Origin of the sequence: Nocardia higoensis NBRC 100133 (assembly GCF_000308595.1) — a bacterium.
Classification (GTDB): Bacteria; Actinomycetota; Actinomycetes; order Mycobacteriales; family Mycobacteriaceae; genus Nocardia; species Nocardia higoensis.
In genome coordinates, this window is sequence record NZ_BAGA01000183.1 from 1 (window position 1) to 57671 (window position 57671).

Consider the following 57671-nt stretch of genomic DNA (forward strand, 5'->3'; position numbering starts at 1 on the left):
CGTGGACGCGCGCGGGGAGATCCTCGAACTGAAGGAGACCATCAACACGATGGTCGACCAGCTGTCCTCCTTCGCCGACGAAGTCACCCGCGTGGCCCGCGAGGTCGGCACCGAGGGCAATCTCGGCGGGCAGGCCACCGTGCGCGGTGTCTCCGGCACATGGAAAGACCTCACCGACAACGTCAATGTGATGGCCTCCAACCTGACCGGCCAGGTGCGTTCGATCGCGCAGGTCGCCACCGCGGTCGCGCGCGGAGACCTGAGCCAGAAGATCACCGTGGAGGCCAAGGGCGAGGTCGCGGCGCTGGCCGGGGTCATCAACACGATGGTCGACACGCTGTCCGCGTTCGCCGACGAGGTCACCCGCGTGGCCCGCGAGGTCGGCACCGAGGGCATGCTCGGCGGCCAGGCCCGCGTCCCCAATGTCGCGGGCACGTGGAAGGACCTGACCGACAACGTCAATTCGATGGCGAACAACCTGACCAATCAGGTGCGCAATATCGCCCAGGTCACCACCGCGGTCGCCCAGGGCGACCTGACCCGCAAGATCGACGTCGACGCGCGCGGCGAGATCCTCGCGCTCAAGACCACGATCAACACGATGGTCGACCAGCTGTCGGCCTTCGCCGCCGAGGTCACCCGCGTGGCCCGCGAGGTGGGCTCGGAGGGCAGGCTGGGCGGTCAGGCCGAGGTCGAGGGTGTCTCGGGCACCTGGAAGCGGTTGACCGAGAATGTCAACGAGCTCGCGGGCAATCTGACCCGCCAGGTCCGCGCGATCGCCGAGGTCACCAGCGCCGTCGCCGAAGGCGACCTGACCCGGTCCATCACCGTGGAAGCCTCCGGTGAGGTCGCCGAACTCAAGGACAACATCAACTCGATGGTGGAATCGCTGCGCGAGACCACCATGGCCAATCAGGACCAGGACTGGCTGAAGACGAACCTGGCCCGCATCTCCGGTCTCATGCAGGGCCAGCGGGACCTGCACGTGGTGGCCGAGCTGATCATGGACGAACTCGCGCCGCTGGTCTCCGCGCAGTTCGGCGCCTTCTACCTGGCCGACGAGTCCACCGATCGGCCCGAGCTGATCCTGATCAGCTCCTACGGCAGCCCGCAGGAGCCGGGCACGGATGTGCGCTTCGCCTACGGCCAGTCACTGGTCGGGCAGGCCGCGCGCAGCCGCCGCACCATCGCCGTGGACGACGTTCCCGGCGACTACCTGGCCATCAATTCCGGGTTGGGGCGGACCGCGCCGATCAACCTGCTGCTGCTGCCGATCGTGGTCGAAGACCAGGTGCTCGGCGTGATCGAGCTGGCCTCCCTGCACCGGTTCACCCGCATCCATCGCGATTTCCTCGATCAGCTGATGGAGACCGTCGGCGTCAACGTCAACACCATCATCGCCAACGCCCGCACCGACGAGCTGCTGGTCGAGTCGCAGCGCCTGACCTCCGAACTGCAGGCCCGCTCCGAGGAACTGCAGGTGCAGCAGGAGGAGCTGCAGCGCTCCAACGCCGAGCTGGAAGAGAAGGCGGCGCTGCTGGCCTCTCAGAACCGCGACATCGAGGCCAAGAACCTCGAGATCGAGCACGCGCGCCAGGAGCTCGAGACCCGCGCTCAGGAGCTCGCGCTCGCCTCGAAGTACAAGTCGGAGTTCCTGGCCAATATGAGCCACGAGCTGCGCACGCCGTTGAACAGCCTGCTGATCCTCGCGCAGTTGCTGGCCCAGAACCCGACCCGCAACCTGACCCCCAAGCAGGTCGAGTACGCCGGGATCATCCATTCGGCGGGCTCGGATCTGCTGCAGCTGATCAACGACATCCTCGACCTGTCCAAGGTCGAGGCGGGCAAGATGGATGTCAACCCGGAGTCGGTGCCGTTGCGCAAACTGCTCGACTACGTGGAGGCCACCTTCCGGCCGATGACCACGCAGAAGAACCTCGGGTTCCGCGTGGTCACCTCGGCCGGCCTGCCGCTGGACCTGCTCACCGACGACTCCCGGCTGCGTCAGGTACTGGGCAATCTGTTGTCCAACGCGGTGAAGTTCACCGAGACCGGGTCGGTGGAGTTGCGCATCGAACCGGCCACGACCGACGAATTGCCCGCCGCCGCGCGCAGGCACGGCCCGGTCATCGCGTTCCGGGTGGCCGACACCGGCATCGGCATCGCCGAGCACCAGCTCGAATCCATTTTCGGCGCGTTCCAGCAGGCCGACGGCACCACCAGCCGCAAGTACGGCGGCACCGGCCTGGGCCTGTCGATCAGCCGGGAGATCGCCTACCTGCTCGGCGGGGCCATCACCGCCAAGAGCACGCCGGGCAAGGGCAGCGTCTTCACCCTGTATGTGCCGGTGGCCCGGCCGGACTTCCAGGACGCCCCGTCGCGAGAGGACGAGGACGCGCAGCGGTCGGCCGACACCGTCGAACGCGCCCCCGCACCCGCCGCGCCCCATCAGCTGCGCAGGCTGCTGGTGGTGGAGGAACGTCCGCAGGGACTGTTGTCCCTGGTCGCGCAGAGCGCGGTGGGCGATCTCGCCGACAGCCACGATCCCCGTGGCCCGGTGCAGATCGTCACCGCGGTCGGTGTGGAGGAGGCGGCCGCGGCGATGGCCACCGAGGTCTTCCACTGTGTGGTGCTCGAGCTGGACATGCCCGACGGCGCCGCGCTGCGGCTGCTCGAGACCATGGACGGGGACGCGGCATCGAGCGCGGTCCCGGTGCTCGCGCACAACAACCGGCGGCTCGGCGCCGAGCAGGAACGCCTGCTGCAGGAGCGCACCTCGCGTCAGCCATTGGAGTTGCTGTCGAGTCTGGACGAGTTGCGCGAACGCATCGCCCTGCACGTCGCCGCCGAGGCCCCCGGCGATGTCCTGCCCCTGGTCCGCGCGGAGGAGGCCTCCGCCGCGGCGCCGGTGCACCCGGACGGCATACTCGCCGGCCGCACGGTGCTGATCGTCGACGACGACGCCCGTAACCTGTTCGCGCTCAGCAGCATTCTGGAACTGCACGGCATCGCCGTGCTGCACGCCGAGAACGGGCGCGAGGGCATCGACACCCTGCTGGCCCATCCGGAGACGGATCTGGTGCTGATGGACGTGATGATGCCGGAGATGGACGGCTACACCGCGACCACGAAGATCCGCGAGATGTCCGAGTACGCGGATCTGCCGATCATCGCCGTGACCGCCAAGGCCATGCTGGGCGATCGGGAGAAGAGCATCGCCTCCGGCGCGAACGACTACGTCACCAAGCCGGTGGACGCCGACGCGCTGATCGCCCGCATCCAGCATTGGCTGGGCGCCTGATGACGGGGACCGACACACCCGAACTCCCCGGCGCGGCAACGGAAGTCGCCGCGGACGCCGGCCCGGCCGACCTGCCCGCGAGCACCCGGCCTGCCGTGACCCGCCTGGCCGCCACGGTGGAGCGGCTGCGTGCCGAGATCGCCCGGGCCCAGGCGGCCGCGGACGGCCGGGCGTTGATCGAGATGGCCAAGGGTGTGCTCGTCGAACGGCTGCACTGCGGCCCCACCGAGGCCGCGCGCCAGCTGGACGCGCTGGCCGAGCGCGCCGGGGTGACCGCGCTGGAACTGGCCGCCGAACTGGTCAATCAGGCCGCACAGGACAAGGTGAGCACCACGGTCGAGGAGTTCCTGGTGCGCACCGCCGCACCGGAACAAGCCTCGGCCGCGGTGCGGCTGCGCACCGCCGAGAGCGGGCTGCTGGCCTCCGGCGATCCGCAGCGGGTCGCGCAGTCGGTGCTCGAACACGCCCTGGAGCCGCTGGGCGCGAGCGCGGTGGCGATCTGGTCGGTGGGGAGCGACGCCTCGTTGACGCTGGCCGGATTCGCGGGCATCGACCCGCACGAGGCGGAGCGGTGGCGATACGTCCCGCCCGGGGTGCTCACCCCGGCGCGTCAGGCGTTGGACGCGCGTCGGGCGCAGTGGATCGAGCACCTGGGCCGATCGGGACTGCCCTCGATCGGTGACCGCGACGGCGGTCGTGCGGTGATCCCCGCCAGCGCGGGTGGCAGGCTGATCGGCGTGCTGGAAGTGTGCTGGCCGCAGTCACTCTCACCGCAGCCACCCCAGGTGCGCAAGCAGCTCGAGGCGCTGGCCGAACTGTGCGCGCACACGCTCGAAGCCGACCTGCCGACGGTGGTGTTGCCGGAGCGCTCGCACCTCGCCGACCTCGTCCGGCTGTCCGACGGATTGTTCGACTCGGCACTGGTGTTGCTGCCGCATTTCGGCGGCGACGGCGAACTCGCCGATTTCCGCATCCACCATGTCAATCGGAGCTTCGTCGACCCCGCCGGCCGCCCCCAAGGCATGGTCAACGGCGCACTGCTGCTCGAGGCCTATCCGATGGCCGCCGCCGAGGGGCAACTGTTCGAACGCGTCGAGCACGTCTTCGCCACCGGCGAGACCTACCGCGCCGACCGGATGGTGCTGACCGAGCTCGTCGACCAGGTGCCGCTGACCGTCTCGGCTGCCCTGAGCATCAGCCGCCACGGCGACACCCTGCTCATGGTGTGGCGGGTGGAGGACGAGACCGCCCGGCTCGCGGCGCTGCTGCAGCACGCCCAGCGCCTCGGCCGCGTCGGGGGCTTCGAGGAGAACGCCGCCACCGGGGAGATCACCTGGAGCAGCCAGCTCTACGCTCTCTACGGACTCACCCCGTCCGACGACCCGATTCCGCTGGCGCAACTGCCCGCCCATGTCCACGACGACGACGCCGACGCGGTGCAGCGACTGCTGCGCACGCTGCTGCGTTACCGCCGTTCGGCCTCGGCGGCGTTCCGCATCATCCGGCCGAACGGCGACACCCGCCACATCCGCATCATCGCCGAGCCGGTCGTCGACACCGCCGGTCACCTGTTGGCGCTGCGCGGCGCCTATCAGGACATCTCCGCCCAGCACTGGACCGAGGTCGCGCTGTCGGCCACCCAGGACCGGCTGGTGCACACCGAGGAACAGGCCGCCGAGCACAGCAGACTCGCCCGCCAGCTGCAGCAGGCGATCATGCCGGCCGCGCAGCCCTCGATCGAGGCGTTCGGACTCCAGATCGCGGTCCGCTACCAGCCCACCGAGCAGGACGCACTCGTCGGCGGTGACTGGTACGACGCGATCGTGCTGCCCTCCAAGCAGATCCTGGTCTCCGTCGGCGACATCACCGGTCACGGGATCAAGGCCGCCACCGGAATGGTCGTGTTGCGCAACGCCCTTCGCGGTCTGGCCACCACCGGCGCGGGCCCCGGCCAGATGCTGACCTGGCTCAACCACGTCACCCATTACCTCACCGACGACATCTACGCCACCGCCGTCTGCGGCCTCTACGACCCGCAGACCCGCATCCTGCGCTGGGCCCGAGCCGGGCATCTGCCGCCGGTGCTGATTCGCGACGGCGAGGCCGCCAACCTGCCCGAGATCCCGGGAATCCTGCTGGGCGCCGTGGCCGAGACCAGTTACCAGGAAGCCGAACTGCAGCTCGAACCCGACGACGTTCTGCTGCTCTACACCGACGGACTCGTCGAACGCCGCGACCTCGACATCGACGAATGCGTGAACCGGATGCTCGGCCGGTCGGCCGAGTTCCGCGGGAGCCTGGACGATCTGGTGGATCATCTGCTCGATCACAGCGACGCCGACACCGACGACGACACCTGTGTGGTCGGCATCAAGGTCGGGCAGGGAGCCGGCTCGGCGACCGGCTAGGGATTCTCGCCCGCTACCGACAGCTCGGCGCGGCGGGGGAGCGGCATCGGCATCGTCTCGGCCGGTGCGCCCCCGGCCGCCGACCTTCGCCGTCAGCGTGACCTCGATGAGCGTGTGGACCACACGGCTTGACAAAGGAAGTCGAGTTCATGAATCCTGGATCAGGAATCACAGTTCATTTCGATGCGCGCGTGGTGTGAGCCGAACTGCGAGTAATTCCGTGTTCCCTCGGCACCGGCCGCGCCCGGAGAGAAGGGATCCCGCTCATGTCGGTTCCGTTGTGGATGTGGCCCGCGGTGCTGGCGGTGATCCTGACGATGCTGGCGGTGGATTTGTTCGCACACCGCAAAGCCCATGTGGTCGGCGTGCGCGAGGCGGCGGTCTGGTCGGCGGTGTGGGTCGGCCTGGCCGTCGGCTTCGGCGGTCTGATCTGGTGGCGGTGGGGCGGGGAATTCGCCGCCCAGTACTACGCCGGTTACGTGATCGAGAAATCCCTCGCGGTGGACAACGTGTTCGTCTTCGCGGTCATCTTCGGCTACTTCGCCGTGCCGCGCGAATACCAGCACCGGGTGCTGTTCTACGGCGTGCTCGGCGCGCTGGTCTTCCGCGGTGCGTTCATCGCCGCCGGATCGATCCTGATCGCGAGCTTCGCCTGGATCCTCTACGTCTTCGGGGCGTTCCTGGTGGCCACCGGCGTCAAGATGGCACGGCACCGCGAGGAGACCATCGACCCGGAGAGGTCGTTGGTGCTGCGCGGATTCCGGCGCCTGGTGCCGATGACCGACGGCTTCCGCGGCCAGAAATTCTGGGTCCGAGAGCACGGTCGCAGGCTGGCCACCCCGTTGCTGGCGGTGCTGGTGCTGGTCGAGACCACCGACATCGTCTTCGCCGTGGACTCCATCCCCGCCATCTTCGCCGTCACCAGCGAACCGTTCCTGGTGTTCACCTCCAACGCCTTCGCCATCCTGGGCCTGCGCGCGATGTACTTCATGCTCGCCGACCTGATGCACCGCTTCATCTACCTGAAGCTGGGCTTGGCGTTCGTGCTGGTGTGGGTCGGTGTCAAGATGCTGCTGCTCGACATCTACAAGATCCCCACCACCGCCTCCCTGGCCGTGGTCGTCGTCATCCTCGCCGTCGCCGTCGCGGCAAGCTTGACCCGGACCCGCGTACTCCCCGCCGAGGACGCCGATACACACCCGGCCCTGACCCATGCCGACGTCGACGACGAGGTGATCGACAGCGCCGTCCCCAGCACCGGGCCCAGCCATCGCACCCGGTGACCAGAGCACCCTTCCCGGACCGTCAGCTGCGTCGGGCCCCGCGCCGCGCAGCTGACGGCTGTGTGCCGAACTCCTGATCCGAACGACATCCGAAGGCAGATACCGGAAATGGCGATGGTTTATCGTGCGAAGATGCCCTCCCGCGACGTCACCGACACCCCCGCCGACCGCCCCACCGGAGAATCGCAGCCGGCCGCGGCGCGGAGCTGGACCTTCCTCACCAACCACGCCCACGTGCTGCTGTGCCTGTCCCGCGACGGTGAGCTGACCATGCGTGAACTCGCCCAGGCCGTCGGCATCACCGAACGCGCGGTGCAGGCCATCATCGCCGACCTCATCGACGACGGCTACCTCACCCGCGTCAAGGCCGGCAGGCGCAACACCTACACCGTCCACGACAACGGCCGCCTGCGCCATCCCCTCGAATCCGCCCACACCGTCGGCGAACTCATCACCGCCCTGCGCTGAGCCGAATCGCCCGTCCTCCACCCACGGACGGACTCACACAGCGAAATTCCGGTGGGCGCCGGGTCGGCGGCCGTCGAACACACGTCGATACGGACCGGACGCGAGCGTGGCTCAGGCGGCCGGAGTGGTATTAAGCTGGGAAATCTGTTTCGCCGTAGGTGTGCATCTTTCCGACTGTGTCGAGGAGCCCACGATGGAGACGGTGACGGATTTCCCGCTCTTCGTAGTCGTGACGCATGCGCTGAACATGCTTTTCGTCACGTTGCTCATCCGCTCGGGTATCGAAGTCCTTTCCTCGATGCCGAAGTTGTACTGGAGCGACGGCTGCCCACCGGGACGGGAGTGGCTGCGGTTGTCACGGAAAAACTACGGCGCCGCCGAACGCCGGCCCTGGGTTTCGCTGGACGAGGAACAGTACTGGTCTCCGGTGATCGCCCTGCCCGGACGCAGCAACCTCGGCCTGGGGCGGCACTGGCATTTCCTGACGGTGCAATTCTGGATCGTGACCGGCGCGGTGTATATCGCCATGGTCTTCGCCACCGGGTACTGGCACGATCTCGTCCCCACCCAGTGGAGCATCGTGCCGGACGCGATCCGCGATATCGGCACCTACCTGCACTTCCGCTTGCCCGAGCAGCTTCCCGGGCAGCCATTCGACGCGGCCCAGAAACTGACCTATTTCGCCGTGGTGTTCGTGCTCGCCCCGCTGCAGATCGCCTCGGGCGCGGCGATGTCGCCCGCGGTGCTTGCCCGGTTCCCCCGCTACGGGAGGTTGTTCGGTGGTAGGCAGGGCGCACGCAGCATCCATTTTCTGGGTCTGTGTACGTTCTGCGTGTTCATCGTCGTGCACGTATTCATGGTCGTGGTGCACGGAATTCCCGCCGAATTCGGCAAGATATTCCTCGGCTCCGCCGACGCCGACCCGATCACGGCCACTGTGGTCGGCACCCTCGTCCTGGCGGCTGTGGTGCTGATACACGTCCTGGCCACCGTCTGGTCCCGGATCCGGCCCCGACAGACACAGCGCCTGCTGGGCACGGTGGTGCACCGGTTCGAATACGCACTGTCCCGGCTGGGGAGTTCGCGCCAGCACTACCGGCGCAGCGATATCTCCGAGTATCACCGTGTGAACGGCTACCCACCCGTCGACGAGGAATACCGCAGGCTGGCCGCCGACGGATTCCGCGACTACCGGCTACCGGTCGGCGGCCTGGTCGACCATCCGGTCACGCTGTCGCTGCCCGAACTCGCCGCGCTCGGGTTCACCCATCAGATCACCAATCACAACTGCATCCAGGGCTGGAACGGCATCGCCGAATGGGGCGGCGTGCCCTTGGGGGCGCTCATCGAGCGTGTCCGCCCGGCCGCCTCGGTGACCCATGTGGTGTTCTACGCCATGGACGACAAGGCTCTCACCGAAGGACGCGGCCGCTACGGCTATTTCTACGAAGCCGTTCCCATGACCATCGCCCGTGCTCCGCAGGCATTGCTGGCGATGGAGATGAACGGCGCACCCCTGCCCATCGAGCACGGCGCGCCGCTGCGCCTGCGGCTGGAGAACCAGCTCGGCTACAAGATGGTGAAGTGGATCGAGGCGATCGAATTCGTCGACGGCATCCGCGATATCGGCATGGGTCAGGGGGGCTATCGCGAAGACCAGCTCTACTACGGCAACACCCCAGGAATCTGACACCGTGAGGCGCCACCATGAACGGACCGATCCCAGCGGCAGGCGAGTCCACTCAACTGGCCATCGCGCGCGTGCGGGCGCGGGTCCTGGGCGGCCGTGGTCTCGGCGCGAGCGCCGAGGAACGAGCCCGCGCCCAGCGACGCCGCGATCTGCTCGGCGCTCTGCCCGCGCCGCTGGAGCGTGAACTGGTCTCCTGTACCGGTGAACTCATCCGGACCACGCCCACCGGGCCCGTTCTCGACGAACTGCGGCAACGGTTCGAGGAGCTGTGCTCGGCGTGGCTGCCGGCGGGCGGCCCGCCGCCCGCGCTGCGGCTCACCCCCGCGTGGTCCCGCGACGACGACAGCCGAGAATGAGCGTCGCGAAGAGCGCGCGCGGCGGTGAGCGGCACCGCGAGCCTCAGCGGCGGTGCGGCACGAATTCCTGAGTCTTGGCCTTCAAGCCCTGCGCCATCAGATGCCAGCCGTCGGGATCGCCGCGCAGGACCGCTTCGGCGGTCGATTTCATCTGGTCCCAGGTTGCGTGCGGTGGGATCGGCGGCACCTCGGGATCACAGCGGACGTCCAGCAGGGTGGGCCGGTCGGCGGCGAAGGCTTGCCGCCAGGACGGCGCGAGATCGCCGGGGTCGTCGATCGCGATGGCGTCCAGGCCGGAGGCACGCGCGAGGTCGGCGTAGGAGACATCGGGCAGCGATTGCGATTCCTCGAATTTCGGCGCACCGCCCATCGAGCGCAGCTCCCAGGTGACCTGGTTGAGGTCGTTGTTGTGGAATACGCAGATCACCAGGCGCGGATCAGCCCACAGATGGTGGTAGCGCTGGATGGTGAGCAGTTCGGCCGTGCCGTTCATCTGCATCGCGCCGTCACCGACCAGGGCGACCACCGGCCGGTCGGGATGGGCGAACTTCGCGCCGATCGCGTACGGCACGCCGGGCCCCATCGTGGCCAGCGTGCCCGACAGCGACCCCCGCATCCCGGCCCGCATCCGCAGACAGCGGGCATACCAGTTGGTCGAGGACCCGGAGTCGGCGGTGATGATGGCGTTGTCGGGAACCGCCTGCGAGAGCTCCCACACCACCCGCATCGGATTGACCGGCTGCGCCTGCAACATCGACTGCCGCTCGACGGTCTCCCACCAGCGTGCGACGTTCGCTTCCACGGTCTCGCGCCAGCTGCGATCGGAGGTGCGGGTGAGCAGCGGGAGCAGCTCGCTCAGCGTGCTCTTCGCATCGCCCACCAGATTGACCTCGGTCGGGTAGCGCATGCCGATCATGGCGCCGTCGATATCGATCTGCACCGCCCTGGCCTGGCCGAACTCCGGAAGGAACTGGGAATACGGGAAATTCGACCCGATGATCACCAGGGTGTCGCAGTCACGCATGAGTTCGTAGCTGGGCCGGGTGCCGAGCAGGCCGATGGAGCCGGTGACATACGGCAGATCGTCGGGCAGCACGTCCTTGCCCAACAGTGCCTTGGCCACGCCCGCGCCGGTGATTTCGGCGAGCTCGGCGACCTGGGCGGCGGCCTCGCGCGCGCCCTGCCCGACCAGTATCGCCACCCGGGATCCGGCGTCGATGATCTCGGCGGCACGCCGGATATCGGCGGCATCGGCGGTGACGGTGCAGTGCAGGTCCGCGGGCGGGCTGGAGGGCACCTGTTTGAAGGCGTGCTCGGGCGGCTGGTATTCCTCCTCCTGCACATCGGCCGGGATGATCAACGCGGTGGGCGCGCCGCGGCTACGGGCGGTGCGGAAGGCCCGGTCCAGTGCGTTGGGCAGCTGGTCGGCGACGTTGACCTCCACCAGATAGTCGGAGGCGACGTCCTTGAACAGACTCTGCAGATCTGCTTCCTGCTGATAGCTGCCGCCCATCGCGCTGCGCGCGGTCTGCCCGACGATCGCGACCACCGGCACATGGTCCAGTTTGGCGTCGTAGAGGCCGTTGAGCAGATGAATGGCGCCTGGGCCCGAGGTGGCGGTGCACACTCCGACCTCCCCGCTGAACTTGGCGTAACCGACCGCCTCGAAGGCCGCCATCTCCTCGTGCCTGGCCTGGATGAAGGTCGGATGGTTGCCTGCGCGGCCGAAGGCGGCGATCAATCCGTTGATGCCGTCGCCCGGATAGCCGAAGACCTGTTTGACGCCCCATTCCCGCAGCCGCCGAAGAATGTAGTCGCCGACCTGATCAGCCATATCGTCTCCTATCCGCTGTGGCAGCGGTACCGGCGGGCACCGCCGCAGATCCGGGTGAATATTGGTCCTGATGCTGGGTAGCCCCGGCGTGTCGTCGGAAACAATGTCTCGCCTTGCGCTCGTCGAGAGGAGCGGCCCGATATGGCGGATCCGGATTCCCCGCAGCCGCGACATCACGCCTCCACCCGCGCTCGGTGGCCGCTGGAGGCGTTGCGCACCGAACTCGCCGAACGGGTCGCCGGAGAAGTGCGCTTCGATTCGGGCAGCCGCGCAACCTATTCCACCGATGCCTCCAATTACCGCGCCGTCCCGCTCGGCGTCGTCGTGCCGCACACCCCGGAAGACGCCGCCGTCGCGATCGATATCTGCTGCGCCCACGATGTGCCGGTGGTGTCTCGCGGCGGCGGCACCAGTCTGGCCGGGCAGAGCTGCAACGCCGCGGTGGTCATCGACTGGAGCAAGTACTGCACCAGGGTGGTGGCGGTGAACCGCGAGGCGGCCACCGCGGTGATCGAGCCGGGCATCGCGCTGGACCGGCTCAATACCGAACTCGCCGATGCCGGTCTGATGGTCGGGCCGAAACCCTCCACGCATGTCAGCTGCACCCTCGGCGGCATGATCGGCAACAATTCCTGCGGCGCGACGGCACAGGCGTACGGCAAAACCGTCGACGCCGTGCGGCGGCTGGAAATCCTCACCTACGACGGGTTCCGCGCCTGGGTCGGGCCGGGCGACACCGTACGGACCGACGATCGTGCGCGCGCCGACGAACTCCTGGCGCGGCTGCACGCCATAGCCGAGGACTACGCGCCCGATATCCGGGCGAAATACCCCAGGATTCCGCGCCGGGTCTCGGGCTACAACCTGGACTCACTGCTACCGGAATACGGTTTCGACCTGGCCAAGCTGCTGGTCGGCAGCGAGAGCACACTGGTCAGCGTGCGAATTCGGACTCGGCGCGGTCCGCCGCCGCCTCGACCGCCGCGAAGTCCGCGACATCGGTGCTGATCGGCAACGCCCGCCCACCGGCCGCACGGATCTCCTCCGCGGCGGCGGTCAGCCCGGTGACACCGCGGGCCAACAGGGTGATCGAGGCGCCGTCGGCGGCGAAGCGGCGCACGCTCGCCCGGCCGATGCCGCCGGTGGCGCCGGTGACGACCACATGCTGTGAACCGGACACGATGACTCCTTTCCGAAGCGGTGACGGCCGCCTCACATGTCGAGTGGTGCCAGCCGGATCGCCGATTCCAGCAGCATCGCGTGGACGAACGCTTGGGGGAGGTTTCCGCGCAACTGGCGCTGGCGGACATCGAACTCCTCGGCGAACAGTCCCGGCGTACCGCAGGCGGCACGGTTGCGCTCGAAGAAGCGCATCGCCGTCAGCGGCCTGCCGAGCTGCGCCGCGGCCATCGCCATCGTGAACCCGCACAACAGGAACGCGCCCTCGCGGGGGCGGCACCACATTCCCTGCCACGGTGTAGGCGGGCGCCAGCCGAGCGCCGTCGGCGTGCAGACGGTCGACCACGAAATCCACCATCGAGTCGAGCAATCGCGTCCCGCCGGCGGCGGCCAGCGCTTGACCGGCCAGGCACTGATCCCGGATCCATACGTACCGGTAGTCGTAGTTCTCGCCCTGGTCGGCGCGTTCGGGCAGGCTCGTGGTGGCCGCGGCGACCATGCCGCCGCTGTCGGCGGTCATGCCACGCAACACCGCACAGGCATGCGCGGCGTCACGATCGGCCACCGTCGGTGCGAGCGCGTCCACGGTCCGGCGCCACCCGTGTTCGGTCTCCTCCCAGCTGAGATCCGGCTCCGGCGGTCGAGCGGGCAGTGCATCCGCGGCGATCTGCAGGACCAGATCATGATGGCCACCGGCGGGGACTCGGATCCGGTCGATCCAGTGCAGCGCACCGCATTCCCGCTTCGGTGTCGCCGATTCGGCTCCGGACCACCGCATCCGCAGCGACCCGATGCGGGCGGTCCACACGCCGTCGTCGCGATCGGGCTCACCCGGCGGATGCGCGCCGAATCCAGCCGCCGGGGCGAGCACCACATCGACTTCCGCGTCGCCGTGCACCGCCATGATGCGCCGCAACAGCACCGCCTCCCGTCGCTTGCCGGGAAAGGCGAGCGCCTCGCGGCATTCGACGACCGAGGCGCCGACGACCCAGCGCGACCGCCAGATCAATGTGCCCGGCTCGTAGTAGCCGCCCCACACGAAGGGCCCCGTCGGCGCGACCACATACACCTGGCGGCCACCCAGCAACGAGGTGAACAGTGCGTCGTCGTGCCAGTTCGGCACACACATCCAGGAGATATCGCCCTGTGGACCCACCAGCGCGCCGCGCTGACCGTCGGCCAGAAGCGCGTATTCCCGCAGAATGTGTGGGGCTGCGTGCGCTCCGACCAGCCCGGCCTGCGATGTCATCTATCCGGCTCCGTGGCCGCGGGATGCGCGCGTATCTCCCTCGGTTCGCACGGCTGAACACCTCCCGATCGAATCGGTCGATATACCCAGGACGAGCACGTGACAATTACGACGGTACGCGGGTTCGCCGCGCGGTCACATCTTCGCGTGCTTGGCCTGGACGAAGCTGAACAGACCGTAGGCGGCGATGCCGAGTGCGGCGATCACCAGCAGCACGACGCCGTAGGGCTGGGCGCCCAGGGTCTTCAACGCGCCGTCCAGCCCGGCGGCCTTGTCGGGCTCGGAGCTGGTGACCGCGAGGATGAACAGCACGCCGATCGCGCCGATGGCCGCGCCTTTGGCGATGTAGCCGGTCATGCCGAGGCGGCGGATGCCGGTGGTGTGGGTGTCCAGGTCCTCGAGGAATCCGGCGGTGTAGCCCTTGTACACGTAATAGCCGCCGACCGCGAGGATCACCAACCCGCCGATCACGAGGGCGACGGTGCCCGCGGTGTTCTGCATGAGGCGGGCGGTCAAGCTCTGGCTGCCACCGCTGCTGGACTTGCCGCCGCCGTTGGCGAAGGTGAACGCGGTCAGTGCCAGCGCGGCGTAGACCACGGCCACGGCCAGTGCCTTGACCCGGCCGAACGCCTCCTTACCCGTGCTGTCCTCGTCGGGTGCGGACGCTTTGCCGAATACCGCCTCGGCCAGCTTCCACAAGGCCATCAGCAGGAAGGCCAGCACGGCGATCCACAGCACGACCGCACCGCCGGGCGCCGCGGCGATCTGGGCCATGGCGCCGGACTGGTCGGCGGTCCCGCCGCCGCCGAAAGCGATGCGCACGGTGATGTAGGCGACGATCAGATGGACGATGCCGGTCATCACGAAGCCGGCGCGGGCGAATCGCTCGAAGGTGGGATGCTGCGCGATCCGGCCCGCTGACGATGTCGAGGTGTTGCTGTAAGCCATGGTGCCTTCTCATCGGTGAGGTGTGCCGAACGATGCGCACATACCCGGCGGGTCGGCGTCGAAACGGACGCCGCCCGCTTATCAGAGCGTCGTGATCGCGTAAACCCTTGCGCTGCCATAGTTTTACGGGTCTTGCCATCCTCCGGTCAGGTGTCAGAATGATGCCCGTGATCGCGCCGACATCACCGCACACAGCACCCGAACCGGCGGTCCCCACCGCCCGGCCCGGTCGGCGGATCGCGGCAGCTCGGCCGGATCGCCACTGACCGAACCGGCACGCGGCGGCTCGAGCACCGCCATCGGCTTTTTCGAACCACGGAGTGAATACATGAAGATTTCGCTGTTCTACGAGTTCCCGCTGCCACGTCCGTGGACCGCCGACGACGAACTCCAGCTGTTCCAGGACAGCCTCGACGAGGTCGAGGCTGCCGACAAGGCGGGATTCTCCACCGTCTGGCTCACCGAGCACCACTTCCTGGAGGAGTTCAGTCATGCCGCCGCGCCGGAGGTCTTCCTCGGCGCCGCCAGCCAGCGCACCCGCGACATCCGACTCGGCTTCGGTGTGATGCACCTGCCGCCCGCGATCAACCATCCGGCCCGGGTGGCCGAGCGGGTCTCGACGCTGGACCTGATCTCCAGGGGCCGAGTGGAATTCGGTTCCGGGGAGAGTTCCTCGGTCGCCGAACTGGGTGGATTCAATATCGATCCGGCCGACAAGCGCGCGCAGTGGGAGGAGGCCCTCGACGTCGCGGTGCGGTGTATGACCGAGGAACCTTTCACCGGGTTCAAGGGCGAGCACATCCAGATGCCCGCGCGCAATGTCGTCCCGAAGCCGGCGCAGGCGCCGCATCCGCCGCTGTGGGTCGCCTGCACCCGCCCGTCGACGGTGCAGCTTGCGGCCCAGAAGTGCATCGGCGCCATGAGCATGGCCTACTCCGGCCCCGGCCCCCTCGCCAAGCGTGTGCAGGGCTACTACGCCGAGTTCGAGGAACGCGGCGTGCCGACCTACCCGGTGCTGAACCCGAACATCCTCGCCGTCGGCGGCGACCTGTCGATGATGGTCGCCCCGACCGACGAGCAGGCGATCGAGCGACTCGGCATCGGCGGCGGCTTCTTCGCGTTCGGGATCATGCACTACTACCTGACCGGTCAGCACACCCCCGGCCGCACCGGGGTGTGGGACATCTACAAGGACGTCGTAGGCGGGGACGCGGGTCTGGGCAGCGGTCTCGGCCGCGGTGCGATCGGTTCGCCTGCGACGGTGCGCGAGTTCCTGCGCAGCTACGAGGAGACCGGAGTCGACGAGATCATCCTGCTCATCAACCCGCGCAGCCACGAAGCCACCATGGAATCCATCGAACTCATGGGCAAGGAGGTGCTGCCCGAGTTCATCGAGCGCGACGCCGAGGCGGTGGCCGCCAAGGCGAAGCGGCTCGAGCCGATCATCGAGAAGGTGGAGAAGCGGCGGCGTCCGCTGGACGCACCCGAGTTCGACGAGAACTACACCTTCGGCGGTCTGCCGACCGGCCGGGGCGGGGAGTTCACCTCCGGCGAGGTCACCGAGGCGATGGCCGCGCTCGCCGAGGACTACCAGGACGCCGAGCAGCTGGCCAAGCTGCAGGAAGCCGCTGCGCCCAAGGAGCAGTGACGCACCGGCTCGCGTGGCCCGTCACAGGGGTCACGCGAGCCGTCCGTCCATCGACGAGCCCATCGAAAGGCCGACCGAACGGGCCGGATCGCACGGCGCGCGGGCGGCTCGGCGCACTACGTCACGCCGGCGCTCGGACCCGCCGCGGGCAGCGTCATCGGCTTCTGCATGCTGGCCGCCGGCGTGGTGCCGGAGCGGCTGTTCGCCGTGATCGCGTTGGTCGCCGTCGCCAACGGCGCGCTGCTGACCGGCATCATGGCATCGCGCCTGGCCTACGGCATGGCTCGCGACGGCCTGCTGCCCGGCGCGCTGGCCCGGGTGCTACCCGGTCGGCGCACGCCGTGGGTGGCGATCACGGTGACCACCGCGGTCTCGCTGGTGCTGGCCCTCACCGGTGAGATCGACGTTCTCGCAGGGACATTGGTGTTGCCGCTGCTGGTGGTCTTCGCGGCGGTCAACGCCTCGGCGCTGATTCTGCGTCGCGAACCCGCCGCCGACGAGTCCTTCCGGGTGCCCACCGTGGTGCCGTGGCTGGGCCTGGCTTCGTGCCTGCTGCTGTTCACCCGTATCGAGGGCGAGGTGTGGGTGCGCGGGTTGATGCTGCTGGGTCTCGGTCTGCTGCTCGCCGTCGTCAACGGGGTGCGTACCCGGCGGGCCCGCGCGGTCGAGCCGGTCGGCTGAACGCCGCGGCTCCCGCCGAGATCACGAGCGCGCTCGCCGAAGCTGTCCGGCCCGGCCGACTACCAGCGGGCTGTCTTCGAGCCTGTTGTTCACCCGGTCGACGGCATCGAACTGCTCGAATCCCAGGGGCGGGAGCTGTTCAGCGTAATCCCGCGTGCAAACGGCGACGCTCGGAATGAGACTGGTGATACTCTCACCAAATCATGAGTATCACCGCCCCGGTGGGAGCTCGCGACCGGCACCACCTCAGGGGGCGTCGCACCCCACACACTGAGGAGACGCACCTGCCGCCACGAGATAGCCAGGGCCGCAACGCATCACGAGGAGGTAGATGATGACGGCACAAACTGGACAGGAGCACGCTGTCAGCGATTTCGTCGTCGACGGCCCGCCGCTGGAGGGCCGGGCACTGCAACGGTACGAGCAGTTCCGCTGGTTCTGCGGGACGAGTCTCGTCGGTTTGTTCGCGGCGGCCTATGTCGACCAGGGCATGCAGAGCGATGTCTCCGACGCGACCTGGGCGACCGGCCGCTACGAGCACAAGCCACTGGAGCGCAACCTGCGCACGATGGCGGCGGGCCAGCTGGTGATGTGGGGCGACGAGTCGGTCAATGCCCGCCAACTCGAACGGCTCAAGAAACTGCACCGCGACGTGCGGGGCAAGGGACGTAACGGGCGCCCCTACAGCGCGTACTCGCCCCGCGCCTGGAACCTCGTGTACCTGAGCATGTTCTTCCTGTACCGCAACGCGTACACGCCGATCACCGGCGACACCCTCACCGACGAGGACAACGAGATCTTCTACCGGTTGGTGTGGGACAAGATGGGCGCCCTGTCGTTCACGGGCAAGAACACCGCCCTGCCCCGCTCCTACGCGGAAGCGATCGCCTACTACGACGAGCTGGTCGCGAACGAACTGCGCGACACCTACATGCTCGAGGTCGGGCGAAGGCTGTTCGCCACACCGCCCGCGCCGGACACGCTTCCCGCGTTGCTGCGCCCGCTGTGGCCTGCGATCTCCCGCGTCGCCGGCGAAGTCGCCATCACCTGCGGGATGGCCATCAGCCGGCCCGAAGTGCGCGAGATCTTCGGGTTCCCCATGACCCGGGCGCGACGGGTGGAGTTCGCGCTGATATGCCGTGTGCTGCCGATCCTGTACCGTCACCTGCCCAAACGTCTGCTCCTGGTCCCGTTGGCCTACAACCGTTGGTGCTACGAGCGTTTGATCCACGACCTGGAGGAGACGCAACTCCACTCGTTCAAGCCGGATCCGGAGCTCGCGCCGCGGCCGCATACCGACTCCGATCACGCGGGATAGTTATCGGCAGCGCCCGTACTGCCGCCCAGCCGCAATCCCGCGCGAGCAGCCCGCCGCCCTCGGTGGACCGTAGAATTGTTGTCGACAGCCTTCCGGCTCGCCACGATTCCACTCGGCCCGGCGGCGGGCATTTCGTGCCTGCTTTTCGAGCAGGCGATCGCTTCGTCCGTATGCACCAACTCCTCGGGAGGTGTTCGGCTGTGCGAACCGATGACGACGAATGGGACATCGTCACCAGCGTCGGACTGACCGCGTTGGGAGTAGCGACATTCCGGGCGCTCGAGTCCGCCCTGCCCGACCCGCTCATACGCGACGATTACGCGGCTCTGTTCGTGAGAGCCGCCGGTGAACCGCACTTCCTGGACGTCTTGGCCGACCCCCCGAAACTCGCCGGATCGCCGCTCGTTCCCGGGTTCATGGGATTGCGGACCAAATTCTTCGACGATTTCTTCCAATCGGCCACCGAGGACGGAGTCAGGCAGGTCGTCATCCTGGCCTCAGGCCTGGATTCGAGGGCCTACCGGCTCGATTGGCCCGCGGGGACGACGGTCTTCGAAATCGACCGCCCCGAAGTACTCGATTTCAAGGACCGGGTACTGACCGAACACAAGGTACAGCCACGCGCCGATCGCCGCGCCGTGGCAGTGGACCTACGGTCCGACTGGCCGGCTGCCTTGGCGGCGCACGGCGCGGACCCGGATGTGCCGACGGCCTGGTCCGCCGAGGGGCTCCTGCCGTATCTGCCGGGCGCGGCCCACGACGAACTCTTCGAGCGGATCGACGAACTCAGCCCTCCCGGCAGCCGGCTCGCTGTGGAATGCACCGCGACGGGAGCCGCGATCGGCGGATTCGCGAAGCTGGAGGAGAAGTATCTCGACAAGAACCCGTTCGGCGATATCGATCCGACCGAACTGTTCTACTCCGACCAGCGCATCGATCCTCATCGATGGCTCGAAGAACACGGCTGGTCGGTGAGCGCCGCAGCCCCGGCCGATCTGGCCGCCGCCTATAAGCTGGTGCTCCCGCAACTCCCGGAAGAACTGGAACAGCAATGGCAACAGCCCCGCTATCTCACTGCGGTGCGATGAACCCGTGAGCGGCGGGCTCAGACCATAGCGGCCACGACGAAGGCCAAGACCGCGATGATGCCCAGTGCCGAAAAGACGGTTGCGAGGACGGAGTCGGAAAGAACGGCAACTCCGCCACCAAGCGTGGTTACGATCAGGCCGGAAATGCAGGCGGTGCCGGAATCCAGCCGGCGTGGTGCAACGGGGGTCGCGTCGGTCGGGTCTTGCCGAGGGGAGTGGGTCACTTTCGCTCGCTTTCGGTGGGGCCGACGGCTGATCACCCGGAACGGGCGAATGGTCGGCAGGCGCCGCAGGGACGAAGGGCAGTCGCTCGGTGAACTCCGTTTGTGATCGCACTCGGTCGGCGGTCACGAACATGTCGCTACTAGAGGAGTAATCGCTGGATACGGGCCGGCTTTTCCGGCGGTGGTTTTCCTCGTCGTGTTCGGTAGCGTCGGACACAACGATCGTAACGGCGCTATCGCCACGATCCGGCCCGCTTTCACTGCAGATCGGTAACCGTCACGGACGCGATATCTCGAAAGGGTCACAGCAGGTCACAGCAAACTCTCGGGGAGCATCAGCAACTCGTGCGCGACTGCGCCTCGGCCGGACCGAGTGGCCGCAGCCGACAGTCAGTCGGACATCACTGCCCGCCGAGCGGATTCCACGGTCCGCCGACGAGAACCGCGAGAAAACAGGTGACGCCGAGGGCCGCGACGAGCAGCGCCAGCAGCAACGGCCGCCTGCCATCGGGTGTCTGCACATGGACCACCCCGTCCTCGCCCACTACGAGACGGTGCCCGGGGGTTGCCGAGCGCGGCACGCCGGTGACGATCAGCACGAGGGTGGGCACCGTGAGCGCCATGAGCAGGACCGCCAGAGCGGTCTCGCCCAATTCGGCGGTGATCCGCACACCCACCAACTCGAAGATCATCAGCGAGCACGCGGTGCGATGCCACGCCAGCGCGGTCCGCTCCACCTGTAGGCCACCATCGGCCAGTCGCGCCGATGGTGGCGCATCGTCACCGTCGGACGCTGTCATGTCAGCAACGACCAGCAGACCAAGCCGGCCGCGACGGCCAGAACCAGCGACAACGGCACCGCTACGTGCGGTGCGGGGAGCGGCTGGGAATGCCGCAGGCTGCGTTCGGTGCGCGCCCACCCCGTCCACGCGAGAAGGGGCAGCACCACCGCCGAGCCCGTCAGCAGAGCCGAGGCGGCAACACTGGGTACGGAACGGTCGCCGACACCGAACACCTGCAGCGCCACGCCCGCCGCCATCAGCGCCAGCGATGTGCGTATCCACGCCAGATAAGTGCGTTCGTTGGCCAGGCTGAATCGGGCGTCGGGCTCGGAACCCGACCCGTAGACCCGGGCGGGGAAGCGGTGTGGGACCGCCGCGTCGTCGGCATCAGCCATGTGCCCGACCTCCTTCGTCGCTGCCGCACACAGGCTACTGTCCCCAGCCGCGTGGAGATGGTGACGCGGATGGACGGCCGCGTGGGGTGCGACCGCATGCCAGTCGTACCCCACGCAGGTGTCAGGCGTAGGTGTAGAACCCGCGACCGGACTTCTTACCCAGCTGCCCGGCCTCCACCTTCCGGCGCAGCAGCGCCGGCGGCGCGTAGTGCGGCTCGGCGAACTCGGCGTAGAGCGATTCGGCCGCGGCAAGGGCGATGTCGAGCCCGATCGTGTCGAGCAGGGTCAGCGGCCCCATCGGGTAGCCGCAGCCACCCTTCATCGCGGCGTCGATGTCCTCCGCGGAGGCGTATCCGGAATCGAACATCCGCACGGCCTGGCACAGGTAGGGAATCAGCAGGGCGTTGACGATGAATCCCGATCGGTCGCCCGCGTGCACGACGGTCTTGCCGAGCGTGTCCCTCGCGTAGGCGGCGACCGCGGCGGCGGTCTGCTCCGAGGTGACCAGCGTCGAGATGATCTCCACCAGCGGCATCACCGGGACGGGGTTGAAGAAGTGGACGCCGACGACACGTTCGGGCCGCTCGGTGGCCGTCGCCACCTTGATGACCGGAATCGAGGAGGTGTTGGTCGCCAGAATCGCCTCCGGGGAGACCACGGCATCGAGCTCGGCGAAGATCTCGCTCTTGAGCGACTCGATCTCCGGAGCGGCCTCGATGACGAGTTCGCGGTCGGCGAGATCGCCGTAGTCGACCGAGACCCGCAGCCGCGCCAGCGCCGCGTCGGCCTCGTCCTGGCTGATCTTGCCCCTGCTCACGCCCCGCGAGAGCGAGGTCGACACCCGTTGCCGCGCGGCCTCCGCGTACTCCGGCTTCGCCTCGACGATGACGACATCACTACCGGCTTTGGCGCACACTTCCGCGATTCCGGCACCCATCGTGCCGCCACCGACCACACCGATTCTCTGCATACAACCCTCCAAGTTCGACCCTCACAAAGTAGTACCGGCGTACTGAGCGCCGTGGGGCAGGCGTCGACTTCTGCGCGCTGTGGTGGCCCGGCGGTCGAACCGATGTCGGCGGTGGGTGAACGTGCTCACCCGGTGCCGTCGTCTGTGACGTCGGCGGATTCCGGTGGGGAAGTACAGCCATCTGTGGTCGCCCGGGCGAGTTCGGCGAGTACCGCCGCCACATCGTGCCCGTCTCCGAAGGCGCGCCGCTGCCGGACCGCACCATTGCCGCGGGCCAGGGCCGAGTCCACCGCCTTCGCGACGAACTCCCGGTCGCCGAGTTCGGTCAGCGCCGGATCGATCGCGTCGAGCAGTGCGGCGAGCAGGTCACGGGCGGGCAGCACCCGTCCGCACGTCGGTGCCACCGCGTCACCGTCCATCCCGCTGCGCGCCGCCTTCCAGTACGCCGCGCGCAGCATCTCCGCGGGCACGTCCGGCGCGGCTCGCCCGTCGGCGAGCGCACGGCGCGCGGTGTGCACGGTGGCGCGCACGAGTGCCGCGAGCAGCGCGGTCTCCTCGACCGTGGCGGGCACATCGCTGACGCGCACCTCGACGGTCGGATAGTTGATGGACGGCCGCACGTCCCAATAGACCATCTTCTCGTCCAAGGCGATGCCGCTGGTCAGCATCATCTGCACCATGGCGTCGTAGGCCTGCGCCGAACCGAAGTGCGGCGGCGGTCCCGCGCTCGGCCAGCGCCGCCACAGGATGCTGCGCCAGCTGGAGTAGCCGGTGTCGGCGGCGCGGTAGATAGCCGAGTTGGCGGTCAGTGCCAGAAACGTCGGCAACCAGGGACGCAGGTGATCGCTCACTCGCACGGCGGTCTCGCGGTCGGGCACCGACACGTGGACATGACAGCCGCACAGGCCCTGTTCATGGGCGATCATCCCGAAGTTGTCGGCGATCGACCGATAGCGCGGGGTGTCGGTGACCGGGAAATCCTCGGGCACCGTCGGGGGGATCGCCACCGCCAGCACCTGCGCGTCGTTGACTTCGGCGCACTGCGTCACCATGCATCGCCGCTCGCGCAACTGGGCGAGCAGGCCCGCGATACTGGAATGCACGTCGCTACTGGCCTCCACCTGACAGCGGGTCAGCTCGAGCTGCAGGTCCAGACCTCGGTCCCGCGCCGTCCGCGCCACCGCCTCGTTGCGCGCGGCCGGAGCACCGGTGCTCGGATCGACGAGCAGGAACTCTTCTTCGACTCCGACCGTCGGCATGTCCATGCCCGCTGGATACCCGCCCCGCGCCGGTCCACCGCACCGTCTTGTGTCACCGGGACGCCCCTGGTGTGCTGAGGGGATGAACCCGGCGAGCGTGGATTTCCACTTCGATCCGATGTGCCCATTCGCCTATCAGACCTCGTTGTGGCTGCGGAACGTGCGCGAGCAGCTCGGCCTCACGGTGAATTGGCGATTCTTCAGTTTGGAGTGGGTCAATCACGTCGAGGGCAAGAAGTATCCCTGGGAGCGTGAGTGGTCCTACGGGTGGTCCCTGATGCGGATCGGGGCGCTATTGCGCCGTAGGGATATGGGGTTGCTGGACCGCTGGTATGCGGCGATCGGCGCCGAGTTACACGAGCGTGGCGGCAGCCCGCATCGCCCGGAGGTCGCCGCGCGTCTGCTCGACGAACTCGGTGTCGGTGCGGCGGTGATGGATCAGGCGCTGGCCGATGCGACGACTCATGAGGAGGTCACGCGCGATCACCGGCGGGTGGTCGAGGCGGGAGGTTTCGGCGTGCCCACGATGTTCCTCGACGGAGAGCAGTGCCTGTTCGGTCCGGTGCTCGTCGATCCGCCCGCGGGGGACGAGGCGCTGGCGTTGTGGCGGGTGGTCACCGGGATGGCCGCGTTGCCGCACGTCTACGAGCTGCAACGGCCCAAATCTGCCACCGACCTGTCCTTCATCGCCGAGCGGCTGCGCCCGTATGTACGTGGGCGGGACTGGGTCAGTATCGATCGCGGACAGCTGATCAATCTCGACGGATTCGTCGACGGAGCCGACGACAGCGGATAACGGTGGTCGGTCGTGTCGCCGCGAGGAGTCAGGGGGTGTGCATGAGCTGCCGGGCGAGGCCGAACAGGCGGTTGGCGAGCTTGATGACCGGAAGCCCGAGCGGAATCAGGAGGATCGTCACGCACAACACCGCACCGACGATCCACACCAGGGCCGCGAGCAGCCCGACCACCGTGCCGAGGACGGCTGTCAGGATCCCGACGACTACATCGAGCAAGCCCTTGATCGCGCGCATGGATGACCTCTCCACCACCCATTTTCCACTCATTTCACCCGAATGGCTCGTGGAATTCGGCGGATATCCGGGCCTGCGGCTATCTCCTGGCGAAGCGCCTGTGCTGTGCTCAGGGCGCGTCCAACACGCTCGCCGGGACCCCGTAGGGCAGGAACCGGACCCGGCGCCCGGGATCGGTGTTGTCACGATGCGCGCGCAAGGCCTCGAGCTCGCTCGGGAAGACCTGGTCGACCCTGGCCGCGCCGGTGTCGTCGATGGTGTAGATCGCCCAGACCCCGCTCCCTGTTTCCCCGGTGGTCTCGCCTTCGGGCTGCGGGGGACGTGGTCGTTCCGGCTGGACGAACTGACCGAACAACGACGCCAGCGATCCGACGCCGGCGTTGTCCACCCGGTCCAGGTAGACGCCCGCCTTGCCGAGCAGGCCCCGGAGCTCGGTTCCCGCCTCGCGTAATGCGCGTTCGAAATCTTCCGGATCGATGCCGAAAGGCCCGTTGGTTGCCATCGAATGTGCTCCTCGGGACGGGATGGGCGGTGTGTCCTCAGTGTCCTCGCGAAACGCGGACTTCGCCACGACGGCCTCGCTCGTCCGCCGTTCCGATCCGCGGTCCGGGCCGATGGTCGACTGGAAGTTTTTCGGCGGCAACCGGTCTCAGCTGTGATCCGGCGCCGCCTGGTGCGGATCCGGGCCCACCGCGGGACCGGCGCCCACCGCACCCATGACGAACGGCACGACCTGTGCGATCACCTCGTCGACGGATCCGCCGTCGGCGAGTGCCTGACGGTGCGGGTCCAGGCAGCCGAGGATGCAGCGACTCGCGAAGCGCGCGTCGACGAGCTGGAACACTCCTGTGCGTTCACCCTCGACGAGGATCCCGAACACCACGTTCTCGAGCTGGTTGAGCTGTGAGGTGAACTCCAGTGCGGTCTGGTTGGGAATCAGGCTCATCATCGGCGGGGTGACCGGGTGGGGTCCGGCGAACTCGCGCAGTACCAGCTTCACGAGCGCTTCCAGCTTCCGGCGCGGGTCGTCCAGCGGCTCGATCTCCTGGGCGATCTGCGTCAGGAATCGCTCGATCTCCAGCGCGGACCAGGCCAGCAGCAGCTCGGACTTGTCGGCGAAGTAGTTGTAGATCACGGTGCGGGTCAGGCCGGCCTGTGCGGCAACCGCTTTGATCGACGCGCCGTCCCAGCCGTCGCGGGCCAGAACCTCGGCGAAGGCGGCGAGGATGCGGGTGCGGATGGCCGTCTTGTGTTCGGCAACGGTGTGCCCTGCGTTCAGGATAGGCACATGCTGCTCCCGGCTCGGTCGAGGACTTCCTGACCGGTCGGAGCGTACACGCCCCGGCGGCCCGCCGAGATTTTGCTGACACTACGTCATCAAAAGTTGGCGGTCCGGTTCCACATCTGCTGAAATCTGCGCATGATTCTCTCCCGCCGCTACGTCGCCGTGCCGGTCTGACCGGACCGACTACAGGAGCCGCTTCGATGTTTCTCGCTGTGCGTGAACTGCTGTTCGCGCGTACCCGCGTCCTGCTCATGGGCTCGGTGATCGCCTTGATCTCGGTCTTGATGGTCATCCTGTCGGGGCTTTCCTCCGGCCTGGTGGAAGACGGTGTGTCCGGTCTGCAACGGACTCCGGTACAGGCCTTCGCCTTCTCCGAGGGCACCAAGACCGATTCCGCCTTCTCCCGCTCGGTCGTGACCGAGGACCAGGCCGCCGCCTGGGCCGCGCGGCCCGATGTGGACGCGGCCGAACTCATGGGCAATGCCATCGTCAACGCGCACACCGGCGGTGGCACGGCGATCGACCTCACCGTCTTCGGCATCACCCCGGGATCGTTCCTCGAACCGGCGGTCGCCGAGGGCGCGGCGTTGAGCGGCCCACGCGATGTCGTGCTGAGTGCCAGCGCCGCCGACGAAGGCGTGGCGGTCGGTGACACCGTGATCATCGACCGGATCGGCACCGAGCTCACCGTGGTCGGATTCACCGGCGACAAGCGCACCTTCGGTCACGTGGACATCGCCTATGTGCCGCTGCGGACCTGGCAGGAGATCAACAGCGGTCTGCCCGCCGGCTCCGAGATCGACCCGCGCGTCTACACCCAGGCCAGCGTCGTCGCGATCAAGGGCGCCGACGGCGCACTTCCCGATCTCGCCGCGGGCGACGCCGCCGCGGGCACGTCGAGCAAGACCCTCGAGGAGTCGTTCGACTCCTCTCCCGGCTATACCGCCGAGATGATGACCATGTCGATGATCGTCGCCTTCCTCTACGCGATCTCGGCGCTCGTCGTCGGCGCCTTCTTCAGCATCTGGACCGTGCAGCGGATGCGTGAACTCGCGGTGCTGCGCGCGCTCGGCGCCTCCACCGGATATCTGTTGCGGGACAGCCTGATGCAGGCCGTGGTCATCCTCGTCGCCGCCGTGGCGGTCGGCGTCCTGGCCGGCCTCGGCCTCGGTTCCGGCCTCGACGGCACCGGGATGCCGTTCGCCCTGGAAGCCGGGCCCATCGCACGCGGCGCGGCACTGCTCGTCGTGCTCGGCCTCGTCGGCGCCGGGATCGCCGTCCTGCGCATCACGCGCATCAACCCTCTGAACGCTCTGGGAGACAACCGATGAGCACCCTCACCGCCACCGGGCTCAGCTTGCGCAACGTCACTCTGCGGTTCGGTGACGGCGACAGCACCGTCACCGCACTCGACGACGTGACTCTCGATGTCGCGCCCGGGGAGCTGGTCGCCATCGTCGGTCCCTCCGGCGCCGGAAAGTCGAGTCTGCTGGCCGTCGCGGGCGGGCTCATCACACCTACCAGCGGAACCGTGGCACTGCGCGACATCGACCTGACCGCCACACCGCAGTCGAAACTCGCCGAAATCCGCCGCAACCACATCGGTTTCGTCTTCCAGTCCGCCAATCTGCTGCCCGCGCTGACCGCGATCGACCAATTGCGGCTGATGTCGACCATCACCGGGCGCCCTGGCCGCGACCCCGGCGAGCTGCTCGCCTCCGTGGGCATGTCCCACCGAGCGGACAAACGGCCAGGGCAACTGTCGGGCGGTGAGCGCCAGCGGGTCGGCATCGCCCGCGCCCTGATCACCGATCCGGCCGTGCTGCTCGTCGACGAACCGACCGCCGCGCTGGACCGCAATCGCAGCCACGAGGTGGTGACCCTGCTGGCCGAGGAAACCCACCGCGCGAAGGTCGCGACCGTCATGGTCACCCACGACCACGATGTCCTCGTCCACTGCGATCGCATCCTCGAGATGATCGACGGCAGGCTCGCGCCCCCGGCCTGAAAGCCGTCTCCTGTTGCCGCACGGTCATCGGCATCCGCCGATCGACCGTGTTCGGCGGGCTCGGTCGCCCGATCAATGGGTAGCCGAAAGTTGCCCGGGAATCGGGCGCGGACGCCGAGTAGCTGACGCGGTGTGGCCTTGATAGTGGTGGCGGCCCTTGACAGGCCGCAGCGCCGCTCCGAGGCTTGAAGTTGCCATATGACACTCGAGAGTGCCACCTACGAGTATCGAGGTGAGTTCGATGGCGACCCGTACCCCGTTGTCGGCCGAGGCTCAGGAAGCCCGGCTCGAACGCCGCATCGCCGACCTGTACCGCTTCGACGAGCAGTGCGCCGCTGCCCGGCCCGACCCGGCCGTCGCCGCCCGGACGGAAGCGCCCGGCCTGCGTCCGCTCGAACTCGCGCAGATCGTGATGGAGGGCTACGCGCATCGGCCCGCCCTCGGGCAGCGCGCGATCGAATTCGTCACCGACCGGCGCACCGGCCGCACGTCGGCGAAGCTGCTGCCCACATTCGAGACGATCACCTATCGCGAGGTATGGGACCGTGCCGGGGCGATCGCCGCCGCATTGGCAGGTGATCCCGTGCGGTCCGGTGACCGCGTCTGCGTCCTGGGTTTCACCAGCGTCGACTACACCCTCGTGGATGTGGCACTGATGCGACTGGCCGCGGTAGCGGTTCCGTTGCAGGCCAGTGCGGTGGCGGCCCAGCTTCTCCCGATCGTCGACGAGACCGAGCCCACGGTGATCGCGGTGAGTGTCGACCATCTCGCGATCGCCGTCGAACTCGCGCTCACCGGTCACACCCCGCAGCGCCTGATCGTGTTCGACCACCACGAGCAGATCGACGACGAACGCGAAGCATTGGCAGCCGCGTCGATGCGGCTGGCCGAGGCGGGCAGTCCGGTGACCATCGAAACCCTGCCCGCTGTCATCGCCCGCGGCCGGGCACTGCCTCCGGCCCCGGTGCCCACCCGCGCCGACGCCGATCCGCTGGCACTGCTGATCTACACCTCGGGAAGCACCGGAGCCCCCAAGGGCGCCATGATCACCGAACGGTCGGTGGCCGACAACTGGCGTGCGTCGACCAGCGAGCGATGGGGGCAGCGCGGCGCCGAATCGGTGATCGTGCTCGCCTTCATGCCGATGAGCCACATCATGGGCCGGGCGGTTCTCTACATGGCGCTGGCGCGCGGCGGCACCGCCTACTTCGTCGCCCGCAGTGATCTGTCGACTTTGCTGGAGGATCTGGCCACGGTCCGGCCCACCCACCTCACTTTCGTGCCCAGGATCTGGGAAATGCTCTTCCAGCGATTCCAGAGCGAGATGCAGCAGCGCGCGGCCGAAGGCGGCGACCGTGCGGCCTTGGAGCGCCGCGTGCTGGCCGATATGCGCGAGAATCTACTCGGCGGGCGCTTCCTCTCGGCGACGACGGGTTCGGCGCCGATGTCGGCGGAGATGAGAGCCTGGGCCGAATCACTTCTCGAACTGCACCTGGTGGACGGTTACGGTGCCACGGAGACCGGCAGCATCGCGGTCGACGGCCGGATATGCCGCCCACCCGTGCTCGACTACGAACTCGTCGACGTCCCGGAACTGGGCTATTTCCATACCGATCGGCCCTATCCCAGGGGTGAGCTGGTGGTCCGGTCCGAGACGCTGGTCCCCGGCTACTACAAGCGCGCCGATGTGACCGCCGAGGTGTTCGACTCCGACGGCCGGTACCACACCGGAGACATCTTCGCCGAGATCGGCGTCGATCACCTCGCCTTCCTCGATCGCCGCAGCTTCGTACTGAAGCTCTCCCAGGGCGAGTTCGTGACCGTGTCGAAGGTGGAGGCCGTGTTCTCCGAGAGCCCGCTGGTCCGCCAGATCTTCGTCTACGGCAACAGCACCCGGTCCTATCTCCTGGCGGTGGTGGTGCCGACCGCCGACGCGATCGAGTACACCGGCGGCGACATCGACGCACTGAAGCAGTTGGTCCGCGAATCCCTGCAGCAGGTCGCGAGGTCGGCCGGTCTCCAGGCCTACGAGATCCCCCGCGATGTGCTCATCGAGACGCAGCCGTTCACCCCCGAGAACGGTCTGCTCACCGGTATCCGCAAACTGGCGCGGCCGAAACTGAAGGAGTACTACGGACCGCGATTGGAGCAGCTCTACAGCGAGCTCGCCGTGGCCGAGGTCGAGGAACTGCGCGCACTACGCGTCGGTGCCGGCGACCGGCCGACGGTGGAGACGGTCGTGCGCGCGGCAGCCGCCGTGCTGGGTGCGGCCACCCGTGACGTGCGCCCCGACGCGCATTTCACCGATCTCGGCGGAGACTCGTTGTCGGCACTGACCTTCGCACAACTACTGCGCGACATCTTCGCTGTCGAGGTGCCGGTGGGTTTCCTCATCGGCCCGGCCACCGATCTCCATGCCCTCGCCGGCTACATCGACCGGCAGCGCAGGGGAGCGGACCGGCCGACCTTCGCCGCGGTACACGGCGCGGACGCCACCGAAGCACGCGCCACCGATCTGACACTCGACGAATTCATCGATGGCAACACCCTCGCGGAGGCTCCGCGCCTTCCCGGTCCCAGCCCGGAGGTGCGGACCGTTCTGTTGACCGGCGCGACCGGATTCCTCGGTAGATACCTGGCGCTGGAATGGCTGGAGCGGCTCGCTCGAACCGGCGGCACGCTGATCTGCCTGGTGCGCGCGCACGACGATGTCGATGCCAGGGCCCGGCTGGACAAGACTTTCGACGCGGGAGATCCGAAGCTCTCCGACCACTACCGCGAGCTGGCGGCGGCTCATCTCGAAGTGATCGCCGGCGACAAGGCCGAGCCCGAGCTGGGGCTGGAACACGCCACCTGGCAGCGGTTGGCGGACACGGTCGATGTGATCGTGGATCCCGCGGCACTGGTCAATCACCTCCTGCCCTACAGCGAACTGTTCGGACCCAATGTCGTGGGGACCGCGGAACTGATCCGTCTCGCGGTGACCACGAAACAGAAGCCCTACACCTACGTCTCGACCATCGGCGTGAACGACCAGATCGACCGCTCGGCGTTCACCGAGGAGGCCGACATCCGGGTGATCAGCCCGCGCCGCACCATCGACGGCAGTTACGCCAACGGGTACGCGAACAGCAAGTGGGCGGGCGAAGTGCTGCTCCGGGAGGCGAACGACCTGTGTGGTCTGCCGGTCACGGTGTTCCGCTGCGACATGATCCTCGCCGACACCGGGTACGCCGGTCAGCTCAACGTCCCGGACATGTTCACGCGGTGGGTGCTGAGCGTGGAAGCCGTCGGTACCGCGCCGGGCTCCTTCTACGAACTCGATTCGGACGGCCACCGGCAGCGCGCACACTACGACGGGCTCCCGGTCGGCTTCATCGCCGAGGCGATCGCCGCCCTCGGCGCCCGGGCTGACACCGGCTTCCGCACCTACCATGTGATGAACCCGTACGACGACGGCATCTCGCTGGACACCTATGTCGACTGGCTGATCGATGCCGGGCACCCGATCGAACGCGTCCCCGACTACGAGCTCTGGCTGCAGCGGTTCGAGACCGCGGTCCGCGCCCTTCCCGACCGGCAGCGCCGGTACTCCTTGCTGCCGATGTTGCAGAACTACCGGAAACCGCAACGAGCCGTACGCGGCTCGATCGCACCGACCGAACGGTTCCGCGCGGCGGTTCGACATGAGGAAATCGGTTCCACCAAGGACATCCCCCACATCACCCCGGAAATCATCGTCAAATACACCACCGACCTCCAGTTACTGGGGCTGTTGTGACGACGTCCGCACGACCATCGCGATTCCGAAATACCGAACAGGCCGAGATATTCCCGGCCACCGGCCACAGAATTGTGGAATTGCAGATCCGTTCGCCCGGAACACGAATCACCGCGTCACGCTCAGATCGGCGTGAGTTTCGGCGATTCACCTGGTCACAGGCCTACACTTGGCCGATGCAGCCACTGACCACATGGAAAGCCTGAGGGTGCGAAGCATCGGTTTCGGTGGACTGACGGGGCATTCCCTGTCGGTCGTGTCGTCCACCACGGTCAGGACCGTGGTATCGGCACAGAATCTATTGCAGCCGGTGACCCGCCCGATTCGCGAATCGGCGCGCACCGTCCTCGGTTCGGCGGAAAAGGACGTCGGCGAGGTGGTTCTGCCGATGTCGTGGCGCACGGCCCGGAGACTGCATGTCGACCTCGACCAGGTGCTGCCGTTTCCGGGATGGGTGCGCGGGGCCGCGCAGCTGGAGCGTGTGGTCGGCGCGACCCCGGGAGTCGTCTCGGCCCATGTGGAGGGCATCCTCGGGCGGATAGTGATCGAGCGGGAGGAAACAGCCGACCTCGAGGAGATCCACCGCGCGATTCGCCGCGCCGCCGACGCCGTGACCGATGCCGCCACGGCGGCAGATCGGCAGCACGGGACAGCGGTGTCGCCGGCGGCCGATCCGGGTGACCCGCTGGCGTTGGTCGTTCCGGCGGTCGCCGCGGTGGTCGATGCCGCCGCGGTCGCCGCAGCGGTGACAGGTTGGCTCGGCAGGCTCCCTCGCGTACCACGCGCCGCACGCGCCGCCGCCGCGATGATCAACCATCAGCCCCGGATCGTCGCGCTGCTCGAAGCGAGGCTCGGGCGGCTCGGCACCGATCTACTGCTGAACGCGATCTCCGGGGCAGCCCACGGGCTCACTCAGGCGCCGGCCACGCCTTTACTGGATCTGATGCAGCGGACGGCGCAGTTGTCGGAGGCGCTCGCCCATCGGCAGACCTGGCGGGAGCGTGAGCCGGAACTCGCCGCAGCCACGCGGCCGCAGTGCCCGGCGATGTCGGTGATCCCGGTGGCCTCGCAGGACTCCGGCGGGCCACGGCACGAATGGGCGCCCGCCGCGGCCGGTGAGGTTTCACACGTGGTGGTCGACTCCGCCGTGGACGTATCCATCGACTGTGCCGGCTCGAAGATGGCCGGCGTCGTCGAGGACTATGCCGACCAAGCCGCCAACGGCTCACTGGTGGCGGCCGCGGGCACGCTGCTCGCCGGTGGCACGGTCGACGACATCGCCGATGCGGTGCTGGCCGGCATACCCAAAGCGGCGCACATGGGCAGGGAAGGGTTCGCGGTGTTCCTCGGCCGTGGACTCGCGAAAACGGGCCTGCTGGTACTCGACCCCGGTGCGTTACGACGGCTGGACCGCATTCGAGTGATCGTCATCGACGGCGCCGCGTTGCGCGGCGACACCCGCGCCGTCCTCGACGTCGAGGTGCGCGCGCCGGACTGGGACGACGATCTGGTTTTCGAGATCGCGGACGCCCTGTTGCACGATGAGCGGGTTCCGCACTCCGGTCGCGGCGAATTGTGCGCCGAGGGCGCCAGTTTGGGCTGGCATGAGCGCCCGGACGCCGCGGCGCCCGCCTTGGGCGCCGAGCACGCGGACCTGCTGGTCGGCGGACAGGTCGTGGCCACCCTCACCGTCGGCTGGGAACTCGACTCCTATTCGATCCCGCTGGTGGAGATGGCTCGTCGCAGCGGTGCCCGAGTGGTGCTGCGCAATGTCTGCGGTACAGAGGAACTGAACACCTTCGTGACCGCCGCCCACGAACCCGGTACGCCCCTGGTCGACCTGGTGCGGGAGCTGCGCGCCGACCGCGGCCCGGTGATGGTGATCTCTGCCCTCCACTCCGACTTCGTCTCGATGGACACCCTGGCGGCCCTCGCTGTCGCCGATATCGGACTCGCGCTCGACGACCCCGCCGCGGCGACGCCCTGGACCGCCGACATCATCGCGGGCACCGACCTCGCCGCAGCCGTTCGCGTGCTGACGGCCCTGTCAGCCGCCCGCCGGGCCACCGAATCGGCGGTGCGGTTGGCCAAAGCGGGCACCACACTCGCCGGGCTACTGCTGGTCACCGGAGAAACCGAACAACGAGGCGGGCTCGGTCTGGGGCGCTGGCTCAGCCCGGTGAATGCCGCGGGCGCGACCGCCTGGTTCGTCAGTGCGTTCGCCGCACGACAGGTATTGCGAATGCCGGACCCGCCGCCTCAACCGCTCACCGCCTGGCATGCCCTCGACCCCGAAATCGTGTTCTCGCGCGTGCTCGGCGGTATTCCGTCCGCGGAGCCGTCGGTGACTCCGCAGTGGTACCGCGCGCTGTCCGAACTCTCGGAAACCGCTGTCGGCGAGTTCCTCCTCCGCCCAGCGATACTGCTGGCCAGGGTGGCCGATGCCACCCGCCGTGAACTGGGCGATCCACTCACCCCGATCCTCGCCGTCGGCGCGGCGGCGGCCGCGATTCTGGGCAGCAATGTCGATGCCCTGCTGGTCGCCGGGGTGATGAGCGTGAACGCCGTGGTCAGCGGAGTTCAGCGCTTACGTGCCGAGCACGCCGCCGAGGCGCTGTTCGCCGAACAGGAGCAGGCGGTCCGGCGAGTTGTCGTGCCCACGGTCGCGACAACGGCGCGGCGACTGCATTCGGCACGGACCTCCAGCCGTGTCACGGTCGTCCCCGCGACCCGGTTGCGTCCGGGCGACGTGCTCGATCTGCGGGCGCCGGAAGTGGTACCGGCCGACGCCCGCGTGTTGATCGCCGACGATCTGGAGGTCGACGAGTCATCGCTGACCGGTGAGTCGCTACCGGTCGACAAACAGGTCGAGCCGGTCGCCAACGACGCCACCGAACGGGCAAGCATGCTCTTCCAGGGCAGCACGATCGTCGCCGGACACGCCCGCGCCATCGTGGTGGCCACCGGTCCGGCCACCGCCGCCCACCGCGCCATATCCGCTGTCTCCGACGTGGCGCCCGCGGCCGGAGTGCAGGGGCGGCTGCGCGATCTCACGAGCAAGGTGTTGCCGCTGACCCTGGCCGGGGGTGCGGTGGTCGGCGGCCTGTCGCTGATGCACCGAGGAGCGCTGCGCGAGGCGGTCGCCGACGGGGTCGCGATCGCGGTGGCGGCCGTCCCGGAAGGGCTACCGCTGGTCGCGACACTGGCGCAGCTCGCGGCTGCCCGCCGGCTGTCACGGCTCGGCGTGCTCGTCCGCTCCCCGCGCACCCTCGAGGCGATCGGCCGTGTCGACACCGTCTGCTTCGACAAGACGGGCACCCTCACCCTGAACCGGCTCGACGTCGTCACGGCCGTCCCGCCGGATTTCACCCCGGGGCGGCCCTGCCCGCAGATCACCGACCGGCGCGCGGCGACGGTGGTGCGCTCGGCGGCCCGCGCATGCCCCCGGCCGGAAGCGGGGGAGGGCCATGCCCATGCCACCGACGAGGCGATCCTCACCGCCGCCGCGCGCCTCGCGGCGGACGATGCCGCGCCGCGCACCCTCGCCGAGGTCCCCTTCGAGTCCAGCCGCGGCTATTCGGCGTCGATCATCGTGCCTGCGGACGCTACCCCCGAGGCGCACGCGCAGCTGGTGGTCAAAGGCGCACCGGAGGTGGTCTTGCCGCGCTGCCGGTTCGACACCGGCGACCAGGGCCGCGCCGCGGCCGAAGCTCTCGTGCACTATCTGGCTGATCAAGGCCTGCGAGTACTCGCCGTCGCACAGCGTGAACTCGGCACCGCGCGTGACGATACGACCGATGAACCGGATCGAGTCGACGCACTCGCCACCGACCTGACTCTGATCGGTTATGTCGGACTCGCCGACACGATCCGCGACTCGGCGCGCCCGCTGCTGGAACGGTTGGTCGCCGCACGCTGCAATGTCGCCCTGATCACCGGCGACCATCCGGTCACCGCCCGGGCGATCGCCCGCCAGATCGGCTTTCCTCCCGACACGCGTGTGGTGACCGGCGCCGAACTCGCGGCCGCCGACGAAGACGCGCGCTCGGTGCTCGCCGCCTCGGCCCAGGTCTTCGCCCGGGTCAGCCCGGAACAGAAGGTGCAGGTGATCGCGGCGCTGCAGCGGTCCGGACGGGTCGTCGCCATGGTCGGCGACGGAGCCAACGACGCCGCGGCGATCCGCATGGCCGACGCAGGCATCGGGGTGACCGGACGTGGCTCCTCACCCGCGCGAGAGGCCGCTGATCTCGTCCTGACGGGCGAGAACCTCACCGTCCTGCTCGACGCCCTCGTGGAAGGCCGCAATATGTGGGCCGGTGTCCGCGACGCCCTGACACTGCTGCTCGGCGGAAACGCCGGCGAAGTCGTGTTCACCATCCTCGGCACCGCCCTCGGCCGCAGCGGTGCCCCGGTCAACACCCGCCAACTCCTGTTGGTCAACCTGCTCACGGACATGTTCCCGGCACTCGCCATCGCGGTCACACCGCCGAAGCCCGACACCGACGGCGCGGACGCGGACCCCCTGGTGTCGATCCTGTCCGCCCCCGCGCCCTCGCTCGAACGGCCGCTCGTGGAGGCGATCGTCCGTCGCGGTGTGGCCACCGCGGCCGCCGCCACTGCCGCGTGGGCCATCGGCCGGTGGACCCCGGGAACTCGGCGACGCTCCGCGACGATGGGGCTGACCGCGTTGGTCGGCGCGCAACTCGCCCAAACACTCGTATTGCGTCAGGAAAGCCCGCTGGTGATGGCGACTGCTGTCGGCAGCGCCGCGGTGCTCGTCGCGATCGTCGAGACTCCCGGAATCAGCCAGTTCTTCGGATGCACCCCGCTCGGGCCGCTGGCCTGGGGCGGCGTGGTCGCCGCCGTCGGTGCCACGACCGCCGTGGTGATCTTCGCCCCCGCCTGGTTCACCCGGCGAACCACCGAACTGATAGACCGCGCGGACCGCTTGCCGACCGGTCGGCTCGTGCGCAATCATGAACAGGCAACTCGCTCGACATCGTCGGATCCCACGGGTCCCGTGGTGCCATGACCAGGCAGTTCCCGCAGACGAGAGGACTGTGTAATGCCTACCCAGACCAGAGCGACCAGCGACGACAAACCCGTTCCGGCGCCCCGCGCCAAAACCCCGGACCAGTCGGCCGATGCCCCTGCCGCGGGCCACACACCGGCCGCGATGCTCAACCTTCCGTTCTTCAGGGCCGAGGTGGCGATTCCTGGCCCCGGCGTCAAGGTGAAGGCGGGACCGATCAACCTCTCCCTGCCCACCCGCTACCTCTACTACGGCGGACTGGGTGCACTCACCGTTGCCGGTGCGGTCGAATGGCCGATCGCCGGCGCGCTCGCTGCTACGGGTCTGGTGGTCGATCGCATCCGCAAACCCGCCTCCGTCCGACGCGAGGCCGTCGAAAGCAAGGCCGTCGAAGGCAAGGCCGTCGAAAGCAAGGCCGAGCCGACGCCTGCCCACTCCTGATCACGCGGCCCGTGGCGCACACGGCCGGATTCTGCGGCCGCTGGTTAGTCGCGGCCATGGACCGGTCGGCCGGGCGTCAGTCCGCCGAAGCGCTCGCCGACAACGATTCCAGGATGCAGCTCACGTGCGGGGCGCCCCCGGGGCATCCCGGGCTCGCCACCGGCTTCGATTCCTCGACAGCCGGCGCGGGCACCAACGGGATCGGCGCAGCGTGTGCGGCGGCCGTCGGGGAGAGCAGGGCGGCGGCGAGAAGCAGTCCGCTACGAATCATGTTGCGTGGCAATGGTTGTCCTCTCATCGTGGGATCGTTCGGGTGAAGACTATGCATCGGAGCGCTTCGCCTGCAGCCCCGGGAACATGTGGCCCCACCACCGGGGGCATTCGCCGCGGATCGGAAAGGACCGGTAGCCGGACCCGATAGGTGGGAGTCGCACTCGGCGACGGGCGTGCGACGAGCTTCTCGCGGCCAGGAGGCGATCGGGGCGGTGCCTCACGGTCGCCACGTGCCTGCGATTCGGTACGGTTCGGGTTCCGCCCACACAGTGCGGCGGCTCGTGCCTATTCGATATTGGAGGCTCTCGTGGCTGGTGGTCTCGTCGCCCTGCTGGACGACGTCGCGGCGCTCGCGAAGGCGGCCGCGGCGTCGATCGACGACGTCGGAGCGGCGGCGGGTAAGGCCAGTGTCAAGGCAGCGGGTGTCGTTGTCGACGACACCGCCGTCACCCCCCGCTACGTCCACGGGTTCACGCCGGATCGGGAACTGCCGATCATCCGCAAGATCGCGATCGGTTCGATCCGCAACAAGCTGCTGATCATCCTGCCTGTCGCGATGATCCTGAGTCAGTTCCTACCCCAGGCGCTGCCCTACCTGCTCATCGCCGGTGGCCTGTTCCTGTGCTACGAGGGCGCCGAAAAGGTCTACGAAGCCCTCACCGGCGGCCACCACGACGAGGAAGCCGCTGTCGGGCAGGCCGGCCCCGAACTCGAGAAGTCGATGGTCTCCGGCGCCATCCGCACCGACCTGATCCTCTCGGCGGAGATCATGGTGATCTCCCTGTCCTCGGTCGAGGACGAGCCCTTCTTCACCCGTCTGGGCGTGCTGATCATCGTCGCATTCCTGATCACCGCGCTGGTCTACGGCGTCGTGGCGCTGATCGTGAAGATGGACGATGTCGGCCTGGCGCTCGCTCGGCGCGAATCGTCGTTCAGCCGGCGCGTCGGCCGTGGACTCGTTGCCGCCATGCCCAAGGTGATGTCGGTGCTCACCATCGTGGGGATCGCCGCCATGCTGTGGGTCGGCGGCCACATCCTCATCGTCAACGTCGGCGAGGCGGGCTTCCACTGGCCTGCCGATCGCCTGCACGATCTCGAGCACTGGTTCGGCGATCTCGTGCACGGCGGTCTCGGCGGCGTGCTGTCCTGGACCTCCGGGACCGTGGTGTCCGCGCTGGTCGGGCTCGTCCTCGGCGCGCTCGTCGTCGCGATCATGCATGTCATCCCGAGCAAGAAGAGCAGCGCGGCGGCGAGGTGACCACGAGGATCTCGCGCGCTCGCCCGTAGGACGATCCCATCGCGTAGTCTTCGGCGCGAGTTGTCTCCCAACCTACGTCAGGAGTTGCCGCGCGATGGCCGACCGCCACCTGATCGACGTCCATGTCCTGCTCGTCGAGGACGAGCGGCTCTTGCTGACTCAGCGCGGTGGCGACGACGCATTCACCGGCCGCTGGCATCTACCCTCCGGCAAGCTCGACGAAGGGGAATCCATCACCGCGGCCGCGGCGCGGGAGGCGTGCGAGGAAGTCGGGGTGGTGATCCAGCCGAGCGACCTGCGAGTAGTGCATGTCGTGCATGTCGCAGGATCCGGTCCCGAGCCACGCTTGGGAATCTTCCTCCACGCCAGGCGGTGGGCGGGGGAGCCGACGAACCGTGAACCGGACAAGTGTTCGGCGGTGCGCTGGTTTGCGATGGATCGGCTGCCGGAAGAGATCATCGAATACCCGGGGCTCGGAATTCAGGCATTTCTGAACGGCGCTTCCGCATCGTTCGGTGAACACGGATGGCCCGCGCTGGCGGGAGTGTAGCTTCACGGGCCGGTGCGCGCATGTTGTTCCCGGCCGAGTCGGATGAGCTTGTCGCGGATGTAGCTGCTCGGCGCGTGGGAAAGCTGAGTCCCGATGGCGAAATTGAACTCGTCACGGCCGTACATGGCCTCATCGATTCCGGCTTCGGTGAGGTCGACAGGCTTGTAGTCGAGCAGTTGCTCGCTGGTGTAGCGGCCAGTGGCGACGAGTCGGTTCCATTCCGGTGTCCCGGGGTAGGGCCGGAACTCGAACACGCTGGCCCGGAAGGTGCCGGGCAACGCGTCGGCGTTGTCCCAGAGCCGATGGACCAGCTTCTCGGTGTCGTCGATCTCCTCCTCGGTTTCTCCGGGGAAGCCGAGGATGAAGTATCCCTTGACGTTGATACCGCGGGTGAGCAACCGCTGCACGACACGAACGGTCATGTCGGGGTCGATGCGTTTGTCGATGTAGGACAGGACCCGTTTGTTACCCGACTCGATACCGAGGGCGACTTCGCGTAATCCGTTTGCCGCCAGAGTGTCGAGCATCGCGTCGGAGGCGTGGTCGAGGACGTTGATTCGTCCGGTGGCGTCCCAGCGTGCCCACTCCCCGACACGTGCAGCGGTGAAAGCACTCATCATCGTGTCGATGACACGCTTCCACCCCAGGAACAGATCGTCTACGAACCGGAAAGCGGTGACCTCGAGTTCGCCTCGCAGCTGGGTCATTTCGTCGACGATGGATTGCGGGCTGCGGACTCGGATGGTGATGTCGGAGTTGGCGCTGACCGCGGCGCCGCAGAACGAGCAGTTGTAGGGGCAGCCGCGGGCGCCGACCATGTTGGCTTCCCAGCGCCCGGCATCCAGGTGCGGGTCCTGGCAGAGATAGGTTCGATCGACGAACGGCAGAGCGTCGAGGTCGGGGGCGAGGTGGTGAGCAGTTCCCGGTGCCCCACCGGTGACAGGATATTTCAGGATCGGGTCGATCCACATCACCCCGGGTAAGCGTGTGCGGTTGCGGTGGTCGTCGAGCAACCGCGCCACTCGGGTTTCGGCTTCTCCGAGGATCAGAGCGGTACAGGCACTCATGCGCGGGTCGGTGAGAATCGGACCCGGCATAGCCTTGGCCTGATGACCTCCGAGCATGATCATGATTTCCGGATCCAGGCCGGCGGCGATCGTCGCGGAGATCTCGTAAGTCGGTGCGAGCAAGTTCAATCCGACCCAGCGTGGGCGAGTGGAATTTATCAGCGTGATCGTGTCCTCGATGCCGAGGCCGTGGGCTTCGGCATCGAGGACAGCGATGTTGTAGCCGTGGTGGGAAGCGTAGGTCGCGATATAGGCCATGCCCAGTACCGGCAAGGTGAAGTCGTTGACTCGCGGTCGCAGGGCGTAGTCGCGCAGTGGCGCATTGACCAGCAGCAGGTCCAGGGGATGACGTGCATCCCCTCCGGAAAGCAGGTCAGGGTGTGACTGCGGGTAGGGCTGGTTGTGCATCGGTGTTCCCCCAGGCGAGTGTCAGAAGTGTCCACGCAGACAGCTGTTCTCCAGCCAGCTCCTCCCATGCCGCTTTGAACCCCACTGCGGTGGCGGGCCATGGCCGATCGGGACCGAGCCTGTGGGCAGCGGGCCGGAGCGCGATGTCGGAGTAGTCGTAGAAGGAGAAATCGCCGGTGAAGTCCGCGACCGCGGTCCTGGCTGTCCACGGACCCACACGGGGGATGCACTGGAGTGCTGCCACCAGCTCCGACGGCTGCAGTTTCGACCACCGATGTCCCTGCGCCAGGTAGGCGACCGCAGCCGCTCGCAAGGCCGATCTGGGAAAGGCCGCCCCCACATCCCGGAACTGCTCATCGGTCAGGGCAAGGATCCGATCGGGGCTCGGAAACAGCGCGGCAGTCAATCCGTTGTGCGTCAAGGATTCTCCGAACGCGGCACAGAATCGGCGATACCGGACGCGAGCATGGGCGGCCTGGATGACCTGACGCATGATCGCTGCCGACAACGCATCCCACAACGAAGGGTTGGCCACCCGCGTGACCGTCCCGACCCCATGTAAGGGCGCAACCAGGTCAACGGGCCCCGTCGTCAACTCCGCCGCGGCGATCGTGTCGACCTGGATCGTCCCATGCGCCACGCCGAGATCCAGCACGGTCTCCCCGGCTTCGGTTGTGGTGGCGGTGATCAGAACCGCCTCGTCATCGACGGCGACGACACGGTAGGCGATGTCGTCACTACGTTGCCATGCGGGGTGGTCGGTCATCAGCATGCAGGTCTCCCATCGGTCAGCGGTGGCAGAACCAGGTCGGCAATAGCGCGCGCCGTCTCCCCGGCTCGTCGGCCGGTGCAATCGATGACATGAACCGGCCAGCCTCGTCGGCGGAGATTCTCGGCGACTTCGTCGAACATTTCCAGCTCTCGAACAACACTGCTGTCGGGCTCGCGCTCGAATCGGTTGTGCGGACCTCGCACCGACAACCGAGTCGAGATCAGGACCGGATCCGCTCGTAGGATCACCGCGACATCCGGTACGCGCACATCTGTGTTGAGCTGCCACACCGTCTCCGGTCGGACGCCATCGATCACCTGCAGCACGAGACTCGACGGCAGATAGCGATCGCAGATGACATTCGTGCCCGCTTCGAGTGCAGGCTGTATCTCGGAGACTTGCTGGTGATGGCGATCAGCTGCCACCAGACATGCCAGCGACATCCCCCTGTAGGTGTCGACACCTTCTCGGATATGGGTGCCGAGAGCGGTGCGGCTCGGTTGCGTCGTCAGGTACACCGGTGTGCCAGCCGATGCGAGACAGTCGGCAACACGAGCCGCAGTCGTGGACTTGCCGACCCCGCCGGCCCCGTCGATCGTGATCAATGCTCCAGCCATGGCTGAGCACCCCCTTCGCCCCGCAGGCGACGCCACGCACGGACACGCGGATACCTTTGTCGGCGACGATCGAGTTCGATCGCCCAAGCCGGCGGAATATCTCACTCGCCCGCGAGTTGTATCGTGATCACCAGTGTCGGCACCGTCGTGAGCACTGTCAACGGCTGATGCCTTGTGCTGCAACGCTATAGCCGTGACTCAGACGATGGAGCACACAGGGCGCGTTCTGTCGATCGACCCCGCGGAGGATTGACACCGGCTCTTCCCGCCCTCTCACACGGCCGACCTATCTCTTCGGGGTGTCCTTCGTCCAGATGTGGGCTGCAGCGGTGATGCAGGCGCCGAAATCGTCCTGATGTTCCGACCGGAGACTGTCCGGAACCACGCGTTTCACGGATTTCGCGGGTGGGCGGTGTCGAGGGCACGCAGCTGGGCGGGGTCGATCGCGCGCAGGGCCGCCAGCGAGGCGGTGACGGCGAGATCGCAAGCGGCGTCGATGTCGGAGCCGCCGACGATGACCGCCCGGTAGGCGACGTCGAGGCTGATGCCCAGCAGCATGGTGGCGAGAGTGTCGGCGCCGGTGCCGATGGGGGTCCCGCGTTCGGCGTAGTTGGCGCGCAGTTCTTCGGCGATGCGGGGTTCGAGGGCGGCCGCCAGGCGTCGCCCGTGCGGGCTGTCGTCATACCGGTTGTCGAGCAGGACACGGAATCCGCGGGGGTGGCGGCGGGCGTAGTCGAACAACGACTCGATGGAGTATCTGGCCCGCTGCCCGTAGTGCATCGTCTCGCCGTGATCGTAGATATCGAACATCCACGTGGTGAGCTTGTCGAGTTCGCGCTCGATCACGGCGTCGACGAGGGCGTCGCGGGAGCCGAAGTGGGCGTAGAGCGTCACCCGTGAGGTGTCGGCTCGCCTGGCGATAGTGTCCATGGTGGCACGATCGACCCCGATCTCCGCCATCACCGCGCACGCCGCGTCGAGCAACTCGGTATCGGTGGGGCGGTTGCGCGTACTGCGACGCGTGGACTCGCTCTTGCGTCGATCCCGGTGCGCGGTCTCGGTCACGGTCCTCCCCTCGCTTGCCTCGACGTCCTCGGTGCGGTGCCACCGCGGGGGCCTCGAAGGTCGCAGTCCCGAGCGTCAGTCCTCGGGCGGGCCTCCCGCGCTGTCCTCGAGGTTACCGAAATACGCGGCCTCGACTCTGTCCCGGCGTGCGCGCAGCTCGGCGGCCGAACCGGTCAGCGCGGCCCGGCCGTGGTGGAGCACCACCGCCGAATCGGCGATCGACAGCGCCAGTTCGATGTGCTGCTCGACCAGCACCACGGCCATGTGCTGGTCGTCGGCGATCTCACGCAACCGAGGCAGCAGTTCCTCCACCGCGATGGGCGACAAGCCGAGGCTGAGTTCATCGATGAGCAGGATTCTCGGCGCGCACAGCAGGGCTTTCGCCAAAGCGAGCATCTGCTGTTCGCCGCCGGAGAGCGTGCCGCAGCGGCGCGCGCGCAAGGTGCGCAGCTTCGGGAAGTAGTCGAGTACATCGTCGAGGGCAGGACTGTTCTTGCGGCGGGCCAGGCGCAGGTTGTCCTCGACCGAGAGGCTGTGGAACACCCCGCGACTGTCGGGCACGAGGATCACGCCGCGACGGGCGTTGCGTTCCACGCGCCGGTCCAGAGGTTCGCCGAAAGCGGTGACGGTGCCGGAGATGATGGGCAGCGCACCGACCGACGCCAGCAGGGTGGTGGTCTTGCCCGCGCCGTTCGGGCCGAGCAGGGCGAGGATTTCGCCCTCGCGGGCCTGCGCGTGCAGGTCGCGCACCGCGGGCACGCCGCCGTAGCCGACGGTGAGCCCTTCGATATTGAGTGCGGCTGTGGTCTGCGAGGAGGCCGGCCGGGTTTCGGCGGTGGTGGTCACTCGTTGTCTCCTGCCGGTCGGGCCGCCGTCGCCAGTGGCTGCGCATCGTCACCGTGGGTGACGGTGCCGAGATAGGCGGCGATCACGCGAGGGTCTTCCCGGATCACGGCGGGTTCGCCGCTGGCGATGACGACGCCGAAGTCCAGGACATACAGTCGCGCGCAGATGTCGAGCACGAGCTGCATGTCGTGATCGATGAGCAGCACCCCGATGCCCGAGGCCGCGACCCGGCGCAGATGCTGTCCGAATTCGACGCTCTCGTGGGTGTCGAGCCCGGCGGCGGGCTCGTCGAGCAGCACCACCCGGGAGCCGCCGACGAGGGCGCGTGCCACGCCGACCAGCTTCTGCTGGCCGAGGGTGAGTTCACCGGGTCGGCGGTCGCCGGCACCGGGGACGCCAACCAGATCCAATGCGGCGTCGATGGTTTCGCGCGGCGGCGTGGAACGCCCGAGGATATCGGTCAGCAGGGACCGCACACCGGTGCGCTGCAGGGCGACGGCGAGGTTCTGCTCGACCGTCAGGTCACCGAACAGTTCTCCGGCCTGCCAGGTCCTGGCCAGTCCGGCGCGGCGTCGGCGATGCGGGCCGAGCCGGTCGAGGACGGCGCCTTCGAGGGTGACATGCCCGGTCGAATCGGTGAAACCGGTGACCGCGTCGACGAAGGTGGTCTTGCCCGCGCCGTTCGGACCGATCAGGCCGACGATCTCGCCGGCGCCGACGGTGATGTCGATATCGGAGTTGGCGACGACGCCGCCGTAGTGCACCGACAGCCGTTCGGTCCGCAAGAGGGTCTCAGACATGCGCCGCCGCCTTCTCTTTCGCTCCCGGCACCGGTGCGGCGGCGGGCTCGCGGCCTGATCGCCGGGCGAGCGCCGCCTTCAGATGGTGTTTCGCCTCGGTGATCGCGCCTGCCACGCCGACCGGGTTGAGCACGGCCATCAGCAGCAGCACGCCGGCGGCGATGAGCTCGTAGTACTCGCCGAGTTCGAGTGTCTGGTTGAGGAATACGTAGCCGACGCCGAGCGGGCCCGCCGTGCCCGCGATGAACGCGCCCGAGACGGAGGTGATGCCACCGACGTAGGTCATCGCCAGCACCGTCAGGCCGATCATCACCGTGAACGAACCCGCCGAGAGCTGTCCGCGGCTGTAGCCGATGAGGCAGCCGCCGATGCCGGCGAGGAAGGCCGAGACGGCGAAGCCGAGCAGTTTCGTCGCCGCGACGTCGATGCCGACCGAGGCCGCGGCCCGCTCGTTGGAACGCACCGCCAGCATCGCCCGTCCGGTGGCCCCGCCCATGATCCGCATCACCGCGAGCGTGCAGATCGCGACCACCACCAGCACCATCACGGCGAACCGCAGGGTCACCAGGTCGGTGCCCTCGCGGACGCCGAGATCCATACCGAAGACAGTGGGGTCGGCGATGAGATTGCCCTGCGCCGGAGTCAGCGACGGATTGTTGAACACGAAGCTCTGAATGGCCAGGGCGGCCGCCAAGGTCACCACCGCCAATTGCGCGCCGCGGATGCGCAGCGCGGGCACGCCGACCATGATGCCGAGCGCCGTGGCAACCAGCGCCGCGGCGATCATGCCGAGCGGGAACGGCACATGCCAGTTGTCCGCCAGCTTCGACAACGCGAATCCGGCGGTGCCCGCGAAAGCCATACTCGCCAGCGAGATCTGACCGAGATAGCCGGTCAGCAGCACCAGCGACAGCGCGATCAGCGACAGGATGATCGACGTGACGACACCGAACCGCCAGGTGCCCGTGGTCGCGACGATGGCCGCGATGGCGATCGCGACCACGATCAGCGTCGGCACCACCCGGACCCGGGGGATGGTGACGGCGGGCATCTTCACCGATCCGAGCGAGCCGCGTGCCGGGATGCGGCCGCCGAGCAGGAACAACGCGATGATGACGATCACGAAGGGCACCGCGTCCCCGAGCCCGGCCTGAGCCCAGTTCGGCCAGAAGTCCTTCGTGTCGGCCCACAGGATGACCGCCTGGAACGATCCGAGCACCAGGCCGGCAGCGCAGGCCACGCCGAACGAGGCGAGACGTCCGACCAGCGCCGACGCCAGCGCCGGGATCACGTAGAAGGTGTAGCTCGTCTCGTTGAGGCCGATGGTGTAGGCGGCGAGGACGCCGATCAGCCCGCAGGCGGCGCCGGTCACCACCCACACGATCGCGGCGAGCCGGTCGGGGGAGTAGCCGGTCAACCGTGCCGCGAGCTCGTCCTCCGAACCGGCGCGGGTGGCGATCCCGGCGGTGGTGAGGGTGAAGTAGGCGCGCAGGGCGATCGCGACGGCGATCGCGACGCCGGCCAGGATCAGATCCGAGACGTTCACCATCGCACCCGCGATGGTCACGGTGTTCTCCGGCAGAATCGGTGCGGCGAAGAGGTTTTCGGTATCGAACCGCAAGCCGACCAGAGCCTGGATGAAGAGCATCAGCCCGACCGAGGCCACCACCTGGGCCAGCACCGGCGCCTGGCGCAACGGACGGAACACCAGCAGATGCGCGAGCAGCGCCCACACCGCCGCGGAGAGGACGCCGAGCACCGCGGCCGCCACCATCGGTGTCGGCTCGTCGGTGCTGCCGAGGGGGATGCTGCCGATCGGCAGGACGAAGGTGCCGTCGGTGCGCAGCGTGGCGACGACATAGACCGCCCACAGCGCGAAGGCGCCCTGCGCGAAATTGATGATCCCCGTGGCGGCGTGCACACCGACCAGTGAGGAGGCCAGGACGGCGTACACCGCGCCGGTCGACAGGCCTAGAAAGACGAACATCAAGAACTGGGCCATGTGATCCCGATTTTCTCTGAAATGGCCGAGGTCGTGAAGGGCGGGCCGCTCCGCGTCGAACGGCCCGCCCCCACGGTTGCCCGAGTCGGTTACGCGGCGCCCGGAATCAGTTTCAGGACTTCAGGATTCGGCGTGATGAAACCGCCGGTCACCGGTGCCTGCTTCTTGTCCTCGGTGACCTCGAACAGCAGCATGTCCGTGGTGCAGTTCGGGCTGGTCGCCTTACCGCAGGTCAGCTTCGGGCCGAGGAAACTCTGGTAGTCGGTCAGTCCCTTGAGGGTGGCCAGAATCGCGGGTCCGGTGAATTCGGCAGGCGGCTGGGCGGTGAGTGCCTGCGCGAAATCGACGAAGGTGGCGAACGTGCCGTAGGCGTAGAAGCCCGCGGTGCCGCCCGCGTTCTCGATGAACTTCTCGGCGATCTTCAGATTGGATTTCGCGGGCTCGGGGGCGGCGTCGACAGCGGGCGGCAACCACACCGGCGAATAGGCCTGCGAGCCGACGGCCTGGGCGCCGAGCACGTCGACGAATTCGGTGCAGGCCGCGAGGAAGATCGTGCCCTCGTACTTCACCGACCGCAACGCCTGGGCGAGCTTGTTGCAGGTGTTGTCGTTGGGCGCGGTCATCAGGCCGCCCGCGGCGGGATTGCCGTCGGCGATGGTGGAGGCCAGCGCGGTGAAATTGGGCGACGCGGGCGGGTAGTAGGCGCTCTTGACGTCGATGCCGAGCTGCTGACCCAACGGGGTGAGGAGCAGGTCGAACACCTGATGCGCCTGCGGCAGATCGGAATTCACCAGCGTCAGCGAATTCTTCCCGGCCTGCTTGAGCGACTGCAGGAAGCCGACCAGGAATGCCGCGGGCGGCGGTCCGAAGAACACCCGGTTCTCGACAACCGCGCCGGTGGCGGTATTGAACGGGATCTGGCCGATCAGCGGAATTCCCGCCGAGGTCAGGATCGGCATGGCGGCCGAGGATTCGGCGTTGTAACCGTCGATGGCCGCGACCACCCCGGCCTGCACGAACTGGTTGGCGCAGGAGATGGTGGATTCCGGTGAGGTGTTGTCGATTCCGCAATCGACGACTTCGAGGGGGCGACCGTTGATGCCGCCGATCTGATTGTTGATGTACTCGACCGCGGCGTTCCTGCCCGTGGTCACCCCCGCCTGGGTCGCAGGCCCCTGCGACGGATTGAACAGTCCGACCTTGATCGGTTCGCCACTGGCCACGACTCCCGGCGCGATGGACGATTCGCCGCCCCCGGAACTGCTGTCGTCACTACACGAAACCACAGAAAACACGCAAGCCACAGCCAGTGCCGCAGCGGCGATTCGACCGGTTCTTATACCCATTTTGAATGCCTTTCCAGGCCGGTCGATCCCGGGATGAACGCCGGACCGCCCGTCGAGCTACCGATTCGACGCCGCATCACAGCTCTCGGCGATACCGGCGACCTGATCTTGATTGTGATCCAGGCCACCTGAAGCTAGCCCCAGCCTTACACAGGTGTCAAGCTCGATTTTCGACGCGGTTCGCCGGTGGGGGAGAGGAGCGACTACCCGGGGATCGCTTGATATGTCGTGCAATCAGCCGCCGATCATGTGATCGGACACAACGCCGCCACTTCGCCCGCTGCCCGCTACGCCCGTGCGGGACCGCCCCGTCGACCCGGCCCGACCGCTTCGGCCGCCACGCGGCCGTCGATCCGGCCATTCACCGAACAGGCAACACTCGATGTCCGTCATGGAATGTCCGCGGTTCGGTATGGCCATTCTTCGATCGATACGCTGATGCCGAGTCGGCCGTTGCCCGGGTGGACAATGGGAAGATGCACCCGCACGGGACGCTGCCCGGCTCGGGAAGAGGTCTGAGCAGGGCCGAGCTGCTCGCCGCGATATCGCTGGCGATCGACCTCGGCCTGGGGCAGCCGATGGAACACATGCTCCGGTCGTCCTTGATCGCGATGCGGATCGCCGATCGGATGGGGCTCGACCCGCAACAACAGACGATTATGTACTACGTCGATCTGGTCGGGTGGATCGGTTGTCATGCCGACTCCCGCGAACTCTCGGTGCTCTTCGGCGACGATATCGCCTTCCGGGCCGACACCTACACGGTGGACAGGGCCGGCCTGCCCTTTCTGCGGTTGATGACCAGTCATGTCGGACGCGGATTGCCGGTATGGGAGCGGGGCATCCGTGCGGCCGCCTTTCTGGTCACGGCTCGCAATCAGGTCGCCACGCTCATCCGGTCGCATTGCACTTCCGCCGGAGTCCTTTCCGACCGGATGGGCTTGGACGAAGAGGTAGGCAAGGCGCTGGCCTTCGTCTTCGAACGCTGGGACGGTCGGGGCTTGCCCAACGGTGTTCGCGGAGAGGATATCCCGGTCGAGATCCACATCGCGCACGTCGCGGACGTCATCGAAGTGCACCTGCGGACGGGGGGACTCGAGCACGCGAAGGCGGTTCTCCGGTCCCGGCGCGGCAGTCAGTTCGACCCGGCGATCGCGGCGGTGTTCGATCGCGACGCGGCGGCGATCGTGGACGGTCTGCTCGAAATGGACGTCTGGACGGCATCATTGGCGCGAGCGCCGGATCGTGATCGGACCCTGACGGCCGAAGAGAGCGACGCGCTGCTCGCGGCCATGGCCGATTTCGCCGATCTCAAATCCCCTTTCGCTCTTGGGCATTCGCGTGGGGTTGCGAATTTGGCGGCCGGGGCGGCTCGGTACCTGGGTATGCCGGCATCGGACATCACCCATCTCTACCGCGCCGGCCTGGTGCACGGTCTGGGCAAAATGGGCGTGCCCAATCGGATCTGGGAGAAGAAGGGACCGCTCACCACGGCCGAATGGGAACGGGTGCGGATGTATCCGGATCTGAGCGGCCGGATACTGCGTCGAGTCGACGGCTTGGAGCCGGTGGTGCCTCTGGTGATGAAGCATCGTGAACGGATCGATGGATCCGGCTTTCCCCGCGGAATCGCCGGCGCGGAGTTGACCACGCGGGACCGACTGCTCGCCACGGCAGACGCTTATCAGCGACTACGTGAACCCCGTTCCTACCGGCAGCCGCTCGATCCTCGCGGCGCGGCCGACCGGCTACGCGCCGAAGCACACGCCGGACGTCTCGATGCCGAGTCGGTTGCGGCCGTGCTCGCGGTGGCCGATCCGCGAACCTCGCGGCGCAAGCCCTGGCCCGCCGGGCTGACCGACCGCGAGGTCGAAATCCTGCGACTCGTCGCGCGGGGCCGCTCGAACAGAGAGATCGCGGCCGAACTGTGCATCGCCGAGAAGACGGCCCGTAACCACGTCGAACGCGTCTACGCCAAGCTCGGGGTCAACAACCGCACGCAGGCCGGTCTCGCCGCGATCGATCGGGGTCTGGCGGGCTTCCCGGCCGTGGGGAAGTGAGCATCACGCGCCGGGCCGGGACCGCCGGTCCAAGACCCATATCGTGGCCAGCACGAGGCCGAGTGCAAACGCGGCGAGTGTGACGAGACCGGCGCCGGTGCCGCCGTGGAAGGCGTCGCCATAGGTGGACATGGCCGGCATCGATGCGGTGTAGCGCTCGAGCTCCAGGTCGCGACCCAGCGCCTCGAATGCGTGGCGGTTGGACAGGCCGAAACTCATCAGCCGACCGGGGGTCGCCATATCGTCGACCGGGACTATGGCCCCACCGAAGAGAACCTGGGGGAAGCAGAGCATCGGCAGGGCGAGAGCGGCCTGTGCGGCATTGGAGACCGCGGCCGAAGCCAGCAATCCGAGAGCCAGCGCCGAGGTCGCCTCGATCACGATCGTCGCGAACAACAAGGCGGCTACGTCCCACTCGACCGCAGGCAGCCGGCCGAGTGCCCGCAGCACACCGAGGAGCAGCGCGCTCACCCCGGCCAGCACCGGAAGCAGCGCTGCGACCTTGGCGGCCACATAGGCGCCGACACTCAACCCGGCCAAGCGCTCCCGCCGGAACACGGCCATCTCTCCGACGATCTGGAGCAGGCCGTAGGTGAGGCCGAAGAAGAAGCCGGCGAACGCGATCCAGAAGACGATCTGGACCGGGGCGAAGTCGGCTTCGCTACGCGGTTCGAACGCGTTCCGCTCGAACAACATCGCCATCATCGCGGTGACCAGCACCGGTGAGCCGAGCAGGACCGCCAGGGTCAACCGGTTGCGCAGGAGAACATCGATATTGCGCCGGGTGAGTAGCCACCATTGCCGGATCGCGCCTGTGCGGTCGCGGTCGGGACCGGTGGCGGAAGCGGGCCGCGTACCCAGGCCGGGCCGGGTCGTCGGCTGTTCGAGGCTGTCGGCGAATCGCTGCGCCCAGATCCGGGGGGTGCCCTCACGAGCCAGCCGCTCGTACACCTCGGTGAGATCCTCGACGCCGAAGTAGCGCCGAGCCTCGGCCGGGCTGCCGGTGAAGGCCAGGTGGCCCTCGCGCGCCAGGAATATCACCCGGTCGCAGCGGTCGATATCGCTCGGCTCGTGCGTCGTGAGGACGACGGTGACGCCGCGGCTGCTGAGTCGGCGCAGCAGGCGCATCACATCGGCCGCGGTCGACGGATCGAGCCCGGAGGTGGGCTCGTCCAGGAAGAACAGGTGCGGCCGGGTCAGCAGCTCGACAGCGATACTCGCCCGCTTGCGCTGGCCGCCGGAGAGCGCCCTGACCGGCACATCGGCTCGATCGGCCAAGTCGAGATCTCGCAGGGTCTCCTCGACCACCCGGTCCGCCTCGGCCGTCGATGTGCCCGCGGGCAGCCGCAGCCGTGCCGCATAGCGCAGTGTGCGACGCAGGGGCATCTCCAGGTGGATGATGTCCTCCTGCGGCACGTAGCCGATACGCGAACCGCCGCCGCCTCGGCCTCCCCGAACGACACCGTCGTGTCGAACCTCCCCGGCCGTCGGTGGCCGCAGTCCGGCGAGGAGCTCCAGCAATGTGCTCTTTCCCGCGCCGCTGCCGCCGGCGATGGCGACCAACTCGCCCGGTTCGACCGACAACGACAGCTCTCGGAGTATCGTCCGCGTCCCGATACGCCGGCTCACCCGATCGACATCGATTCGCCCGCCGTCCGGCCATCCGGACACATGATCCGCAGTACACGCACCGAAGCTCTCGACGGTCGGTGGCTCGAATGTCGAATCGGCCACGACCGGTGATCTCCGTGCTTCCCGAATTCGCCTGGTCATGTCCTGATCATCGGTCCGCCGACGCCGTGGGCACATGGGGCGTTTGCCTCAAATCGCCGACGAACGAGGCGCCGCGATCGAGCTCGATCACAAGGCCACTGTCGTCAGGGCGTCCATCCTGTCCGCCCTCCGTCGATGTGGGACGGCGATCAGATCAGCGGCCTGCCCTCGGCGCGCCGCCGCCGCATGTTCGCCAAGTGCTTGTCCAACGGGTAACGCCGCCACCGCTCGGGCCCGGTTCGCAGCACCATGCCGATCACGCGCATGATCGTTTCGAAAGCGCGCTGCCTGCGCGGTCCCCAGTCCAGCCCGAGCTCGTCGCGGAAGCGCTGCGGCAGGAAACCGGTGGTGAAGAAGCGGTTGATCCGCCCGAACGCCAACTGCTGCCCTCGACTGTAGGGGCCGAGATCGACCACCTGGCCGAGCAGATAGGCCTTCACCTCGTCGTCGACCGAGATATCCGCCATCGCCGATTCCCAGTAGTCCGCGAATGCCGCCCGATCGGGGGGCCACAACTGTGGCGGCATTTGCAGCGTCGTGCCGAATCTGGCCGATTCGCGGTACAACTCGTCGGCGAGGCTGTCGTCGAGCGGGCCGTAGAGATAGGTCAGCGAATCGAGGGTGCCGCGATAGATGCAGGCGGCGACCCACAGTTGCAGCCTCGGGTCGAAGGCGTTGTATTTCACCGGGCTGTCGGGAGTCGAGCGAACCTGCCGGTGTGAGCGGTTGGTCGCCTCGCGATAGGCCTCGCGTTCGTCGTCGGTTCCCCACATGGCCACCGCCAGGTAGGTCAGCGTCGTACGGCCGCGCTTTCGTGGATGCCGGTCGAACCGCCCGCTTTCCACGGTGCTCTCCACCACGCCACGACCCACGGCCGGGTTGCTCAACTGCATGATCACGTTCGCCGGCCCCCCGAGCAGGGCGCCCGGCCCGGCCAGGAACTCCTTTCGGGGTGTCACGCCGATCGCGTCAGCCGCCCCTTGCTGGACCACTACGCCTCCTGAGTTGATGAGAGACTTTAAGTCTACTTCTATCACCACCTTTCGCAAGGCCCTGGCGATCTCGAACAGCGGGCCACTTCCGGGGCGTCCGACCGACATGCGGGATTTCCCCTTCGTGCCGGTAAGGCGCGCGCGTCTTTCATTCGTTACAGTCCTAGCCCGAACCCCGTGATACTTTTGCTCACCGATCGATCTGTTCCAGCTGCGTACCGGCAATTCGACGCGAACTGCTCCCCCTGGAGGTCGAGATCGTGACTCGTCCGTTTCTTCGTTTTCTTGGTGCTCTCGGCGGTGTGACATGCATGCTGCTGGCAGCGTCCCCGGCAACCGCCGAACCGATTTATCCGCGCCCGGATCCCGACCCGTTCTTCGCTGCCCCTGCCGATCTGGCAGAGCACCGACCGGGTGATGTGCTCGACGTGCGGGTCATGCCGCCGTCGGTCTTCTTCCCCGGTGCCACGATGCGGCTGGTCAAGTTCCGTTCCACCAATTCGCGGGGCGAGCCGATCGCGGCGACCACCACCATCGCCACTCCCGCCGACCATCGCCCCGGCGGACCTGTGCTGTCGTATCAGCATTTCATCAACTCGCTGGGCACCGGCTGCGCGGTATCACACCAGCTCTACAGCGCCGACCCGAATCTTTCGGTGATCCTGCCGGCGTTGGGCGTGATGCTGCAGCGAGGCTGGACTGTGGCGCTGCCGGATCATCTGGGGCCGCAATTCGCTCTCGGGGCAGGACGTTTGGGCGGTCAGATCACCCTGGACGGCGTCCGGGCGGTGAAGCAGTTGCCCGAACTCGGCGCCGCGGACAGTCCGGTGACACTGGCCGGCTACTCCGGTGGCGGCCTCCCGACGGCATGGGCGGCCGTACTGCAGCCCTCCTATGCGCCCGAGTTGCATCTGGCCGGCGCGGCCATCGGCGGCACCCCGCTGAGCCTGGTGTCGATGGCGAAGGGGCTGGGCGCCAATCCGCACCCTGCCTTCGGCCTGGCGATGGCGGCGGCCATCGGCCTCGAGCGGGAGTACCCGGACCGCATGCGGGTCAGCCCGAATCTCAATCAGCGTGGTCTCGCGATGCGTGACGCGATGGCCAACGGCTGCACCAACGACATTCTCGCCATCGGCTCCGGTGGCAGCGCGCATGAGTTCGCTTCGGGGCCTTCTGTTTTCGACCAGCCCGATGCCTGGGCCGTCGCGGAGGAGAACAGCGTCGAACTCTACGGCCGCGCGCCGCTGATTCCGATGTTCGAATGGCATTCGCCCACCGATCCGCTGATTCCGATCGCCGCCATCGACAACACCAACCGCCAGTGGTGCGCGGCCGGGGTGCGATTGGAGACGCTGCTGGTTCCGTCGTTCGAGCATCTGTCCGCGGCGGTGGCCGGGGCGCCCGCGATGCTGACGTGGCTCGAGGGCCGCGTCCGGGGCGAACCCGCGCCGGTCAACTGCTGACGAGTTTGCTGCCCGCCCAGCTGTGGGCGGGCAGCAAACTGGGCCGGCCGGTGGGTCGCCGCCTCCGTTCGAACTCGGTCGGCGATGTAGCGCAGCATCACGACCGTGTCGAAATGCTGTTCCAATGCACCTCGGTGAGCGTGTGAGAGAGAACGACCTTGGGTTTCTGCGTCCATAGCTCACTGAACTCCCGTTCGATGCGCGACGCGTTCTCGGACACATGCGGCCAGTACTCGGCCATCAGCGCGTACATCCGGCGGCCGTGCAGCGAGATCTCGATCCCGCGGTACCTGTCGTTGTGGAACTGGTGCAGTTCCTCGTCCGGTTCGGTCCAGTCGATATTGCCGTCGCGGTCGTTGATGTAGCCGTCCAGGGACACGCCGATCCCGCACAACCCGCCGGTCACGGAGTCGGGGGTGGCGGTCGGATACGAGGCTTGCTCATTCGCCGTCACAGAATGCTGAACCCATCCGGCAGATCGCCGCGTCCGGTGAGGGCGAGCAGAACCGTCTCACCGTGCCCACGCCGCACAGCCAGCTCGGCGGCCAGCGGCAACACCTCGCTCACCACCTCGCCCGGGAGAGATTCGGGGAGTCCGATCGCCCGCGCCAGGTCCAGGCCGTGTACCGCGAGTTCGAACGTGCGGGTCGGCAGGTAGTCCGACAACAACATGCCGCCTACCGCAGTGCTGATGAGCCGGTCGTCGACTTGCGACAGCGCCCGCACGGCGCGGTCTCGGATGTCCCGGAAGGAATCGATCGGCTGATCACCGAGTTCGGCTCCGGCCTGCTCACCGCGCACACGAACCGCGTCGGGATCGACCCGATCGGCGGCGAGGCGGTAGTAGTCGACCGCGCTGCGAACGTCGTGATCCGTGGCGGGCCGCGTGAGATACTCGACGACAGTGCTCATCGCCCGGCCGATATGACCGACCAGGGACCGCACCGTCCAGGAACCCAGTGCCGGATCATCCCACTTCCCTTCCGGTACAGCCGCTGTCAGCGACACCGCGTGGTCAGCGGCTATACAGAATGCGTTGATCGGAAGCGTGCGTGCGCGGCTGCCCTCGGCCTGGTCGATGTCCATGTCGCAATCGAACTGCCCGGAGCCCGAATGCGACAGTGCCAATTTCCGGAAAATGATCACGCCGATGAGAAGTGGACCCGTCGACGAATTACACGCTGGCCGCCAGACGCTGTGTGTACGTCGCCCACGCTTCGGCGAGCCGATCCACCGCGGACTCGAGGGTGGCCGTGTCTGCCGCAGCCGAGACCGAGATGTACTCCCGCAGACCACCGTCGGTGACGCAATCACCCCCGACACCCACGCATACCCCGCCATGAGCCGCCACATGAGCGAAAGTCGACGCGTCGACGACCGGCATCCGCACCCACACCCCGTCACCCGAGGTCGCCTGCTCCACCGTCCAACTCGGCACCGCCTTCTCGAGCATGCTGCGCAAATACCCCACCTGCTCGGCGAGATGGTGGCGGCGGGCGGCGAACCATCGCCGGTCCGTGGCCTCGAGAAGCCGCGCGGCATGCACTTGCGCGCTCACGGCCGGGCGTGGCAGCCGCGGGAACGCCGCAAGCGACGACTCGATGGGCGCTGCTTCCCGGATCCATCCGACCCCGCAACCGGCCCACAACACCCGGCTCAGGTCCCCGATGGCGATGACGCGTTCCGACAGGGCGGCCAGCGGCCGCGCCTGCGGATCGCAGGCGGCCTCGATCGGGAAGAAAGACAGATCCTCGACCGCGGCGACGGTGTTGTCCTCGATCGCTCCGGCGATTCGCGGCAACCGCGAAGCCGTTGTTCGCCGGCCGCTCGGGCCGGATTCGACCGTGTCGAAGATCGCCACCGAAGCACGGGTGCGGCGAAGTGCGCGCCGGACGGCAGCCGGATCGATGCCGCCCGCATCGGAATGGACGCAGAGCGGCGTCGCCGTGTGGTCGGTGACGACCGAGCGCAGTGCCGGCCACATCGGTGCGCTGACGACGGCGGGGCGTTTCGCGTTCGAGCGCAGAATCAGCTCGAGCGCCTCCGCCGAGCCGGTGGTCACGATGATCTGGTCCGGCTCGGTGGACAATCCCAGGCCGGTGAGTTGCGCGGCCAGCGCTTGTCTCAGGATCGGCAGACCTCGAGCAGCGCTGCCCGAGCCGTGGGCCGCGGGGTCGAAGCCCCAGTCGATATCCGGTAGATGCGACGGATCGGCCGGTGCAGGCTGGGACAGATCGATGATGTCGCCGATGTCGTACACCGGTGAATCGATGTGCCGCGCAACCGGCCGCCGGGCGGCCGGCCGGGGACGGACGAAGGTGCCCGACCCGTGCACGCGTTCGACCACCCCACGCTCGGCGAGCTCCTCGAACGCGCGGACGACCGTGCCACGGCTGACACACAGCGCGGCGGCGAGTGTGCGTTCGGCGGGCAGACGCCGTCCGTAGGTCAGGGTGCGGGTGTCGACGGCACGTTCGATATCGGCCACGATCTGCAGATATCGAGGTAGGTCGGAATTGTCGTCCGCGCCGAAGACGACGGTCGTCCACCACGCGGTTTCCTGGTCCACTCGACAAAAATGGCACTGTCGGAAGCCGTATCGCAAGCTCGATGCTTGTCCCCGCACCAACCTCGAGTGAAGGGACCGAACATGGCGGAACCGGCAGCGACCTTGGCCCGTCGGCTCTGGGAGGCGATCGAACCACTGCACGCGGCGGCGTACTTCTCCCCGCACCACCGACGCATCTCGCTCGATCTCGGTATGAGCGGCTACTGGATGGGCTACTTCGCGGGCCGCGCCGCACCGCTCGGCGCGATGACCGCAGCCCCCGTCGAATCCATGTTCTTCAGCTTCCCCGCCCGCCGCGTCGCACGGGCGTTACCCGAGGCCTGGGCATCCGCCGACCCGGCGACGGTGCTCCAGGCACGTATCGCCACCGCGCGTCTCGCGCTCTCCGAGTACCTGGGCGAGATCCCTCGCCACGATCTCGAACAACTCGCGTCGTACCTCGAAATCGCCGCCGACGGATGTCATTTCGCCGGTCGGCCGTTGGCGGCCGGATGGTCGAGGGTGCCGAGACCCGACGATGCCGTGGCGCAGGTGTGGCTGGCCGCGACCGTCCTGCGCGAACATCGCGGTGACGGGCACGTCATCGCCTGTGTGCACGCGGGTTTGCGGGGAGTCGACGCGGTCGTCGCCCACGCGGCCACCGGCGCGGTCACCCGCGAGGTCATACAACCCAACCGCGGCTGGAGCGACGAGGAATGGGACATCTCCGTGCGCAGACTGCGCGCCCGCGGCCTGATCGACGTCGGCGGCCGTCTCACCAGGAGCGGGGGAGCGCTGCGCCGCGGCGTCGAAGACAGAACCGACTTCCTCGCCGCCGATCCGGTCACCGCCCTCGGCCGGACCGGGGTCGAAGAACTCATCGCCATCGCGGCGCCGATCAGCAGGCGCCTGTTCGACACCGGTGCCGTACCCCTGCCCAATCCCATCGGCGTTCCCCGGCCCTGAGGTGGATGAATGTGCCGCGCAGGGCTGGTGGCCGGTGTGGACATCTCCGTCTCGCGACGGGGTGAGGCACTACTCGCGCACATCACCGCCGTCGGCGGCGTCGCGACGTTCCGGTCGAGAAAGTCGAGTGGTCCGGTACTCGTGGTCGGCGCCTCCGTCGCGCCCACGCTGGATACACCAGCACATTCTCGGGACGAGGTGGTGAC

44 protein-coding genes and 3 pseudogenes are annotated in these 57671 nt (G+C 67.9%); 22 read left to right on the top strand and 25 right to left on the bottom strand.

The window, feature by feature from the left end; all coding sequences use genetic code 11:
* From ON26_RS30065 to ON26_RS30090, 6 genes are all read left to right on the top strand, one after another.
* On the top strand, positions 1-3301 hold a 3301-nt coding region (locus ON26_RS30065), incomplete at its 5' end, for a HAMP domain-containing protein (protein ID WP_040801533.1).
* On the top strand, positions 3301-5709 hold the full coding sequence (locus ON26_RS30070) for a SpoIIE family protein phosphatase (RefSeq protein WP_083884485.1): 2409 nt from the start codon (positions 3301-3303) through the stop codon (positions 5707-5709). The genes ON26_RS30065 and ON26_RS30070, both read left to right, overlap by 1 nt.
* Before the next feature lie 266 nt (positions 5710-5975).
* Positions 5976-6992, top strand: a complete 1017-nt coding sequence (locus ON26_RS30075) for a TerC family protein (RefSeq protein ID WP_051027924.1) — start codon at positions 5976-5978, stop codon at positions 6990-6992.
* 132 nt (positions 6993-7124) lie between these two features.
* The gene (locus ON26_RS30080; protein ID WP_040801645.1) at positions 7125-7460 is read left to right on the top strand and encodes a helix-turn-helix transcriptional regulator; all 336 of its coding nucleotides are present in this window, start codon (positions 7125-7127) and stop codon (positions 7458-7460) included.
* 106 nt (positions 7461-7566) lie between these two features.
* Positions 7567-9150 (top strand): molybdopterin-dependent oxidoreductase, encoded by a 1584-nt coding sequence (locus ON26_RS30085; RefSeq protein WP_245546122.1) that lies wholly within the window; start codon positions 7567-7569, stop codon positions 9148-9150.
* Positions 9151-9167: 17 nt separating this feature from the next.
* Positions 9168-9506 carry a hypothetical protein gene (locus tag ON26_RS30090; RefSeq protein ID WP_040801537.1) on the top strand — a complete coding sequence of 113 codons (339 nt, stop codon included), beginning with the start codon at positions 9168-9170 and terminating at the stop codon, positions 9504-9506.
* Between the two features lie 43 nt (positions 9507-9549).
* Here the strand turns inward: ON26_RS30090 and ON26_RS30095 are convergent, their stop codons facing one another.
* On the bottom strand, positions 9550-11340 hold the full coding sequence (locus tag ON26_RS30095) for a thiamine pyrophosphate-requiring protein (protein WP_040801539.1): 1791 nt from the start codon (positions 11338-11340) through the stop codon (positions 9550-9552).
* Between the two features lie 141 nt (positions 11341-11481).
* On the opposite strand from ON26_RS30095, the pseudogene ON26_RS30100 reads away from it, so the two are divergent.
* Positions 11482-12282: pseudogene (locus ON26_RS30100) on the top strand (FAD-binding oxidoreductase); the annotation flags it as partial.
* Here the strand turns inward: ON26_RS30100 and ON26_RS33725 are convergent.
* The 3 genes and pseudogenes from ON26_RS33725 to ON26_RS30115 form a co-directional block, all read right to left on the bottom strand.
* Positions 12275-12556: an SDR family NAD(P)-dependent oxidoreductase gene (locus ON26_RS33725; protein ID WP_245546123.1), complete on the bottom strand. Its 282-nt coding sequence runs from the start codon at positions 12554-12556 to the stop codon at positions 12275-12277. The pseudogene ON26_RS30100 and the gene ON26_RS33725 overlap by 8 nt on opposite strands.
* A pseudogene (locus tag ON26_RS30110) lies at positions 12553-13768 on the bottom strand (glycoside hydrolase family 15 protein). Before ON26_RS30110 ends, ON26_RS33725 begins: the two are co-directional and overlap by 4 nt.
* A gap of 135 nt (positions 13769-13903) precedes the next feature.
* Positions 13904-14716: a DUF1206 domain-containing protein gene (locus ON26_RS30115; protein WP_040801545.1), complete on the bottom strand. Its 813-nt coding sequence runs from the start codon at positions 14714-14716 to the stop codon at positions 13904-13906.
* Between the two features lie 328 nt (positions 14717-15044).
* On the opposite strand from ON26_RS30115, the gene ON26_RS30120 reads away from it, so the two are divergent.
* The 4 genes from ON26_RS30120 (at position 15045) to ON26_RS30135 (ending at position 19451) form a co-directional block, all read left to right on the top strand.
* Positions 15045-16364, top strand: a complete 1320-nt coding sequence (locus tag ON26_RS30120) for an LLM class flavin-dependent oxidoreductase (protein ID WP_040801547.1) — start codon at positions 15045-15047, stop codon at positions 16362-16364.
* A 168-nt stretch (positions 16365-16532) separates the two neighbouring features.
* The gene (locus tag ON26_RS30125; protein WP_040801550.1) at positions 16533-17045 is read left to right on the top strand and encodes an amino acid permease; all 513 of its coding nucleotides are present in this window, start codon (positions 16533-16535) and stop codon (positions 17043-17045) included.
* 334 nt (positions 17046-17379) lie between these two features.
* On the top strand, positions 17380-18363 hold the full coding sequence (locus ON26_RS30130; RefSeq protein WP_157172080.1) for an oxygenase MpaB family protein: 984 nt from the start codon (positions 17380-17382) through the stop codon (positions 18361-18363).
* Between the two features lie 170 nt (positions 18364-18533).
* Positions 18534-19451, top strand: a complete 918-nt coding sequence (locus ON26_RS30135) for a class I SAM-dependent methyltransferase (RefSeq protein ID WP_040801553.1) — start codon at positions 18534-18536, stop codon at positions 19449-19451.
* A gap of 625 nt (positions 19452-20076) precedes the next feature.
* Here ON26_RS30135 and ON26_RS31935 read toward each other — a convergent pair.
* The 4 genes from ON26_RS31935 to ON26_RS30160 all read right to left on the bottom strand — a co-directional run bounded on the left by ON26_RS31935 (position 20077) and on the right by ON26_RS30160 (position 23087).
* Positions 20077-20475 carry a DUF202 domain-containing protein gene (locus ON26_RS31935; protein ID WP_157172081.1) on the bottom strand — a complete coding sequence of 133 codons (399 nt, stop codon included), beginning with the start codon at positions 20473-20475 and terminating at the stop codon, positions 20077-20079.
* A complete protein-coding gene (locus tag ON26_RS30150) occupies positions 20472-20852 on the bottom strand; it encodes a YidH family protein (RefSeq protein ID WP_040801559.1) in 381 nt (126 codons plus the stop codon). Before ON26_RS30150 ends, ON26_RS31935 begins: the two co-directional genes overlap by 4 nt.
* A 121-nt stretch (positions 20853-20973) precedes the next feature.
* Positions 20974-21822, bottom strand: a complete 849-nt coding sequence (locus ON26_RS30155; protein ID WP_040801562.1) for a 3-hydroxybutyryl-CoA dehydrogenase — start codon at positions 21820-21822, stop codon at positions 20974-20976.
* A 125-nt stretch (positions 21823-21947) separates the two neighbouring features.
* On the bottom strand, positions 21948-23087 hold the full coding sequence (locus ON26_RS30160) for a glutamate--cysteine ligase 2 (RefSeq protein WP_040801565.1): 1140 nt from the start codon (positions 23085-23087) through the stop codon (positions 21948-21950).
* Between the two features lie 76 nt (positions 23088-23163).
* On the opposite strand from ON26_RS30160, the gene ON26_RS30165 reads away from it, so the two are divergent.
* Positions 23164-23877: a mycothiol-dependent nitroreductase Rv2466c family protein gene (locus tag ON26_RS30165; protein WP_040801566.1), complete on the top strand. Its 714-nt coding sequence runs from the start codon at positions 23164-23166 to the stop codon at positions 23875-23877.
* A gap of 28 nt (positions 23878-23905) precedes the next feature.
* Here the strand turns inward: ON26_RS30165 and ON26_RS30170 are convergent, their stop codons facing one another.
* The 3 genes from ON26_RS30170 to ON26_RS31940 all read right to left on the bottom strand — a co-directional run bounded on the left by ON26_RS30170 (position 23906) and on the right by ON26_RS31940 (position 25400).
* On the bottom strand, positions 23906-24112 hold the full coding sequence (locus ON26_RS30170; protein ID WP_040801568.1) for a hypothetical protein: 207 nt from the start codon (positions 24110-24112) through the stop codon (positions 23906-23908).
* A 109-nt stretch (positions 24113-24221) separates the two neighbouring features.
* On the bottom strand, positions 24222-24614 hold the full coding sequence (locus tag ON26_RS30175; RefSeq protein WP_040801570.1) for an Rv0313 family protein: 393 nt from the start codon (positions 24612-24614) through the stop codon (positions 24222-24224).
* 147 nt (positions 24615-24761) lie between these two features.
* On the bottom strand, positions 24762-25400 hold the full coding sequence (locus tag ON26_RS31940; protein WP_051027933.1) for a TetR/AcrR family transcriptional regulator: 639 nt from the start codon (positions 25398-25400) through the stop codon (positions 24762-24764).
* Between the two features lie 197 nt (positions 25401-25597).
* On the opposite strand from ON26_RS31940, the gene ON26_RS30185 reads away from it, so the two are divergent.
* The 5 genes from ON26_RS30185 to ON26_RS30205 all read left to right on the top strand — a co-directional run bounded on the left by ON26_RS30185 (position 25598) and on the right by ON26_RS30205 (position 36659).
* On the top strand, positions 25598-26728 hold the full coding sequence (locus ON26_RS30185; RefSeq protein WP_051027934.1) for an ABC transporter permease: 1131 nt from the start codon (positions 25598-25600) through the stop codon (positions 26726-26728).
* On the top strand, positions 26725-27405 hold the full coding sequence (locus tag ON26_RS30190; RefSeq protein ID WP_040801574.1) for an ABC transporter ATP-binding protein: 681 nt from the start codon (positions 26725-26727) through the stop codon (positions 27403-27405). Before ON26_RS30185 ends, ON26_RS30190 begins: the two co-directional genes overlap by 4 nt.
* A 259-nt stretch (positions 27406-27664) precedes the next feature.
* On the top strand, positions 27665-31186 hold the full coding sequence (gene car / locus ON26_RS30195) for a carboxylic acid reductase (RefSeq protein ID WP_040801576.1): 3522 nt from the start codon (positions 27665-27667) through the stop codon (positions 31184-31186).
* A 193-nt stretch (positions 31187-31379) separates the two neighbouring features.
* Positions 31380-36218: a cation-translocating P-type ATPase gene (locus ON26_RS30200; protein ID WP_083884487.1), complete on the top strand. Its 4839-nt coding sequence runs from the start codon at positions 31380-31382 to the stop codon at positions 36216-36218.
* A gap of 33 nt (positions 36219-36251) precedes the next feature.
* Positions 36252-36659 (top strand): hypothetical protein, encoded by a 408-nt coding sequence (locus tag ON26_RS30205; RefSeq protein ID WP_157172082.1) that lies wholly within the window; start codon positions 36252-36254, stop codon positions 36657-36659.
* A gap of 76 nt (positions 36660-36735) precedes the next feature.
* Here the strand turns inward: ON26_RS30205 and ON26_RS30210 are convergent, their stop codons facing one another.
* A complete protein-coding gene (locus ON26_RS30210) occupies positions 36736-36957 on the bottom strand; it encodes a hypothetical protein (RefSeq protein ID WP_157172083.1) in 222 nt (73 codons plus the stop codon).
* Positions 36958-37239: 282 nt separating this feature from the next.
* Here ON26_RS30210 and ON26_RS30215 point away from each other — a divergent pair, with 282 nt between their 5' ends.
* Together ON26_RS30215 and ON26_RS30220 are read left to right on the top strand one after the other, a co-directional pair.
* Entirely contained in the window at positions 37240-38190 is a 951-nt protein-coding gene (locus ON26_RS30215) for a DUF808 domain-containing protein (RefSeq protein ID WP_040801581.1), read from the top strand.
* A 94-nt stretch (positions 38191-38284) separates the two neighbouring features.
* The gene (locus tag ON26_RS30220) at positions 38285-38740 is read left to right on the top strand and encodes an NUDIX domain-containing protein (RefSeq protein WP_040801583.1); all 456 of its coding nucleotides are present in this window, start codon (positions 38285-38287) and stop codon (positions 38738-38740) included.
* A 2-nt stretch (positions 38741-38742) separates the two neighbouring features.
* Here ON26_RS30220 and ON26_RS30225 read toward each other — a convergent pair whose 3' ends face one another.
* The 8 genes from ON26_RS30225 to ON26_RS30255 all read right to left on the bottom strand — a co-directional run bounded on the left by ON26_RS30225 (position 38743) and on the right by ON26_RS30255 (position 47663).
* Complete coding sequence (locus ON26_RS30225; RefSeq protein WP_040801585.1) at positions 38743-40215, bottom strand: B12-binding domain-containing radical SAM protein; 1473 nt, start codon at positions 40213-40215, stop codon at positions 38743-38745.
* Positions 40181-40987, bottom strand: a complete 807-nt coding sequence (locus ON26_RS30230; protein ID WP_218000658.1) for a DNA glycosylase family protein — start codon at positions 40985-40987, stop codon at positions 40181-40183. Before ON26_RS30230 ends, ON26_RS30225 begins: the two co-directional genes overlap by 35 nt.
* Complete coding sequence (gene tmk / locus ON26_RS32785; RefSeq protein WP_083884488.1) at positions 40981-41604, bottom strand: dTMP kinase; 624 nt, start codon at positions 41602-41604, stop codon at positions 40981-40983. The genes ON26_RS30230 and tmk overlap by 7 nt, the downstream gene beginning before the upstream one ends.
* Before the next feature lie 390 nt (positions 41605-41994).
* Positions 41995-42669: a TetR/AcrR family transcriptional regulator gene (locus ON26_RS30235; RefSeq protein ID WP_040801588.1), complete on the bottom strand. Its 675-nt coding sequence runs from the start codon at positions 42667-42669 to the stop codon at positions 41995-41997.
* Between the two features lie 75 nt (positions 42670-42744).
* Entirely contained in the window at positions 42745-43458 is a 714-nt protein-coding gene (locus ON26_RS30240) for an ABC transporter ATP-binding protein (protein ID WP_373280975.1), read from the bottom strand.
* A 53-nt stretch (positions 43459-43511) separates the two neighbouring features.
* Complete coding sequence (locus ON26_RS30245; protein WP_083884489.1) at positions 43512-44315, bottom strand: ABC transporter ATP-binding protein; 804 nt, start codon at positions 44313-44315, stop codon at positions 43512-43514.
* Positions 44308-46317: an ABC transporter permease gene (locus ON26_RS30250; protein ID WP_040801593.1), complete on the bottom strand. Its 2010-nt coding sequence runs from the start codon at positions 46315-46317 to the stop codon at positions 44308-44310. Before ON26_RS30250 ends, ON26_RS30245 begins: the two co-directional genes overlap by 8 nt.
* A gap of 89 nt (positions 46318-46406) precedes the next feature.
* A complete protein-coding gene (locus tag ON26_RS30255; protein ID WP_174375465.1) occupies positions 46407-47663 on the bottom strand; it encodes an ABC transporter substrate-binding protein in 1257 nt (418 codons plus the stop codon).
* Positions 47664-48139: 476 nt separating this feature from the next.
* Between ON26_RS30255 and ON26_RS30260 the strand changes: the two genes are divergently transcribed.
* Entirely contained in the window at positions 48140-49723 is a 1584-nt protein-coding gene (locus tag ON26_RS30260) for an HD domain-containing phosphohydrolase (protein ID WP_040801663.1), read from the top strand.
* 3 nt (positions 49724-49726) lie between these two features.
* Here the strand turns inward: ON26_RS30260 and ON26_RS30265 are convergent, their stop codons facing one another.
* Positions 49727-51496 carry an ABC transporter ATP-binding protein/permease gene (locus tag ON26_RS30265; RefSeq protein ID WP_373280974.1) on the bottom strand — a complete coding sequence of 590 codons (1770 nt, stop codon included), beginning with the start codon at positions 51494-51496 and terminating at the stop codon, positions 49727-49729.
* A 149-nt stretch (positions 51497-51645) separates the two neighbouring features.
* Entirely contained in the window at positions 51646-52596 is a 951-nt protein-coding gene (locus ON26_RS30270) for an oxygenase MpaB family protein (RefSeq protein WP_083884490.1), read from the bottom strand.
* 203 nt (positions 52597-52799) lie between these two features.
* Here ON26_RS30270 and ON26_RS30275 point away from each other — a divergent pair, with 203 nt between their 5' ends.
* Positions 52800-53951, top strand: a complete 1152-nt coding sequence (locus ON26_RS30275) for a lipase family protein (protein ID WP_083884491.1) — start codon at positions 52800-52802, stop codon at positions 53949-53951.
* A gap of 115 nt (positions 53952-54066) precedes the next feature.
* Here ON26_RS30275 and ON26_RS30280 read toward each other — a convergent pair.
* The 3 genes and pseudogenes from ON26_RS30280 to ON26_RS30290 form a co-directional block, all read right to left on the bottom strand.
* Positions 54067-54357: pseudogene (locus ON26_RS30280) on the bottom strand (dihydrofolate reductase family protein); the annotation flags it as partial.
* 44 nt (positions 54358-54401) lie between these two features.
* Positions 54402-55037 carry a maleylpyruvate isomerase family mycothiol-dependent enzyme gene (locus ON26_RS30285; RefSeq protein WP_040801669.1) on the bottom strand — a complete coding sequence of 212 codons (636 nt, stop codon included), beginning with the start codon at positions 55035-55037 and terminating at the stop codon, positions 54402-54404.
* A gap of 88 nt (positions 55038-55125) precedes the next feature.
* A complete protein-coding gene (locus tag ON26_RS30290; RefSeq protein ID WP_245546124.1) occupies positions 55126-56556 on the bottom strand; it encodes an aminotransferase-like domain-containing protein in 1431 nt (476 codons plus the stop codon).
* A gap of 45 nt (positions 56557-56601) precedes the next feature.
* Here ON26_RS30290 and ON26_RS30295 point away from each other — a divergent pair, with 45 nt between their 5' ends.
* Positions 56602-57465, top strand: a complete 864-nt coding sequence (locus tag ON26_RS30295; protein ID WP_040801601.1) for an SCO6745 family protein — start codon at positions 56602-56604, stop codon at positions 57463-57465.
* The last annotated feature ends 206 nt before the right edge of the window (positions 57466-57671 follow it).

Bases quoted from the DNA above. Each gene is read 5' to 3' on its own strand.
- ON26_RS30185 (WP_051027934.1), top strand. From the start codon at position 25,598: ATGTTTCTCGCTGTGCGTGAACTGCTGTTCGCGCGTACCCGCGTCCTG.
- ON26_RS30130 (WP_157172080.1), top strand. From the start codon at position 17,380: ATGACGGCACAAACTGGACAGGAGCACGCTGTCAGCGATTTCGTCGTC.
- tmk (WP_083884488.1), bottom strand. From the start codon at position 41,604: ATGGCTGGAGCATTGATCACGATCGACGGGGCCGGCGGGGTCGGCAAG.
- ON26_RS31935 (WP_157172081.1), bottom strand. From the start codon at position 20,475: ATGACAGCGTCCGACGGTGACGATGCGCCACCATCGGCGCGACTGGCC.
- ON26_RS30220 (WP_040801583.1), top strand. From the start codon at position 38,285: ATGGCCGACCGCCACCTGATCGACGTCCATGTCCTGCTCGTCGAGGAC.
- ON26_RS30190 (WP_040801574.1), top strand. From the start codon at position 26,725: ATGAGCACCCTCACCGCCACCGGGCTCAGCTTGCGCAACGTCACTCTG.
- ON26_RS30090 (WP_040801537.1), top strand. From the start codon at position 9,168: ATGAACGGACCGATCCCAGCGGCAGGCGAGTCCACTCAACTGGCCATC.
- ON26_RS30275 (WP_083884491.1), top strand. From the start codon at position 52,800: ATGCTGCTGGCAGCGTCCCCGGCAACCGCCGAACCGATTTATCCGCGC.
- ON26_RS30245 (WP_083884489.1), bottom strand. From the start codon at position 44,315: ATGTCTGAGACCCTCTTGCGGACCGAACGGCTGTCGGTGCACTACGGC.
- ON26_RS30200 (WP_083884487.1), top strand. From the start codon at position 31,380: ATGGAAAGCCTGAGGGTGCGAAGCATCGGTTTCGGTGGACTGACGGGG.
- ON26_RS30295 (WP_040801601.1), top strand. From the start codon at position 56,602: ATGGCGGAACCGGCAGCGACCTTGGCCCGTCGGCTCTGGGAGGCGATC.
- ON26_RS30175 (WP_040801570.1), bottom strand. From the start codon at position 24,614: ATGGCAACCAACGGGCCTTTCGGCATCGATCCGGAAGATTTCGAACGC.
- ON26_RS30125 (WP_040801550.1), top strand. From the start codon at position 16,533: ATGCTGGCCGCCGGCGTGGTGCCGGAGCGGCTGTTCGCCGTGATCGCG.
- ON26_RS30260 (WP_040801663.1), top strand. From the start codon at position 48,140: ATGCACCCGCACGGGACGCTGCCCGGCTCGGGAAGAGGTCTGAGCAGG.
- ON26_RS30150 (WP_040801559.1), bottom strand. From the start codon at position 20,852: ATGGCTGATGCCGACGACGCGGCGGTCCCACACCGCTTCCCCGCCCGG.
- ON26_RS30230 (WP_218000658.1), bottom strand. From the start codon at position 40,987: ATGCTGATGACCGACCACCCCGCATGGCAACGTAGTGACGACATCGCC.
- ON26_RS30210 (WP_157172083.1), bottom strand. From the start codon at position 36,957: ATGAGAGGACAACCATTGCCACGCAACATGATTCGTAGCGGACTGCTT.
- ON26_RS30285 (WP_040801669.1), bottom strand. From the start codon at position 55,037: ATGGACATCGACCAGGCCGAGGGCAGCCGCGCACGCACGCTTCCGATC.
- ON26_RS30080 (WP_040801645.1), top strand. From the start codon at position 7,125: ATGCCCTCCCGCGACGTCACCGACACCCCCGCCGACCGCCCCACCGGA.
- ON26_RS30120 (WP_040801547.1), top strand. From the start codon at position 15,045: ATGAAGATTTCGCTGTTCTACGAGTTCCCGCTGCCACGTCCGTGGACC.
- ON26_RS30265 (WP_373280974.1), bottom strand. From the start codon at position 51,496: ATGACCAGGCGAATTCGGGAAGCACGGAGATCACCGGTCGTGGCCGAT.
- ON26_RS30270 (WP_083884490.1), bottom strand. From the start codon at position 52,596: ATGTCGGTCGGACGCCCCGGAAGTGGCCCGCTGTTCGAGATCGCCAGG.
- ON26_RS30135 (WP_040801553.1), top strand. From the start codon at position 18,534: ATGCACCAACTCCTCGGGAGGTGTTCGGCTGTGCGAACCGATGACGAC.
- ON26_RS30170 (WP_040801568.1), bottom strand. From the start codon at position 24,112: ATGCGCGCGATCAAGGGCTTGCTCGATGTAGTCGTCGGGATCCTGACA.
- ON26_RS30155 (WP_040801562.1), bottom strand. From the start codon at position 21,822: ATGCAGAGAATCGGTGTGGTCGGTGGCGGCACGATGGGTGCCGGAATC.
- ON26_RS30205 (WP_157172082.1), top strand. From the start codon at position 36,252: ATGCCTACCCAGACCAGAGCGACCAGCGACGACAAACCCGTTCCGGCG.
- ON26_RS30225 (WP_040801585.1), bottom strand. From the start codon at position 40,215: ATGCACAACCAGCCCTACCCGCAGTCACACCCTGACCTGCTTTCCGGA.
- ON26_RS30165 (WP_040801566.1), top strand. From the start codon at position 23,164: ATGAACCCGGCGAGCGTGGATTTCCACTTCGATCCGATGTGCCCATTC.
- ON26_RS30250 (WP_040801593.1), bottom strand. From the start codon at position 46,317: ATGGCCCAGTTCTTGATGTTCGTCTTTCTAGGCCTGTCGACCGGCGCG.
- ON26_RS30095 (WP_040801539.1), bottom strand. From the start codon at position 11,340: ATGGCTGATCAGGTCGGCGACTACATTCTTCGGCGGCTGCGGGAATGG.
- ON26_RS30160 (WP_040801565.1), bottom strand. From the start codon at position 23,087: ATGGACATGCCGACGGTCGGAGTCGAAGAAGAGTTCCTGCTCGTCGAT.
- ON26_RS30070 (WP_083884485.1), top strand. From the start codon at position 3,301: ATGACGGGGACCGACACACCCGAACTCCCCGGCGCGGCAACGGAAGTC.
- ON26_RS30255 (WP_174375465.1), bottom strand. From the start codon at position 47,663: ATGGGTATAAGAACCGGTCGAATCGCCGCTGCGGCACTGGCTGTGGCT.
- ON26_RS30115 (WP_040801545.1), bottom strand. From the start codon at position 14,716: ATGGCTTACAGCAACACCTCGACATCGTCAGCGGGCCGGATCGCGCAG.
- ON26_RS30075 (WP_051027924.1), top strand. From the start codon at position 5,976: ATGTCGGTTCCGTTGTGGATGTGGCCCGCGGTGCTGGCGGTGATCCTG.